The sequence below is a fragment of the Selenomonas sp. AE3005 genome, assembly GCF_000686945.1.
Lineage (GTDB): Bacteria > Bacillota > Negativicutes > Selenomonadales > Selenomonadaceae > Selenomonas_A.
In genome coordinates this window covers 1-57,671 of sequence record NZ_JMME01000016.1, presented here as the reverse complement: position 1 = coordinate 57,671, position 57,671 = coordinate 1, and the positions used below count along the sequence as shown (strand labels likewise).

Sequence of the window (57,671 nt, the reverse complement as noted above, 5' to 3'; positions counted from 1 at the left end):
CAATGACCGGCAGTTTATGCTGTTTTCGGCCACGATGCCGCCGCGGGTTAAGGCTTTGGCTGCTCAGTACATGCAGGCACCGGAAAATATTCAGATTAAGAGCGAGCACATAACGCTGGACGCCATTGAACAGATTATTATTGATACCACGGAGGAAAACAAAATTGACCGCCTCTGTGAGTGCATTAACAGCGATAATCCGTATCTGGCCATGGTATTCTGTCATACCAAACAACGTGCCCACATGGTGACGATGGCCCTTGCGGCCAGAGGTTATCTGGTGGATGAACTCCATGGTGACCTGTCACAGGTACAGCGTGCCCTGGTTCTGAAACGTTTCCGCAAGGCTGAGCTGCAGATTCTCTGTGCTACGGATATTGCAGCCAGGGGGCTCGATATCGAAGGTGTTACCCATGTGTTTAACTACGATATCCCCCACGACACGGAAAGTTATATTCATCGTATCGGCCGTACAGGCCGAGCTGGCGAAAACGGCAAGGCCATAACCTTTGTCAATGCCCGGCAGTATGACCTGCTGCGCCGGATAGAGAGCGGCATTAAGAGCCGTATCCGCAAGGAAAATTCTGAGCGTCATCATAAGCGTCTGGAAAAGCAGGCCAAAATCATGGATGAGATAAAAAAAGAGCGGCAGGAGAAAAAAGCCAAGGCTAAACCTTTATCCAAGTATGCCAACCGCAAGGGCGCTGCGCATAAAGGGCGCAACGACCGCAGCCGCCGGGCCAAAGTGCGAAATAAATCCAATGCAACGAAACGTTCGCATATGGGAAAACATTAAAATTTCACAATAAAGCAGGAAATCCCCCATTTTAGGCGAAATCTTATTACTGTAGTCTAAAAAAAGGGGGATTTTCTTATGATTGGTATCAAAAATGTAATTGCCGTGGTTTGCGGTGGGGGACCGGCTCCCGGCATTAACAGCGTTATCTCCGGTGTCGTCAATGAAGCAACCCGTCAGGGCTGGGACGTACTGGGTATGTACGATGGTTTTTCCCGACTGGCCCGCGGTGAAAAAAATTATGTTCGTTTGGAACCGAAGAATATCAGCCGTATCCATCTGACCGGCGGCTGCATTCTGAAGATGTCCCGGTTCAATCCGACGAAAAAAGAATCTGATTTGCGCACGGTTGTGGAAACTTTAACGGAACTGGGTGTAACGCACCTCGTAACCATCGGCGGTGATGATACGGCTTACAGCTCGGCTGCTGTTTCCGATTATGCCCGCAAGATGGGACGCACTATCAACGTAGTGCATGTGCCGAAAACGATTGATAATGACCTGCCATTGCCGGAGGGGATTCCGACGTTTGGTTTTGAAACGGCGCGTGCTTTCGGTACGCAGGAAGTAGAAAACCTGATGGAAGATGCCCGTACTACCAACAACCGCTGGTACTTCACCATTGCTATGGGCCGTACGGCCGGCCATTTGGCTCTGGGCATGGGCAGAAGTGCAGGCGCAGCTCTCACCATTATTCCGGAGGAATTCCCGGAGGATAAGATTCCCCTGCAGCAGGTGGTAGATATCATCACAGGCGCAATTGTAAAACGTTACCTTACGGGTAAGAATTACGGTGTGGCTGTAATTGCTGAAGGTGTAATTGAAAAGATTGCGCCGGAAGATTTCAAGAAACTGGGTACGGTGGTCACCGATGAACATGGCCATATTCGTTACAGTGAACTGGACTTTGGTGAAATCCTCAAACAGGCTGTTCTGGCTGAAGTTAAAAAGCTGGATATCAAAGTCAGCATCATCGATAAGGAAATCGGCTATGAACTCCGTTGCACGGCTCCTATCGCTTATGATATTGACTATGCACGCCAGCTGGGATATTCGGCCGTACAGTTCCTGATGTCCGGCGACAGCGGCGCCCTGATTTCCATTCAGGATAACAAGGCAGTGCCCATGCGCTTTGAGGATATCAAGGACCCGGCTACCGGCAAGACGATGGTGCGCAAGGTCAACATCGATTCCGTACATTATCAGATTGCCAGAGGCCTCATGATGCGCCTCGAAAAGGGTGACCTTGATGACCCGGGCCTGGCTAATGCATATCGCATGACGCCGGCAGAATTCAAGGAAAGATACAGCTATTTATTCCCGGCAGATAAAGATGTAACTGCTGAGGCGTAAAAATAAAAATGACGGTAGAGGCATGAGTACCTCTACCGTCATTTTTGTTGTTTTAAACTTCATCGTCATCCATAATGCCCAGGTTGCGTTTCCAATACCGGGAATAGATGGCGCCCAGAGGATTGTGAGCCAGCAGCCTGTCCTTGACCACGAGTGTGGTGACCGGGCCGGGGCAGGCAGAATTGAACAGCGTATCGTGTCCAACACACAGACCACAGGAGATAAATAACTCTGTACCTTTTCCGGCAAGAATTTCAGCCTGCATTTTCGGATTGCACATGGCCTCATGTGCAAGTTCGGGCTTGACCTGTTTTAAGTCCAGTTCTTTTTTATTGAAACTGCAATTTTTACAGCAGACACTGTAAAATTCAAAGCCTTGCTGCCTGTAATAGCGGGCGATGTATTTCGCCTCCGCATTCAGGCCAATGCAGAAAGCCATGCCGAGTTTTTTATAACCCATGGCCTTGGCAAATTCTGCAGTTTCCTGCAGCCGGGTAATATTGCTGTAGAAAGTGCCTTCCACATAAGCGGCAGCCTTCATTATTTGACGTTCCTGCTCATCATAGGCGGCCAGAATTGTTTCCTTGTCAATGCCTGTGCAGTTCACGCCCTTGGTATAACAGGCGTGGCTTGGGCAGTTGGCACAATCGGCTTTCATGGCTGTATCCTCCCTGTATTAGTGGTGGCAGCCGTGACTGCCGCAGCTGTGACCTTCTCCGTGTTCATGGTCATGGTGGCTGCAGTGAACGTCAGGATTGTAGGCGAGGCGGCCGGCCAGTAAATCATTTACAGCGGCATCCGTATCGCCCTGTGCACCACCATAAAGGGTAATGCCGGCTGCAGCCAAAGCGTTTTGTGCACCGGCACCGATACCGCCACAGATAAGGGTATCAATCTTTTCGGTCTGCAGGAGGGTAGCCAGAGCGCCATGACCGGCACCGTTGCTGTCTAAAATATGGGATTCGGTGACGGTGTTGTTTTCAACAGTATAAACTTTAAACTGGGAGGTATGGCCGAAGTGCTGGAAAATCTGGCCGTTGTCATAGGTAACTGCAATTTTCATAGTTTCTTAAATCCTTTCTCTGCTGAATATTGACATATAAATGAAATGTCGTTTCTCAAAAGCTATTATAACGCCGTTGTTCCAGTTTTGCCATAGGCAAAACTTCCTCTTGGCGTTTCCCTAAAGGACTAGCTTCGCTTCGCAACGAGGCGGGAGATATGCTCGCCGTCTGTTTTGGTATTCGTGCCCCCACCTGCTGAGGTGGGGGACATTTTCTTGCCTCGTTATAGCATTTTTAAGTCCTATATAAAACAAATAATGAAGGCTGGAGCCAGATGAGAGGGGGAAAACTAAAGCAAGGGAATTAAAAATGAAAAAAATATAAAAAAGGTGTTGACATATAAATATCGATGCTATATAATCTTTTATTGTCAGCCGATGACGCGGCGGAGCGCGAGAGCGCAAAGCAGCAGGAACCAGGTTAATCGCGGGGTGGAGCAGTCGGTAGCTCGTCGGGCTCATAACCCGAAGGTCACAGGTTCAAGTCCTGTCCCCGCAACCAAATATATTTTATATTTGACAGTGCTGATAAGATATGATAGAGTAATCGCGGGATGGAGCAGTCGGTAGCTCGTCGGGCTCATAACCCGAAGGTCATAGGTTCAAGTCCTATTCCCGCAACCAAATGTTAATGTTGCTGATATAGCTCAGTCGGTAGAGCGTATCCTTGGTAAGGATAAGGTCACCAGTTCAATCCTGGTTATCAGCTCCATATATGGCGGCATAGCTCAGTTGGCTAGAGCATGCGGTTCATACCCGCAGTGTCCGGAGTTCGAATCTCTGTGCCGCCACCAATTAGTTAAATGAACCCCTGATTCAGGGGTTTTATTTTATGTAAGATGGCGATAATTAAATTTTGACTTGTCAAGGTTTTTTTGTTGACAGGCTTTTCCAAGTGTGCTAAATTGTATTAGTGACATTGTGAAAGAGTCATAGTATCTGAGCGTAAGGGGTGTAAACAAGAGATGCGCAACAATATCACGTTGGAGTGCACGGAGTGCCATAGCCGCAACTACCGCACCAACAAGAATAAGAAGAACAACCCGGATCGTCTGGAGTTCAATAAGTATTGCAAGTTCTGCAAGAAACATACGACGCACAAAGAGACGAAGTAATCGCTTTTGCGGGTTGAACGGAGATGTGAAGTAACTGTGAAGAAGTTCATAGACGAAGTAATCGCCGAATTGAAAAAAGTATCATGGGCGACCAAGAAGGAACTTGTCAACTATACTGTTGTCGTAGGCATTGCTGTAGCGATTGTCTGCGTTCTGATCTGGTTCTGTGATACCATCTTTGCAAGATTGTTCCACATCATTTTAAGGTAAGCTTGAGTGAGGGTAGCATGGCAAACGAAGAGATGGACCTGCGACAGGATAACCCTGGCAGAGCATGGTATGTAATTCATACCTATTCAGGTTATGAAAACAAGGTTAAAGCAAACCTTGAACGCCTGATTCATACGGCCAATATGCGCGACATGATTTTCAATGTCGTTGTGCCCGTTGAGGATGAGGTCGAAATCAAGGACGGCAAGAAAAAGGTCGTTCCGCGAAAAGTCTTCCCAGGTTATGTGCTGGTTGACATGATTGTCGATGAACACTCCTGGTACGTTGTGCGCAACACCACCGGTGTTACCGGGTTCGTTGGTTCTGAAAAACACCCGATACCGCTTACCGATGCTGAAGCGAAACGTATCTTGAAATCCATGGGCGAAGAAGAGCTTAAACCCGAACTCAATGTAGCTATCGGGGATGTGGTTCGTATCAATTCGGGAGTATTTGAAAATTATACGGGTACTATTACGGAAATCGACGCTGAAAAGGGTCGTGTAAAGGTTCTCGTAGAGGAAACCCCGATTGACCTTGGCTTTGATCAGGTCGAAACTATTTGATTGAAGCCACGTAAATCCTTTTTGGGAGGTGAAATTAAATGGCAAAGAAAGTTTCTAAAGTTGTAAAACTTCAGGTTGTTGCAGGTAAGGCTAATCCGGCTCCTCCGGTAGGTCCGGCACTTGGTCAGGCTGGTGTCAACATCATGGGGTTCTGTAAGGAATTCAACGAGAGAACCAAGGCTCAGGCAGGTCTCATCATCCCTGTTGAGATTACGGTTTTTGAGGATAGATCCTTCACGTTCATCACGAAGACTCCGCCGGCTGCTGTTCTTCTGAAGAAGGCTGCTAAGCTCGACAAGGCTTCCGGTGAACCGAACAAGAACAAGGTGGCAAAACTGCCCCGCGCTGAAGCAATGAAGATTGCTGAAACTAAAATGCAAGACCTCAACGCTGCTGATATCGAGGCTGCTACTCGCATGATCGAGGGCACGGCTCGCAGCATGGGTATCGAAATCGTTGACTAATTAGTTCACATTTCATCCCTGTGGGAGGCAATAACCGTTATTACCACGAGAGGAGAAAACTTACAATGGCTAAAGCTGGTAAGAAATATCAGGACGCTTGCAAGCTCGTTGAAGCTGGCAAGTTCTACACGGCTGCTGAGGCTATGGAACTCGTTAAAAAGACGGCTACGAAGAAGTTTGATGAAACTATCGAACTGCACGTACGTCTCGGCGTAGATCCGAAGTATGCTGATCAGCAGGTACGTGGCGCTATGGTACTGCCGCACGGCACTGGTAAATCCAAGCGCGTACTCGTTTTCGCAAAGGGCGAAAAGGTTAAGGAAGCAGAGGCAGCAGGTGCTGACTTCGTTGGTTCCGATGAAATCGTCCAGAAGATCCAGGGCGGCTGGCTCGACTTCGATGTCGCAGTAGCTACTCCGGACATGATGGGCACTGTCGGTCGTCTTGGTAAGGTTCTCGGCCCCCGCGGCCTCATGCCGAACCCGAAACTGGGTACGGTTACCATGGACCTCACGAAGGCTGTATCCGAGATTAAAGCAGGTAAAGTCGAATACCGTACCGATAAGGCTGGTAATGTACATTGCCCGATCGGCAAGGCATCTTTCGACGCTGAGAAGCTCCAGCAGAACTTCCAGGCCCTGATTGATACACTGAACCGTGTAAAACCGGCGGCTGCTAAAGGCCAGTACATGCGCTCCATTACGGTTAGCGCAACGATGGGCCCTGGCATCCCTGTTCAGCTCTAATTCTTAGAGTCCGGTTCAGACGAGGCTCCGGCCTTGCGGAACGTAATGTTCCGACAACTGTATAACGATGGCTGTAGACAGCAGGTTTGATATCTATCATCTAACGACGATTTTTTGTCGCCTGCCGAGGCCGGAGCACCATGAATTTGAAAATTCAACCTCCGGCGGACGCAGCCGGAGGTTTTTTTACAGGCTTTAATAAATCTTAAACAGGCAGGAGGTGTAACTAGAAAATGGCAAATTTGACGAAGAAACAGGCTATCGTTGCTGAACTGAAGGATCAGCTGACGAACGCTAAAGGTGTTGTGCTGACCAGCTACCGTGGTCTTACGGTTGCTCAGGATACGCAGCTCCGTCGTGAACTTCGCGCCGCTGGTGTAACGTACCATGTTGTTAAAAACACGATGCTCCGCCTGGCTGCGAAGGAAGCAGGTATCGAAGGTTTTGATGCTCATCTCGAGGGCACCACGGCTTTCGCATTCTCCACGGAGGATGCTATTGCTCCGGCAAAAGTTATCTGCGGTTTCATCAAGAAGAACAAGCTCGATGAAAACGAAGTGCTGACTGTTAAGGTTGGTACGGTTGAAGGCAAGGTTATTGATGCTAAAGAGGTTAAGGCTCTGGCAGACCTGCCGTCCCGCGAAGAACTCATCGCCAAGATGCTGGGCAGCATGAATGCTCCTATCAGCAATACGGTCAACGTACTGCAGGGTGTTATTCGCAACGCTGTTTATGTGCTTGACGCTATTCGCGCTCAGAAGGAATCCGCCTAAGGCGTTCTCTTCAACTTATATAACTTATTAAGAATTTAAAGAAAGATTTTTTTGGAGGTATATTAAAATGACTAAAGATCAGATTATGGAAGCCATTGAAAACATGACTGTCCTCGAGCTGTCTGAGCTCGTAAAGGCTATGGAAGAAAAGTTCGGCGTTAGCGCTGCTGCTCCGGTTGCAGTTGCTGCTGTTGGCGGCGCTGCTGCTGCTGCTGAAGAGAAGGACGAATTCAACGTTGTCCTCGCTTCCGCTGGCGACAAGAAGATCAACGTTATCAAGGCTGTTCGTGAAGCTACGGGTCTCGGCCTGAAGGAAGCTAAGGAACTCGTTGATGGCGCTCCTGCTACCGTTAAGGAAAACGTTGCTAAGGCTGAAGCTGAAGAGCTCAAGAAGAAGCTCGAAGAAGCTGGTGCTACGGTTGAACTGAAGTAATTCGGTTCGCTGCATAAGCAGCATAGAGGAGGCATTTCTGCGGAAATGCCTCCTCTTTATTTTTTTGTAAAATGCCAAGGATTTACCCTTGACATATCATGCTAAAGGTGTTAGTATTATTAACTACAGGAAATTGAATAGGGATTAGTGTGCGCAAGCGGAAAGGAACTGGAAGCAAGGTGTAAATTTTGATTAGACCTTGTTTTTTTTCTTGTTCATCTATTCCGCCTCTTTAGGCGTGCTATAATGCCCTTCATTTCAAGAAATAATTCTAGTAAAATCAGGCTAAGGGGTGAAGGATTTGTTATTTAATCCTGTGCCGGTAGGCAAAAGAACCAGGTATAGCTATGCTAAAATCAAGGAAGTCATGGAAATGCCGCATCTGCTGGATATCCAGCGGAACAGCTACCAGTGGTTCCTCGATGAAGGTTTGCAGGACATCTTTAATGACATTTCGCCGATTCAGGACTTTTCGGGGAATCTCGTACTGTCCTTTGAGAGCTTTTCGCTGGGCGAGCCCAAGTATGAGCTCGACGAGTGCAAAGAGCGTGACGTAACGCTGGCAGCTCCCATTCGGGTGAATGTGCGTCTTATCAATCGTGAGACGGGCGAAATTAAAGAACAGGAAGTATTCATGGGTGATTTCCCGCTCATGACTGATACCGGTACGTTTATCATCAACGGTGCAGAACGTGTTATCGTCAGCCAGTTGGTTCGTTCTCCAGGTGCATATTATGGAGAGGAAATTGACCCGACAGGTAAGCATCTTTATAATGCAACGGTTATTCCGAACCGTGGTGCATGGATTGAACTCGAAACGGATACCAATGATGTGGTATCTGTCCGTATCGACCGCACCCGTAAGATGCCGGTAACCTACTTTATTCGTGCCCTTGGCTTTGCTACGGATGAAGAAATCATTGACCTCTTTGGTGAAGATCCCCGCATTATGAATACGCTCGAGCGTGACGGCGAGGACGTTAAATCCCAGGGTAAGGCTGTAATTGAAATTTACCGCCGTCTGCGCCCGGGTGAACCGGCTAATGAGGACAATGCACAGCAGCTCCTCGATTCGCTGTTCTTTGACCCGAAGCGTTATGATTTGGCTACTGTTGGCCGTTATAAACTCACCAAGAAGCTGGGCTGGAAGCGCCGTATCCTCGGCAAGGTTCTGGCTGAGCCGATTGTTGACAAAGAAACTGGCGAAATCGTTATTCCTCAGGGCGAGGTAGTAACGGAAGATATGCTCGACGCTGTTGATATCGAGCGTGAGCGCCAGCTGTTTGGCGAAGGCGAAATCGTGCAGCTGTACCTGCTGAAAAAAGATGGCAGCCGCATGAAACTCCTGTGCTCGCCGACGCTGGATATTCATGAGCGTACGATTACGAAAAACGATATTATTGCCTCTATTAACTATCTGCTCAACTTGATGGATGGTGTAGGCAATACTGATGATATTGACCATCTGGGCAACCGCCGTGTGCGCGCTGTAGGTGAACTCCTGCAGAATCAGTTCCGCATTGGTCTGTCCCGTATGGAACGCGTGGTTCGCGAACGCATGACCATTCAGGACGTGGATGTTATCACGCCGCAGGCACTTATCAACATCCGTCCGGTAGTGGCAGCTATCAAGGAATTCTTTGGTTCCTCCCAGCTGTCCCAGTTCATGGACCAGCACAATCCGCTGTCCGAACTTACGCATAAGCGCCGTCTGTCGGCCCTTGGCCCGGGCGGTCTGTCCCGTGAACGCGCCGGTTTCGAAGTCCGCGACGTACATAACTCCCATTACGGCCGTATGTGTCCGGTAGAGTCTCCTGAAGGCCCGAACATCGGTCTTATCGGTTCGCTGGCAACTTATGCCCGCGTGAACCAGTTCGGCTTTATGGAAACGCCGTACCGCCGTGTGGACAAGGAAACGCAGCGTGTAACGGATGAAGTGCGTTACCTCACCGCTGACGAAGAGGATGAGCTCGTAATTGCACAGGCCAACGAACCGCTGGACGAAAACGAATGGTTCGTAAATCCGCGTGTAACGGCTCGTTACAATGAGGAAACCGGCCTGCATGCCCGTGAGTCTGTTGACTACATGGACGTTAGCCCGCGTCAGGTGTTCTCCATTGCTACGGCAATGATTCCGTTCCTCGAAAACGACGATGCTAACCGTGCCCTCATGGGTGCGAACATGCAGCGTCAGGCTGTTCCTTTGCTCCGTACGCAGGCACCGCTCGTTGGTACCGGTATGGAATACAAGGCTGCCTGCGACTCCGGCGTTATGATTCTGGCTAAGCGTGCCGGTGTGGTTGAAAATGTAACTGCTGATTACATTGATATCCGCACGAAGAATGGTGAGCTTGACCATTACAAACTCCAGAAATTTATCCGTTCCAACCAGGGAACTTGCATAAATCAGATTCCTATCGTCTACAAGGGCGATGAAGTCGTTGAAAAACAGCCCATCGCTGACGGCCCGGCTACGGACCACGGCGAACTGGCACTTGGTTACAACATCGTTGTTGCCTATATGCCTTGGGAAGGTTACAACTACGAGGACGCCGTACTGTTGTCCGAAAACCTCGTAAAACGTGACCTCTATACGTCCATTCATATTGAAGAATACGAATGCGATGCCCGTGATACGAAACTCGGTCCTGAGGAAATCACGCGTGATATCCCGAATGTGGCTGAAGAAGCCTTGAAGGACCTGGACGAAGAAGGTATCATCCGCATTGGTGCCGATGTACGTCCTGGCGATATCCTCGTTGGTAAAGTTACGCCGAAAGGTGAAACGGAACTCACCGCTGAGGAACGTCTGCTGCGTGCTATCTTCGGCGAGAAGGCCCGCGAAGTCCGCGATACTTCCCTGCGTGTACCGCATGGTGAACAGGGCAAAATCGTAGACGTGAAGATTTTCAGCCGTGATAACAGCGATGAACTGCCGCCTGGTGTAAACCGTCTGGTGCGTGTTTACATTGCGCAGAAACGTAAAATCAGCGTCGGTGATAAGATGGCCGGCCGTCATGGTAACAAGGGTGTCGTTTCCCGCATTATGCGTCAGGAAGACATGCCGTTCCTGCCGGATGGTACGCCGGTTGATATCGTGCTGAACCCACTCGGCGTGCCGTCCCGTATGAACATCGGTCAGATTCTCGAGGCACACCTGGGTATGGCCGTTAAGGTTCTGGGCCAGCAGATTAAAGATGGTGATCCGACTGTGGAAGCACGTCTGCGTGAAGCTGGTTATGACTTTGACAAGAATGGTATGCCGATTCCTGATGTGGCAGGTCTGCATATTGCAACGCCGGTATTCGACGGTGCAAGTGACGAGGCAGTGTTTGGTACTATCCGTGCTGCCGGCCTTGCTGACGATGCCAAGACGGTCCTCTATGACGGCCGTACCGGTGAACCGTTCGAAAACCGCGTAACCGTTGGCTGCACTTACTTCCTTAAGCTGCATCATCTGGTTGCGGATAAGATTCATGCCCGTTCTACCGGCCCGTACTCCCTCGTTACCCAGCAGCCGCTCGGTGGTAAAGCCCAGTTCGGCGGCCAGCGTTTCGGTGAAATGGAAGTTTGGGCACTGGAAGCATACGGTGCCGCTTATACCCTGCAGGAAATCCTGACGGTTAAGTCCGATGACGTGGTTGGCCGTGTTAAGGCTTATGAGGCTATCGTCAAGGGCGAAAACATCCCTGAACCGGGGGTGCCGGAGTCCTTCAAGGTACTCATTAAGGAACTGCAGTCCATCGGCCTTGATATCAAGGTTCTCAACGAAGATGCCAAGGAAATCTCCTTGCAGGATGAGGACGAAGAAGATATCAACGAAACGGCTAAGAAACTTGATTTTGATGTGGCCGGGGTTGACCCCAGCCAGGAAGGTGCCGCTGCACCGAAACAGGAAGACTCCTATGATGAAGGAGCACCCTCTGATGATGAAAAGCCGGACGACATCATTGCCGACATCGGCAGCCTGGGTTCTATCGTAGAGCCGGACGCAATCGATGGGGATAATGGTGACGAATAAGAAGGGAGTGTCATCTCTTTGCTGGATGTAAATAATTTTGATTCGATGCGCATCGGTCTGGCCTCCCCGGATAAAATCCGGGAGTGGTCCTACGGTGAGGTCAAAAAGCCGGAGACCATCAACTATCGTACGCTCAAACCTGAGCGCGATGGTCTGTTCTGCGAGCGTATCTTTGGCCCGACCCGTGACTGGGAATGCCATTGCGGTAAGTATAAGCGTATCCGCTATAAGGGCATTGTCTGCGACCGCTGCGGCGTTGAAGTTACGCGCGCCAAGGTTCGCCGTGAGCGCATGGGACATATCGAACTGGCTGCGCCGGTTTCACATATTTGGTATTTCAAGGGCATTCCGAGCCGCATGGGCCTGATCTTAGATATCAGCCCGCGCGCGCTGGAAAAGGTTCTGTATTTTGCTTACTACATCGTGCTCGATGCCGGCAATACGGACCTGGCCAAGAAGAGCCTGCTGTCTGAAAAGGAATACCACGATGCCCTCGAAAAATATGGCAACACTTTCCGTGTTGGCATGGGTGCCGAGGCCATCAAGGAACTTCTGGAAGAACTTGACCTGGAGCGCATGAGCGAAGTTCTGCGCAAGGAAGTACGTACGGCCTCCGGCCAGAAGAAGATTCGTGCTATCCGCCGTCTGGAAGTTGTGGAGGCATTCCGCAAGTCCGGCAACAAGCCTTCCTGGATGATTATGGATGTAGTACCGGTCATTCCTCCTGAACTGCGCCCGATGGTGCAGCTCGATGGCGGCCGTTTTGCTACCTCTGACCTCAACGACCTCTATCGTCGTGTTATCAACCGTAACAACCGCCTGAAACGCCTGCTCGACCTCGGTGCGCCGGATATTATCGTGCGCAACGAGAAACGCATGCTGCAGGAAGCTGTTGACGCTCTGATTGATAACGGCCGCCGCGGCCGTCCGGTTACGGGCCCGGGCAACCGCCCGCTCAAATCCCTTTCCGATATGCTGAAAGGTAAGCAGGGCCGTTTCCGTCAGAACCTTCTCGGTAAGCGTGTTGACTACTCCGGCCGTTCCGTTATCGTCGTTGGTCCGGAACTGAAACTCCATCAGTGCGGTCTGCCGAAAGAAATGGCACTGGAGCTCTTCAAACCCTTTGTTATGAAAAAGCTGGTTTCTTCGGGAGCCGCTCACAATATCAAATCCGCTAAACGTATGGTGGAACGTGCCCGTCCTGAGGTTTGGGACGTACTCGAAGATGTTATCAAAGAGCATCCGGTACTCCTGAACCGTGCCCCGACGCTGCATCGTCTGGGTATTCAGGCCTTCGAGCCGGTACTCACCGAAGGCCGCGCTCTGAAACTGCATCCGCTGGCTTGTACGGCATACAACGCTGACTTCGATGGTGACCAGATGGCTATCCATCTGCCGTTGTCCTCGGAGGCTCAGACGGAGGCCCGTATTCTGATGCTGGCTGCCAACCATATCCTTGCTCCTAAGGATGGTAAGCCTATCATCGTTCCTTCTCAGGACATGGTTCTGGGTTCTTACTACCTGACCAATATCCGTCCTGGTGCCAAGGGCGAAGGCAAGGTGCTGACGGGTATTGCCGAGGCACTGCTGGCTTATCAGCAGCATGACCTTGACCTGCAGGCTGCTATTCAGTGCCGCATGGAAGGTTATGGCCTCGTTAAAACCTCTTTGGGCCGCATGATTTTCAATGAAATCCTGCCCAAGGAAATCCGTTATTTCTATAAGGATAAGGAAACAGACCAGTGGTGCCTGGGCGTTCTGATGAACAAGAAGGAACTGGGCAAGCTGGTTGCCAAGTGCTATAACGCCTTTGGGGCTACGGAAACGGCACATGTTATCGATGATGTTAAGAACCTCGGTTATCACTACGCCTGCGTAGCTGGTATGACCGTTGCTATCTCCGACGTTATCGTGCCGCCGAAGAAAAAGACCATCATCAGCGACACGCAGCAGATTGTTAACAAGGTTGAACGCCGCTATGACCGTGGTCTGATTACGGAAGAAGAACGTTATCACAAGGTTGTTGACCTCTGGTCCAAGGCTACGGACGACGTAGCTGACGCCATGATGGACAACATGGACGCCTTCAACCCGATCTTCATGATGGCTGACTCCGGTGCCCGTGGTAACAAACAGCAGATGCGTCAGCTGGCCGGTATGCGCGGTCTGATGGCTGACCCGTCCGGTAAAATCATCGACCTGCCGATCACGGCTAACTTCCGTGAAGGTCTGTCCGTATCCGATTACTTTATTTCCTCGCATGGTGCCCGTAAAGGTCTGGCCGATACGGCACTGCGTACCGCTGACTCCGGTTACCTCACCCGTCGTCTGGTTGACGTGGCCCAGGATGTTATCGTGCGTGAAGAGGACTGCGATATTTCCACGCTCAATCTGGTTCAGTCTCGTGCCCGTTTGGCCGAGTCCACCTTTGACGCTCTGGAAATTCTCAATGACAGCCTGATGGGCCGTCTGTTGGGGGCTGATGTTATCGACCCGGCAACCAAGGAAGTACTCTTTGTCCGTGATACAATTCTGGATGAAGAGAAACTGGCCGTTATCGGCGAGAAAGAAATCCGCGAAATCATGGTCCGTGGTTCTTCCCTGGCCTCCGAGGCTGCTATCAGCAACGCTATGATTACCGAGGCCATCACTTTGGGCGAGCCGGATGAAGCTGCCCGTGCCAAGGTGAAGGATTCCATGATTCACGAAATGAGCGGCAAGGAAGTAACCCGTGATGTGGTTGATTCCGCTAATAACGTAGTAGTAGCCGCTGGTACCAAACTTACGGCTGAGCTCATCGACCAGATGCTCGCCTCCGACGCCAAGGAAGTACGTGTTCGCAATAACAACGTCCGTGGTATCGAAGTTGAGGCCATCAAGGAAGGCGATGGTATCATCGAATCCCTGGCTGAACGTATCGTGGGCCGTGTGCTGGCTGAAAACATCGACGACCCGGCTACGGGTGAACGTCTGGCCTCCATCAACGACACTGTTGATGAGGATATGGCTAAGCGTATCGAAAAGGTTCGTGACCGCGTATCCATCCGCAGCGTACTTACCTGTAAGTCGCAGTTCGGTGTCTGCATTAAGTGCTATGGCCGCGACCTGGCTAATCAGGCCGAGGTTGAAATCGGTGAGGCAGTTGGTATCATCGCTGCTCAGTCCATCGGTGAACCGGGTACACAGCTTACAATGCGTACCTTCCACTCCGGCGGTGTTGCCGGTGACGATATCACCCAGGGTCTGCCGCGTGTCGAAGAATTGTTCGAGGCACGTAAGCCGAAACATCACGCCATCATCGCTGAGATTGAAGGCCGTGCTGAGGTCGAAGATTCCGGCAAGGGTATGCGCAAAGTTACCATCGTTCCGGAAGAAGGCGAACCCCGCGAATATGCAATCCCGTATGGTGCCCGTATGGCTGCCAAGCAGGGTATGCATTTAAAACCGGGTGACAAACTCACCGAAGGTTCTATCAATCCTCATGACATTCTGCGTGTCTGCGGTCTGCAGGCTACCCAGCGCTATCTGGTATACGAAGTACAGAAAGTGTATAAGTCTCAGGGTGTAGAAATCAACGATAAGCATATCGAAGTTATGGTCCGTCAGATGCTCCATAAGGTCAAGATTGAAGAATCTGGCAGCACGGATTTTCTGCCGGGCGAATACATCGATATCAACCAGTTCGAGGCTGCCAATACCAAGGCTATCGAGGAAGACGGCGAACCCGCTGTGGCAAAACCGATTCTCCTGGGTATTACCAAGGCCTCTCTGGCTACCGATTCCTTCATGTCGGCTGCATCCTTCCAGGAAACCACCCGTGTACTCACGGATGCCGCCATCAAGGGCAAGGTTGACCCGCTTATCGGCCTTAAGGAAAATGTTATCATCGGTAAGCTGATTCCGGCTGGTACTGGTATGAGCCGTTACCGCAACCTTAAGATTGTGGATAAGGACCCGAAACCGGTAGAGGAAACGGAAACTGCCGCTGACGAAACTGTAGAGGCATAACTGCATAAAGCATAAATTTAAGGAGGGAACAATCCAACAGGATAGTTCTCTCCTTTTTATTTTAGGAGGTTTTAGCAATGGCTGAAGAATGTAATCATGACTGCAGTTCCTGCGGTTCCACGTGTGGGGCTGATACACGCAAGCAGGATATGCATGAGGCGCCGCATGAACTCAGTGATATCCGCCACGTAATCGCCGTGGTCAGCGGCAAAGGCGGCGTGGGCAAATCCCTGGTAACGGGCTTGCTCTCGGTAGCCATGTCCCGTAAAGGCAAGCATGTGGGCATTATGGATGCCGATATTACCGGCCCGTCCATTCCCAAGATGTTTGGCGTAAGTGGTGAGGTGCATGGCAGTGAGCAGGGCGCATATCCGGTGACGTCGGCCGGTGGTATTGATATTGTCAGCATGAACCTGCTGCTGGAAAATACTACGGACCCCGTGGTATGGCGCGGCCCAATTATCAGCGGTGTGGTCAAACAGTTCTGGCATGATTTTATCTGGCAGGATGTGGATTACATGTTTGTGGATATGCCGCCGGGAACCGGCGATGTGCCGCTGACGGTAATGCAGTCCATCAAGCTGGATGGTATCATCATCGTTACGAGTCCGCAGGAACTGGTATCCATGATTGTGGAAAAGGCCGTTAAGATGGCTGAGGCCATGAAGGTGCCAATCCTGGGCCTGGTGGAAAATATGAGTTACTTTGAGTGTCCGGATTGCGGCAAGCGTCATGAAATATATGGTCAGAGCCATATTGAGGAGATTGCCGGGCAGTATAAGCTGGATGTTTTGGGCAGGATTCCCATTATGCCCCAGCTGGCAGCTGAGTGTGATGCCGGACAGATTGAGACAACTGATGGTGACTGGCTTAATCAGGCAACGGAAAAATTGCTGGAATTAGATAAATAAACTTATAAACTTAAGACGCCCGGCAGGGGGCATAACTTTTCTTCGCTGATACACATGATGCGTCAAGCGAAGAAAAGCCATTGCCCTTTGCCGGGCTTAGTTTTACTTAAACACAACAGTAAGGGAAAAGGATTTTTATCGGCAGGGACGAATTATGATGAAGGAGAGAATAATTCACAGGGAAATCACTATACTGCAGGAGGTGTAAATATGCCTTTATTAGGAGCTTGTGTGGTGCCTCATCCGCCGTTAATATTGCCGGAGATAGGACAGGGCCGGGAGCAGGGGATAGCAGATACGATTGCTGCTTATCAGGAGACTGCTGCCTGGGCAGCTGCGAAAAATCCTGATTTGGTGGTAATTGTCAGTCCGCATGCCAAAATGTATGCTGACTATCTGCAGATATCAGCCGGGGAACGGGCTGAGGGGAGTTTTGCTGCTTTTGGGCATGGTGAAGTAAGACTTCAGGCTGACTATGATACCATCTTTGTCAAACACTTGTCAGGCCTGGCTGACTCCATCAAACTGCCGGCCGGGACTTTGGGCAGGCAGGACGGGGAGTTGGACCATGGTACGATGATTCCCCTGCGCTTTTTACAGCAGGCTGGTTATAAAGGAAAAATTGTACGGATAGGTTTGTCCGGCCTGTCCCGTGACCATCACTATGCTTTGGGCGTACTGATAAAACAGGCGGCCAGGGATTTAAACAGGCAGGTAGTCCTGGTGGCCAGCGGTGATTTATCGCATAAACTAACGGCTGATGGTCCGTATGGTTTTGACCCGGCAGGCCCGGTGTTTGATAAGCGTATGGGAGAGTGTTTTGCCCAGGGCGACTTTTTAAAACTGTTGACCACTCCGGCCGAGCTGGCTGACAGCGCAGCTGAGTGCGGTTTGCGTTCCTTTTGGATAATGGCCGGAGCATTGGACAGGCAGCAGGTAAAGGCACGGCTGTTGTCCCTGGAAGGGCCCTTTGGGGTAGGCTATGGTGTGGCTGTCTTTGAGCCGCAGGGAAATGATGAATCGCGTAATATCGGCGAACAGGCAGCTGAACTGCACCGGCAGGAAATGGACAGGCTCCGTGCAAATGAGGACCCGTATATAGCTTTGGCGAGGTACTCGCTGGAAACTTATGTACGGACAGGCAAACGGGGGACTTTGCCGGTTGATTTACCGGCAGAATTAACCAGTAATCAAGCCGGGGCGTTTGTATCGCTGAAAAAGGACGGACAGCTAAGGGGCTGCATTGGGACGATTTTGCCGGTACGGGAAAACTTAGCGCTGGAGATTTTGCATAATGCGGTATCAGCCGGGACTGCGGACCCGCGTTTTGGGCCAGTGACTGCGGAGGAACTGCCAGATTTGGTCTATGATGTGGACGTATTATCAGAGCCGGAGGCTATTGAGAGTGAGCAAGAACTGGATGTGAAAAAGTATGGTGTCATCGTGGAATGCGGTCAGCGGCGCGGGCTGCTGCTGCCGGATTTAGCCGGTGTTGATACGGTGGAGCAGCAGGTAAGCATTGCGCGGAAGAAAGGAAATATAGCTGCAAACGAGCCGGTTAAGCTGTGGAGGTTTACGGTGACGCGGCACATATAAATCGCAGTTTGACTGTTAATGCCTGCTTTATTTTATCTGTTACAGCTCAGTCGGGTGAAGGTGGTAATACTTTTCGCTGTTTCACTAAATGTCCCACCAGCAAACGTCTGGTTTTTTTAGCGACTTTGCGCCGGGCGGGCCAGCGGCGCGATGGTTCAGCTCAATGTCCAGCGACTATTGTTTGTGGGCCAGTCCTCACTGCGTTCGGACAGTCGTTCCACTGCGAAAAGCATCACCACCTCCGCCCTAAGCGGCGTCCGTGTAAAATGACTCTTTCGCTGTGACAGGGAACAGGAACATCGATGTTCTTGTTACGGGAGCAACGAGTTCGTGGCAATTGTACAGGCCGTTTGTGGGGGCGAACGGGGGAGTGATTTTTATGCGGGGAGCGACTGCCTGAGCGCAGCGAAGGCCGGCACACTGTTGGGCTCAGCTAAGCAACTACGCTGAAAGGAGCGCCGTTGGCCTGCCCGGCGCAGGTAACTGGACAGCAGTATTTTACGAGGTGTGTCGTTTAGCGGAGGCAGAAAAATTACTCCCCCGTGAACCCCAGGCACGCATGAACGGGGTATTTTTAAGAATTCATTGACTGTCAAACTGCAATTTACCAAAAAAAGAACCGCTGACAAAATGTCAACGGTTCTTTTGGGTATGTGTAAATTAAGCGTTAGCCTTACGGAATTTATCCATGAACTGGGCCAGTTTTTCGGCACCTTCATAGGGCATGGCGTTGTAGATGGAGGCACGCATGCCGCCTACGCTGCGGTGGCCTTTGACACCGCTGAGACCTTCCTGCAGAGCCTCAGCCACAAATTTTGCCTCGAGTTCTTCGCTGGGCAGACGGAAGGTGACGTTCATAAAAGAACGGCTGTCCTTGTCGGCATGGCCGCGATAGAAACCATCGGAGCTGTCGATAGCATTGTAAACCACAGCGGCTTTCTTTTCATTGCGCTTAGCCATTTCAGCAAGACCACCTTCGGATTTAATCCAGGCAGCAACCTTGCCTACCATGTAGATGCAGAAAGCCGGCGGTGTGTTGTAGAGGGAATCTTTTTTATAGAACGTACTGTAACGGAACATAGTCGGCAGTGTTTCCGGGCTCTTTTCCAGGAGGGATTTCTTGGCTACGACGAGTACGACACCGGCAGGACCCAGGTTTTTCTGCACACCGGCGTAGATGAAGTCAAATTTGCTGAAGTCCAAAGGACGTGACAACATATCGGAGGACATATCGGCAAAGAGCGGTACGCCGTTGGTTTCAGGAATGTAATGGTATTCCGTGCCGTAAATGGTATTGTTGTAGCACAGATGTACATAAGCAGCCTGCGGATTTATCTTGAGTTCATCCTGCGTGGGAATGTGTTTGAAATCCTTGTCTTTGCTGGACGCGGCGATTTCACCAACGCCAAGGAGTTCCGCCTCCTGATAGGCTTTGGTTGCAAAGCTGCCGGACAGGACATAGCTGCCGGGATGTTCCTTGCTGGCAAAGTTCAAGGGAATCATGGCAAACTGCTGGCTGGCACCGCCCTGACAAAAGATAACTTCGTAATCATCACCGAGGCCCATCAGCTCTTTGATATCGGCTTTGGCCTGCGCATGAACAGCTGCATAGGGCTTGGCGCGATGGCTGATTTCCAGAATGGACATACCGCTGTCGCCGAAGTTTAAGAATTCAGCCTGAGCCTCTTTTAACACCGACAAAGGCAGTGTAGCCGGGCCGGGGTTGAAGTTATATACACGATTTGCTTCCATGGAATACCTCCTAAAAACTGTAAATTTACGTTGTTACAGATGTTTTTGCTGGTATTATTTTAACGCTAAATGTGAGGAAAAGCAAGGCAAATAACGTTAATTGTTTACCTAAAAAACACATTTGAAAATATTAAACGGATAAATTTTACAAAAGAGCGAAAAAATCCTTGACATAAGTGTCAATAGATGATAAGCTAACATCAATTTCCAAGTTAATATTGTAAACCGATGAGACGGAGATAAAGACAGTTATGCCTTCCCAGAGAGCCTGCGTTGCTGCGAGTCAGGCAAGATACAGATTGTCAAATGGACCGTTGAGGGTGCAGTCAAATGGTTTGACTTGTCAGCCAGAGTATTCTGCAACGTGAGGAACGCGTAAGTTTCCGGGGATATGATTGTATCCTTAAGTGCATGGCCAGGTGGTCATGAATCCAAGGTGGCACCGCGGATTATGTTTTGACACATATTCGTCCTTGATAGAATGTAATGTTCTGTCAAGGACGTTTTTTGTTGGACTTCCTTTGACAGAGAGGACAAAGGAGGTTATTTATGAAAGTCTTTCCGACGCTGGAAACAGCAAAGGCCTACGCTGCCAGCGGTGATTATGATATATTGCCGCTGAGCACGGAGATACTGGCCGATTTCATCACGCCCTTGGCAGCCCTGCGCATATTAAAAAATGTATCTGACCATTGTTTCCTGTTGGAGTCAGCACAGGCCAGTGATAAATGGGGCAGGTTTACGTTTTTGGGTTTTGAACCGCAAAGAGAAATCACCTGCAACAATGGCCAGTATAGTGACGGGGAAAATGTCAGGGACACGGGCAACCCGGCCGGGGAAATCCGGCAGCTGCTCAAAAAATACCGCAGCCCCAGAATTTCCGGGCTGCCGCCGTTTACCGGCGGTCTTATGGGCTACTTTGCCTATGATTTTGTGGGGTACAGTGAACCCAAGGTGCGGAGGCCGCTGACAGCTGCAGACCCCTATGATTTTCGGGATATAGATTTAATGTTGTTTGACAAGGTGATTGCCTTTGATAATGTACGTCAGAAAATCATTATAATCGTCAACATGCCACTGACTGATGTGGAGGCAGAATACACCAAGGCCGGGCAGGAATTGGCGCGGCTGGTAAAGCTGCTGCGCAGCGGCCAGCAGGCCGGGGAGCCGGCGGGGCATTTGCTGGGAGAAGTGCAGCCCCTCTTTGGCGAAGATGAATTTTGCCAGATGGTGGACAAAGCCAAGACACATATCAGGGAAGGCGATATCTTTCAGATTGTCCTGTCCAATCGGTTTTCTGCTCCGTTCAGCGGCAGCCTGCTGAACACTTACCGGGTGCTGCGCACGATAAATCCTTCTCCGTATATGTTTTACTTTTCCGGGCTGGATGTAGAGGTTGCCGGGGCCTCACCGGAAACACTTGTTAAGCTGGAAGATGGTGTGCTGCATACTTTTCCTTTGGCCGGCACGCGCCCGCGGGGGAAAACAGAGGCAGATGATAAGGCCTTGGAGGCGGAATTACTAGCGGATGAAAAGGAACTGGCAGAACACAATATGCTGGTTGACCTCGGACGCAATGATTTGGGCAAAATCAGTGAGTTTGGTTCGGTGGAGGTCGAAAAACTCCATTCTATTGAACGCTTTTCCCATGTCATGCACATTGGTTCCACCGTTCGTGGCAGAATTCGTCAAGACTGTGACGCGCTCGACGCTATCGGTGCGGTGCTGCCGGCAGGAACTTTGTCGGGCGCTCCCAAGATTCGGGCCTGTCAGCTGATTGGGGAGCTGGAAAATCCGCCCAGCCTTAACGGCCAGACTAATAAACGGGGCATTTACGGCGGCGCCATCGGCTATATAGATTTTGCCGGCAATATGGACACCTGCATTGCCATACGCCTGGCCTATAAGAAAAATGGGCAGGTATTTATCCGCAGCGGAGCCGGGATTGTGGCAGATTCCGTACCGCAAAAAGAATACCGGGAATGTATCAACAAGGCCCAAGCCGTTGTGCAGGCGCTGACGCAGGCGGAGGAGATAGACCTATGATACTCTTAGTAGATAATTATGATAGTTTTTCCTATAATCTCTACCAACTGGTAGGGGAGATAGAGCCGGATATCCGGGTGATACGCAATGATGAAATGAGTGTGGCTGAGATTAGGCAGCTGTCACCGAGTCATATAATCCTGTCGCCGGGGCCGGGCCGTCCGGAGGATGCTGGTAATCTCATGGAAATTGCCCGGGAACTGGGCCGGGAGATTCCAACCTTAGGTGTATGTCTGGGCCATCAGGCCATTTGTGCAGCGTCAGGGGCTGTTATCACCTACGCCAAAGAATTGATGCATGGCAAGCAGTCAGCGGTGACCTTTAAGGCAGACTGTCCTTTGTTTAAAGGCTGCCCGGAAGGTATGCTGGTGGCCAGATACCATTCACTGGTGGCTGACCAGACAACACTGCCGGCGGAGCTGGAGGTAACAGCACGCACCGCAGATGGTGAGGTCATGGCGGTAGCGCACAAAGATTTTCCCTTGTATGGTGTGCAGTTTCACCCGGAATCGATTATGACACCACAGGGGCGTACTATATTGCAAAATTTCTTGGCTGAGTGAAGGGAGATAGACGAAGATGATTGAGGACGCTATTATAAAAATTGTTGATAAAGAAGATTTGACTTATGACGAGGCCTATGCCGTTATGAATGAAATCATGAGCGGCCAGACTTCGCCGACGCAGAACGCGGCGTTTTTGGCGGCACTATCCACCAAGAGTGCACGGGCAGAAACCACGGAAGAAATTGCCGGCTGTGCTGCGGCCATGCGTGACCATGCCACAAAGGTGGACACGGGCCTTGATATCTGTGATATCGTCGGCACGGGCGGTGACCATAGCCAGAGTTTTAACATCTCCACCACGGCCAGTCTGGTAGCCGCAGCCGGCGGCGTTAAGGTGGCCAAGCACGGCAACCGGGCCGCCTCGTCCAAATGCGGCACGGCCGATTGTCTGGAGGCTTTGGGCGTCAATATTCAGCAGAGTCCGGAAATGTGCAAGAAACTCCTGCAGGAAGTGGGTATGTGTTTCTTCTTCGCGCAGAAATATCATACTTCCATGAAATATGTCGGGGCTATCCGTAAGGAACTGGGGGTCAGGACGGTGTTTAATATCCTGGGGCCCCTGACCAATCCCGGCTCGCCTACACGGCAGCTGCTCGGTGTTTACGATGAATATCTGGTAGCACCGTTGGCGCATGTTCTCAGCAGTCTGGGGGTAGAGCGCGGTATGGTCGTTTACGGCAAGGACAAACTGGACGAAATCTCCCTGTCAGCGCCCACGTCCATCTGTGAAATCCGCGATGGCTGGGTAAAGGCTTACACCATTAAACCGGAGGACTTCGGTATGGAACGCTGCATCAAGGAAGATTTAGTGGGCGGCACGCCGGCAGAAAATGCAGCCATTACGCGCAGTATTCTGCAGGGGGAAAAGGGGCATAAACGCAATGCAGTGCTTTTAAACGCCGGGGCGGCACTTTACATCAACGGCAAAGCGGCTACGCTGGCAGCCGGGATTGAACTGGCAGCCGAGCTTATCGACTCCGGCAAGGCTATGGCAACACTGGAAAAGTTTATTGCTGTCAGCAATGAGGCGGGGGCAGTGGCATGAATGTACTCGATAGATTAGCTGGTTTCGCCCGGGAACGGGTGGCAGCCGCCAAGACAGGGCAGCCGCTGGCACAGATACGCGAGACCGCACTGGCCCTGCCCCAAGGTAAGTTTGCCTTTGAAAAAGCCCTGCAGCAAAAGGAATTGTCCTTTATCTGCGAATGTAAAAAGGCCTCACCGTCCAAGGGGCTGATTGCCCCGGATTTTCCTTATCTGCAGATTGCCAAAGACTATGAGGCGGCTGGTGCTGATGCCATTTCCGTGCTCACTGAACCGCGGGAGTTTTTAGGCAGTGATAAGTATTTGCAGGAAATAGCTGCTGCCGTGCAGATTCCCTGCCTGCGCAAGGATTTCACCGTGGACGAATATATGATTTATGAGGCCAAACTACTCGGGGCGTCAGCAGTACTGTTGATATGTTCCCTGCTCGACGAAGGGCAGATTAAGGAATACATCGCTATCTGTGATATGCTGGGCTTGTCAGCCCTGGTGGAGGCGCATGACAGCGCCGAAGTGCAGCAGGCATTAAACGCCGGGGCCAGAATCATTGGTGTCAATAACCGCAACCTGAAAGATTTTTCCGTAGATATGCGCAACAGTGCCAATCTGCGTGAATTGGTTCCACAGGAAGTGGCGTTTGTGGCTGAAAGCGGTATAAAAAACGCAGACGATGTAAAAGCTGCTGTTGCGATGGGAGCCAGTGCCGTACTGGTAGGAGAATCCCTGATGCGTGCCGAAGATAAACAGAAGAAGTTAAGAGAATTCTACACTGCCGCAGGCAGGGTAAGCCGATAGAAGAAGGGAGCAAGTATAATGACGAATCCACAGGGAAGATTTGGTATTCATGGGGGACAGTATATTCCTGAAACCCTGATGAATGCAGTAATCGAATTGGAAACAGCTTATAATCACTATAAAAATGACCCGCAGTTTCAAAAGGAACTCACGGAGCTGTTAAATGACTACGCCGGCAGACCGTCACGGTTATATTATGCGGAGAAAATGACGCGTGATTTAGGCGGGGCCAAAATCTATCTGAAACGTGAGGATTTGAACCATACCGGTGCGCATAAAATCAACAATGTGCTGGGGCAGGCGCTTTTGGCCAAGAAAATGGGCAAAACACGTCTGATTGCCGAAACCGGCGCCGGCCAGCATGGTGTGGCCACGGCTACGGCAGCAGCGCTTATGGGCATGGACTGTGTGGTCTTTATGGGCAAGGAGGATACGGAGCGTCAGGCGCTCAATGTTTATCGTATGCGCCTGCTGGGGGCCAAGGTGGTAGCGGTTACTTCCGGCACGGCGACGCTTAAAGATGCCGTATCCGAGGCTATGCGCGAGTGGACGACACGTATCAGCGATACGCATTACTGCTTAGGTTCGGTTATGGGGCCGCACCCGTTCCCGACGATTGTCCGCGATTTTCAGGCGGTTATCTCCCAGGAGATTAAAAGCCAGATGCTCGAAAAGGAAGGACGCCTGCCGGACGCAGTACTGGCCTGTGTGGGCGGTGGTTCCAATGCCATCGGCAGTTTCTATCACTTTATTGAGGATGAGGGCGTACGCCTGATTGGCTGTGAGGCTGCAGGCCGGGGCATTGATACCTTTGAAACGGCGGCAACTATCAATACGGGCCGGGTGGGGATTTTCCACGGGATGAAGTCCTATTTCTGTCAGGATGAAAATGGCCAGATTGCGCCGGTGTATTCCATTTCGGCCGGCCTTGACTATCCAGGTGTCGGCCCGGAACATGCCCATCTGCACGATATCGGCCGGGCAGAGTATGTGGCCATTACCGATGACGAGGCGGTGGAGGCTTTTGAATACCTCTCACGGACGGAGGGCATTATTCCGGCCATTGAGTCCTCGCATGCCATTGCCCATGCCATGAAACTGGCACCGCAGCTGGCCAAGGACAAAATCATCGTTGTAACTGTATCAGGCCGTGGCGACAAGGATTGCGCTGCCATTGCCCGTTATCGGGGGGAGGATATCCATGAGTAATATTGCAAACGCATTCAAGAACGGCAAAGCCTTTATACCATTTTTTACCTGTGGTTTTCCCGATATGGAAACGAGCAAGGCGGCGATAAAAGCGGCTGTGGATAATGGGGCTGACCTTATCGAACTGGGGATTCCCTTTTCTGACCCGACCGCCGAAGGGCCGGTAATTCAGCGTTCCACGCTGGGCGCGTTAAAAAATGGCATCAATACCAATAAGATTTTCAAGATGGTCAAAGAATTGCGGCAGGACGTGAAGATTCCCTTAGTGTTTATGACCTATGCCAACGTGGTGTTTTCCTACGGCGGTGAGGATTTTTTTGCCAAATGTCAGGAAGTGGGCATTGATGGGATTATTCTGCCGGACCTGCCTTTCGAGGAAAAAGAAGAATTTGCGGCGTTAAGTGAAAAATATGCGGTGGACCTGATTTCGATGATTGCGCCGACTTCTCACGAGCGCATTGCCATGATTGCCAAAGAGGCGGCTGGTTTTATCTATGTGGTGAGCAGCCTGGGCGTAACCGGAGTGCGCAAGGAAATCACGACGAATCTGTCGGAGATGGTGGAGGAAATCCGCAAGGTGACAGATGTGCCCTGTGCGATTGGGTTTGGAATTGCGAATCCTGACCAGTCCCAGCGTATGGCAAAGATTGCCGATGGCGTGATTGTGGGGTCGGCGATTGTGAAATTGCTGGAAAAGTACGGGAAAGAGGCACCGGAGTATGTGGGAGCTTATGTGAAGTCCATGCATCCTAGGAATTTGCTGTAAAAATAGCCCGAGGGATACAGGCTGTTTCCTCGGGCTTTTTTATGCAAATTGCAGTTTGAAGGTCAGTGCCTGCTTACTTTTAGTTGTTACAGCTCAGTCGGGTGGAGGTGGTAATACTTTTCGCTGTTTCACTAAATGTCCCACTAGCAAACGACAGCACTTTTTAGCTAGCTTGCGCCGGGCAGGCCAGCGGCGCGATTATTCATCATAGTATCCAGTGACTATAGTTTGTGGGCCAGTCCTCACTGCGTTCGGACAGTCGTTCCACTGCGAAAAGCATCACCACCTCCGCCCTAAGAAACGTCCGTTCAAAATGATTCTTTCGCAGTGACAGGTAACAGGTACATCGATGTTCTTGTTACGGGAGCAACGAGTTCGTGGCAATTGTACAGGCCGTTTGTGGGGGCGAACGGGGGAGTGATTTTTATGCGGGGAGCGACTGCCTGAGCGCAGCGAAGGCCGGCACACTGTAGTCAATCGCTAAGCAACTACGTTGAAAGGAGCGCCGTTGGCCTGCCCGGCGCAGGTAACTGGACAAGATTATTTCCCGAGGTGTGTCGTTCAGCGGAGGCAGAAAAATTACTCCCCCGTGAACCCCATGCACGTATGAACGAAATAGTTTTAAGAACTCTTTGACCGTCAACCTGCAATTTATACCAGTGGCGAAGGTATTGTGGTTTTGTTACATAAATAGTAATTTAATAGCATAAAGCTAAACTTTAAAATAAAATTTGTTTTTTGGTAAAATACACTTGCTACTACAAAGTGGATAATTTATAATGTAAGAGTGTTATTTTGATTATAAGGAGCGATGGATATGAAAGTTTTGGCTGCTGACGGCATTTCGCCCAAGGGCATAGAAATGTTACAGAAGGAATTTGAGGTTGACGTACGGGACAAGATTTCCGCAGAGGAACTGCTGGAAATCATTCCCCAGTATGACGCATTGATGGTGCGTTCTGCCTCTAAAGTAACAGCAGAGGTCATCAACCGGGCAGAAAAACTTAAGATTATCGGCCGTGCCGGTGTGGGCGTGGACAATATTGATATCCCGGCAGCTACGGCTAAGGGCATTATCGTCATCAATTCTCCCGGCGGTAATACCATCGCCGCTACCGAACATACCATGGCTATGATGCTGGCCATGTCCCGTAATATCCCCATTGCCAACGAAACCATGCAGAAAGGCGAGTGGAATCGCAAGCAGTACGTGGGCGTGGAACTGCGGAACAAGACTTTGGGCGTTATTGGTATGGGCCGTATCGGTTCCGGTGTGGCTAAAAGAGCCATGGCCTTTGATATGAATGTCATCGCTTATGACCCGTATATCAACGAGGACCGTGCCAAGGATTTGGGTGTGACGGTAGGCACGCTCGATGACGTTATCACCAAGTCGGATTTCATTACGGTACACATGCCACTGACGCCTGACACCAAGGGCATGATTGCCATGGAACAGATGAAGAAGATGAAAAAGGGCGTGCGCCTTGTAAACTGCGCTCGTGGCGGCATTATCGTCGAAGAAGATTTGGCGGAGGCTGTAAAGCAGGGCATTGTAGCCGGCGCGGCTATTGACGTATTCACCAGCGAGCCGGTGGGCAAAGACCATCCGCTCGTGGGTGTGCCGGGGATTGTGCTGACGCCGCACCTGGGCGCCTCTACGGTAGAGGCTCAGGTAGGTGTATCCCTGGATGTATCCGAAGGTATTCTGGCAGCGCTTAAAGGTGAACCTGTGGCTACGGCTGTAAATATGGCGCCGGTTTCACCGCAGGTAATGAAGGTTATCGCACCTTACCTGACGCTGGCTGAACGTCTGGGCGGCACGGTGGCATCTCTGGCTGAGGCCCCAGTCAAGAAGGTGGAAGTTACTTATAACGGTGAGATTACGGAAGTTAATACCGGCATGCTGACCACGGCGGTGATTAAAGGCCTGTTGAATCCCATCATGGAGAATGATGTAAACTACGTCAATGCACCGGGGCTGGCCAAGGGCCGTGGCATTAAGGTAACCGAAGTCAAGAAGAAAGAGGCCGAAGACTTTGCCAACCTCATTACGGTGAAGGCTGATATTGGCGGTGGCAAGACACTGACGGTACAGGGTACGCTCTTTGGCAGTGAGGCTCGTATCGTACGTATCAACAAGTTCCGTGTGGACGTTGATCCGCAGGCCCGTATTCTCGTGTGCCCCCATATCAACAAGCCCGGTGTTATCGGTACCATTGGTACCTTCCTGGGTGTCCATGGCATTAACATTTCCGGAATGCAGGTGGGCAAGACCGAAGTTGAGGGAACAAACCTCATGGTCCTGACCATTGACCATGATATCCCGGCCAGCGTTTTGAAGGACGTAAAGGGCATAGATGGTATCATCGATGCCAAATTGGTTAATTTCTATGCTATTTAAATAAAATAGTGAGTCATGATAAAAACTCCTGCTTTGGGCAGGAGTTTTTTTTTATGCTCGCGAAGTAAAGATTAGATTATTCGTATGATAGTGAGGTGAATGTATTGTGCCTATGTACAAAAAATCTATGTTGATACTTATCGTACTGGTAGTAGCAGCTTTGGGAGGGACGTACTATGGTTTGTATGCTACAGAATCTGAGGTCGTGGAATCTTTGCCGGTGGCGCAGGATTCAGCAGCGGACAGGAAAATAACAATATATGTAACCGGCGGCGTCAATAAGCCGGGGCTGGTGCAGCTGCCGGAAGGGGCCAGGGCTGCGGAGGCCGTTAACGCTTGTGGGGGCTTGCTGCCTACCGCAGACAGTGAAAAGGTAAATCTGGCACAAACGCTTAAAGACGGCCAGCAATTAAGAGTGCCGGAACGGAAATTGGACGGGACGGGGGCCAGGTCGCAGACCAAGGATGATAAAGGCTTGGTAAATATCAATACTGCTGATGAAAAGGCTCTGGATTCGCTGCCGGGAGTGGGCCCGGCCATGGCTAAGCGCATTATTGAGTATCGGGAAACGGAAGGGGCGTTTCAGTCAATTGAGGATATCAAAAAAATAAAGGGGATTGGCGAAACGAAATTTGCCAAATTGAAGGACAAGATTTGCATTTGACTTGTCAGGAAGTGGTGCTATGGAAATCGGTCAACGGCAGGAAGTGTTTTTGGCCAGTTTACTGCTGGCTTTGGGAACAGGCATAATCGCCGGCAGAATCTGGGAACTGTCAGCAGGTGTTATAGTGGTGCCATTGTTGACAGCTGTTGGCATGTCGTTTTATGGTGCCCTGCGTCTGCGGAAGTGGACGTGGCTGGCAGCAGTGTCAGCATTTTTTCTGTTGGGGATTCTGCGTTTTGCTGCAGCCGACGAATTGCCGGTTAGTGACATTTCCTATTTTGCCGGGGAAACGGTGAAGGTAGAAGGGGTGCTTAAGGAAGAACCACGTTTGACGCAGGACGAACAAGGCGGGCAAAAACAGCGTTACCTGTTGGCGGTAACGCAGGTCAGCATAGACAGGCAGCAGGTGCAAAAGGCCAGCGGCGGCCTTTACGTATACGCGCGTCAGGCAAATGCGCCGGAGGTGCAGATAGGTGACAGGATAAGCGTCAGCGGGAAGGTGCGTATTCCGCGTGGCTATCAAAATCCTGGGCAGCTAAATACCCAAATGCTGTTAAAAAGTCAGGGGATAACAGCCACCCTGTCTGCAGGCAAGCAGGGGATAGGCGTTGAACATGTTGATGGCAGTAACTTTACCCGCAGGCTGGCAGCTGTGCGCCGACATTATCGGGAGCAGATGGAAAAAGTGATGCCCAAGACTGAGGCAGCGGCTATTTTTGCGATGTTGTTTGGCGGCTATGATGGCTTATCGCCAGCTTTGGTAGAGTCATTTACGCTGGTTGGTCTGGTGCATATTTTGTCTGTATCCGGGTCGCATATCAGTCTGCTGGCGGCGGTGATGGCAGGTTTGGGCGGCCTGCTGCGCCTGCCTAAAGCAGTCACGGCTCTACTGGTGACAGGGCTTATCTTTATTTACAGTTTACTGGCCGGGGCGGTGCCGCCGGTTATCCGTTCAGCGATTATGGGCAGCCTGGCTTTTGCAGCTTTGGCCCTGGACCGGGAACGCGACGCCCGGCGGATACTATTGCTGACGGGGCTGGCCATGCTGCTGATTTCGCCGTTGCTGCTGTTTCATATCAGCTTTCAGTTGTCATTTATGGCCACGGCCGGACTGTTGTACCTGGCGCCGATCTGGCAAAAATATTTTCTTGAACATGGCTGCCGGCAGTTTGCAGCGGCCGGCCTATCCATTACTTTGGCGGCCCAGCTGGCTGCTTTGCCGATACTGGCCTGGTATTTTAATCAGTTGTCGCTGGCATCTCTAGTGGCTAATATCGTGGTGCTGCCGTTGGTGGAACTGCTGATTGTGCTCGGCTTGTTTTCCGGTGTACTGGCCTTTGTTTTCCCTTTGGCCGGTGGCATATTCTTTGCTGGTGGCAGCCTGCTGCTGGGGATAGTCACAGAACTTACCGTGAAAATAGCAGCCCTGCCGGCCAGTTCGGTATGGATTCCGTCGCTGAATGCGGGCTGGAGCCTGTTATATTATGCGGTGCTGAGTTTGTTTTTACTGACCGGGGAGCAGCGTGAATGCCTGCGGAAATTTTTGCAGGCCAGAAAAAAACAGCTGGGGATAGGCATGCTGTCCATACTGGTATTTATTGTAAGCTGGCAGATGGTAAGGCCGGGAGAATTGCAGGTGCATTTTATTGACGTGGGGCAGGGCGATGCCGCACTGGTAATTACACCGCATGGCCGGGCGTTTATGTTTGACTGTGGCGGCACAAGGGACAGAAATTTTGCTGTGGGGGCTAAGGTGGACGTACCGTATCTCCTGCATTTGGGGGTGCGGCACCTTGATGCTGTGTTCCTAAGCCATGCGCATGAGGACCATGCTGCTGGCTGCGGGGATATTATGAAAAAGATACCTGTTGACCAGGTCATAACGGCAGATGAGGGATTGGCTGATTATGCCCGGAGTATGGGCTGGGGGGATAATGAACCCTTATTGCGTAAGTTTCATACAGCCCGGCAGGGGGAAAAGATGACAGTTGACGGCGTGACTGTGGAAGTGCTGTTTGCACCGCCACTGCAGGCTGGGGACAATAAGACCGGTAATGAGGCCTCCAATGTCTACCGCGTGTCCTATGGTCAGGCCAGTTTCCTGTTCACCGGCGACCTTACCAAGGATAAGGAAAGCCAGCTGCTGGCGGAGGGGATAAATCCAGCCAGTACGGTACTTAAGGTCGGTCATCACGGCTCAGATACCAGCAGTTCTGAAGAATTTTTACAGGCGGCAGCACCGCAGTTTGCCGTTATTTGTGTTGGTGCGGATAACTCGTTTGGCCATCCGAAAAAATCTGTGTTAGCGCGCCTGCAGGCCCGGGGAATACAAATATTGCGCACTGATAAGCAGGGAGCTGTCAAATTCTGTACTGATGGCAGAAAAATGCGCGTGGAAACGTATACGGAGAAGGGGATTTAGCAGGAAATTCTCAGCTAATGTAGAAATATTCCCAATAGAGTTAATTTTTTATTGGGAAAAGATTTGTAAGGGGAGGAAAAAGTATGAAAAAATTGTTAAAACTTGGCGGACGCGTTCTTTTAGGAACAGCAATTTGTGGTTTTTCCTATTTGACGCCGGTATCAGCTATGGATGATATGGCGGCTTTTCGTGAGGCCGTGACCATGCCTGCTAAGGTTGGCACCAATGGAGATGTGATACGTGAAAGCATCAATCTTTATGTGCCAGTCGGTTATGCTAAACTGGAATTTTTGGCTCAGACCAAGAAAGATACAGCCCGCTTGTCCGGTGCGCTGGAAGTTCTGATGAATGATGAGCTGGGTGAGACACTTACGGAAAAAATTCCTTTCTATGTCGAACAGAATAAAAAGGACATGACGATTTATTATAAGACAGGCAAACAGTGGGAGAAATTCAATGCCCCCAGTATAGCAGCGGTACTGGCTGATGCTGTCGCCACGCCGAGCAGCCAGGAGCTGGAAAAGCAGATTGCCCTGGTCAAAGACGTTAAGGTGCTCAGGGAAAGCAATACGCAGCGCACCATGTTTGTAAGACTGGACAGCAATAAGGTGGCAGACACCATCAAGGAATACAGCAAAGCCAACCCTGCTGATAAGGGTACAGCCGATGACAAAGAAGAACAGGGAAAATTCCTGCGCTGGCTTGATGAAGGCACCCGCAATGCTGACATTTGGTACACCTGGACGGTGGATAAAACAAAATGGCATACAGTTACCCAGAGCCTTGACCTGACGGGCGTGGTTCGGGAAACAGCGCGCGCTGCACTTAACGACAAATCAGCCAAATGGGATGAACATATGGAAGAACTGCTGGCTTATGTCGCTTATTACAGCGATATGAAGGAATACACGATGTATCTTGAACCCAAAGCTGAGAAAAAACTGGAGATGCCGCAGGAGGCCAAGAAGGCTGTCCTTGTACAGGATATGATAAAAGACCAGCCGGTCAAAAAATAAATCAGCGTTGAGAGGAGGAATGGTTGAATGTTTATGTCAGGCAAGATTCTTTGGCAGCGTTCCTGCTCAAAACTTATTCTGTTTTGTCTGTGTGCCTTCTGTTTGCTGACGGGAACGGCAGCGGCTCATGTTGAGCAATGGGCTGATCCGGGATATAATTTTAAAGGCGTACAAAAAATGCTGGTTTATGATTTCGATATGTCTGCCGTGAAGATGGACTCAGACATTGCCGAAAAAAATTTTAAAAGTGTTTTTTGGGAGCAGGTCAACAAGCAGAAAATAACAGTCCTGCCATTACAGCGTGTGGAAAATCAGGTTTCCCTGCTGGAATTCAAAGATATTGACAAACTACGTCAGCAGAATCCGGCAGCAGCCGAGGCCATGTGGAAGAAAAATCTGCCGCAGGTGGTTAATGTCTATGCCAGGACAAAATACTTGCAGTATGAGTATTCTTCCCGGGTAATCCCGGCGCATACGGAATGGCGTACCCGTTATGTGACCTATAAGTATTATGACCGTGACGGGCGCAAACATGAGGAAAGCGTTCCTGAGCAGTATCCGGTATACGTGCCGGAAAAGACCATCTGGACGCTTACCCAGCAGGTGCGTCTGGATGTATATGACGCTGCTACGGATAAGTGCATCTATTCCCGGAATGAGGTCCGCTCCGATGATTACGCCGGCGATGGCAAGGATATTTTCGAAAAAATCGTGAGAAACAGCTTTAAGGACTTCTTAAAGAATGTTCAGAAGTGAGATGTAGATAAAGATGCCCGAGGGGCTGATGATGTTTTCCTGCGCTGAGACACAAGCGGCAAAGGCACAGGAAAACATCATCAGCCCCTTGGACTTTGTAAGCAGGAATTTTTCCTGTAGCTGTAGAACTTAACAAGAAGTAAGACTCATATATGTAGGAGGATGATTTATATGACAGCAGAAGAATTTAAAAGTGCAGCGAAAAAGCTGGGCATTACAGAGGCCGCAGCAGACCAGACCGTAGAACTGCATGAAAGATTCCTGCGCATGGGAATGACCCCGGCCAGCTATGAGGAGATACTGGCAGCCCGGCAGAAAAAAGACTGCGTGGAAGTATTTGAGGCGGCGTTAAGCGTAAATGGCTGATATAGAACTGAATAAAGAACAGCGGCAGGCAGTGGAGGAGCTGACAGCAAATATTTTGCTTTTGGCTCCGGCAGGGACGGGCAAGACCAATACCCTGGCCTGCCGCATTGCACATATAATTGCAGAAAATCGTGCCCTGCCGGAAGAGATACTGTGCCTGACCTTTACCAATAAAGCCTGCCGGGAGATGCGGGACCGGGTAGTATCCATAGCAGGGGACAATGGCAGCCGTGTAATGGTAAAGACCTTTCACGGCTTTTGCTATGAGGTGATTAAAACCGAGGCCAAGCGTAATTCGGATTTATTTACGGACTTTACGATTTTTGATGAAACTGACTGTCAGGCGCTGATAAAGGATCTGGTGGACGAGGAATGGTCCTTGCGCGCCGTGCAGAATCTGATGAACCAGCTAAAGGAAAAGAAGGCGGAGTATGTTATTGACAGCGGTGACCTGGTAAAAGATTATGGCGAAACTCTGCAGCGGCTGCTTAAAAATGAGCCGCATAGTGTGAAGTCGCTGGCGGTCGATGATTCCTATCAGTTCCATGAGCGTCTGTATACAGGCTGGCAGGAGTGGGGGGCGGAAAAAACAGCCCTGTATGATAAGCGCCTGCATGAGCTGCACGGGCTGGATTTTACTGACCTGTTGGTGCAGGTGGAGGAACTTTTCCGGCAGAGCAGCGTGGCTGGCAAATGGGCCAGACGGTTTCTGTATATCAACATTGATGAGGTACAGGATACCAGCTTGCTGGAATACCGGATTATTTCACAGATTTTCGGGGCCAGCCATCTGCTGCTGTGCGGTGATTATTTCCAGACCATCTATGAGTGGCGCGGTTCCCATCCGGAGCTGGTTTTGCGCAAGTATCAGCAGGACTACAGTCCGCAGCGCATAGTGCTGCATGAAAACTACCGGGCCACACAGGTGCTGTTAAATGCGTCCTTTGACTGGCTGCGCAATTCCTTTCCTGAACGGGTGAATCTCCTTTATCCCGATGGCCTGCAGGCTGTGAGCAAAGATTATGGGGAACCTATTGTGCTGAAGGGGGCGGCTGATTTCAGCGAGGAGGCCCAGTGGATATACTATATGATTCAGCAGCTGCCGGTGCAGGACTACAGCCGCGTTTGTATTCTGACGCGCAGCAACCGCTATAACAAGGATTTATCCGCGAATTTCCGTGCCCTTAGCAGGTTTGTGACGGAAAAGGAACGGCTGCCCTTTATGCTGATTGACGAGCAGAAATTCTTTCGGCGGCAGGAAATAAAGGACGCTCTGGCGGTACTCAAACTGGCGGTCAACAAGCATGATACCGGCAGTCTGGTAAGAGTACTGAATCGTTTTGCCCAGGGAATAGGGCCGGCTACTATCAAGAAACTTTCCAGCGAGGAAATACGCAGCGCGGGCCTGCGGCTGACAGATTTTGTGGACGAGGACGCCAGAAAAAGCGGTGACCCGTATGGGGAACTGCTCAAAGCACTGCCGGAGGAGAATATCGTCGTCTTTGATGTGGAATCCACCGGCGTGGATACGACGAGAGATGAAATAATTCAGATTGCCGGCATCAGACTGGATAAGCAGGGCGCAGTAAAGGACGAGTTTGTCCGCTATTTGACACCTTTGCGCAAGGTGGGAGATTCAGTCAGGGTGCATGGGTTTACCGATGATTTTTTGCAGGAAAATGGTGAGGAACCACGGCAGGTCCTGCAGGATTTTTGTGCTTTTGCCCAAGGAGCGGTGCTCGTGGGGCATAATGTGTCCTATGATTTGCGGATTTTAGGCAGTGAGCTGTCGCGGCTCGACTTACCGCCCTTGGAGTATCCGCTCTATTATGACACGCTGGATATTTTCCGGCGCTTTTATCCGAACCTGCCTAATCATAAGCTGGAATACCTGGGGAAATACTGCGAGGTGCAGCATAAATCCAGTCATAATGCTTTAGATGATATTATGGCTACGGCGGAGATTCTCATGTACGCAGTCGAGCGGGATATACGGCCGCAGGTGGAGATACGGCAGGCGCTCATGGCAAAGAATCAGGGGCTGTTTGATGAATGGGCAGACAAGCTGACGGTTATCCGGCAGCAGGCCGGCTGCCTGCGTCCCTGGCAGCTGCTGGGAGAAATTGTGGTCAGCTGGGGCATGGATAAGTATTACTTGCGTCAAAAGGAACCGCAGCGTGTAGAACATCTGCGCGATTTATTCCGGCAGGCCAAGGAACTTGATGATGAGGCGGTTCGGCCGCTGGATGCGATAGACAGATTCCTGCGGTATACGACCTTATCCAATACGGAACTGGATATTCTGACCAAGCGTCAGCAAATACCCATTATCACCGTTCATCAGGCCAAAGGCTCCGAGTTTGATTATGTATTCCTGGCGGGGCTGCAGGAAGGGACTTTCCCTGGTATGCAGGCGGTGAAAAGCGGACGGCTGGAGGAAGAGGCAAGGCTGTTTTACGTGGCCATGACCAGGGCCAGAAAGCAGCTGTTCCTGTCATGGTCGCAGACGCTGTACAGCCATTATCGCCATATCAGTCCGTTTGTAAAAAATCTGCCCAGAAAGTACTTGCACAACATTTGAATAATGTTGTTGAACATGTATACATTATTTATTATAAATTTTCTTCAATATAATAAAATTGTGTACATTCTGGCAGGAATGTAGTATACTATTTATCGGTAGACATAATTGTATGAGTTTTCAAGACAAAGGAGCGATTACTTTGGCAGACATGAAACAGTATGTACAAGATACGTTAGACCTGATTGCAAAACGCGACCCGGACCAGCCGCAGTTTAAGAATACGGTGTCCAAGGTGCTGGAAAGCGTTATCCCTGTGTTGGAGGCACATCCCGAATTTAAGGAACAGAAGATTTTAGAGCGTATTATTGAGCCGGAGCGCGTGATTACTTTCCGTGTTCCCTGGCAGGATGATAAAGGTGAAGTACATGTAAACCGCGGTTTCCGTGTACAGATGAGCAGCGCTATCGGCCCGTACAAAGGCGGTCTGCGTTTCCATCCCAGCGTTAATCTCGATATTTTGAAATTCCTGGCTTTTGAGCAGGTATTTAAGAATGCCCTGTCCGGCCTGCCCATCGGCGGTGCCAAGGGTGGTTCGGATTTTGACCCGCATGGCAAATCAGACAATGAAGTTATGCATTTCTGCCAGAGCTTTATGACAGAGCTCTACCGTCATATTGGCCCGGATGTGGACGTTCCGGCTGGTGATATCGGCGTGGGCGGCCGCGAGGTCGGCTATCTCTACGGTCAGTACAAGCGTATCCGCGACAGTTATGATGCCGGCGTGCTCACGGGCAAACGGGTTGACTTCTGGGGCAGCCTTGCTCGTACGGAGGCTACCGGTTACGGCCTGCTGTACTTCGTCAAGAATATGCTTGACGCTAAAGATATCAGCCTGAAGGATAAGACCGTAGTGGTATCCGGTTCCGGCAACGTGGCAACCTATGCCATCGAAAAAGCACAGGAATTCGGTGCCAAGGTTGTTACCTGCTCCGATTCCAACGGCTATGTTTATGACCCCAACGGCATTGACCTCGATGCTGTCAAGGAAATTAAGCAGGTTCGCCGCGGCCGTATCAAGGAATATGTGGAAACTCATCCGCAGGCTGAATACCATGAAGGCTGCAAGGGCGTATGGACAGTAAAATGTGACGTGGCTCTGCCGTGTGCAACCCAGGGCGAAATCGACCTCGAAAGCGCCAAGGCACTCGTGGCCAATGGTGTAATCGCCGTAGGCGAAGGTGCTAACATGCCGTCAACTTTGGACGCTATCGCTTACTTCCAGCAGAACAAAGTTCTCTTTGCTCCGGGCAAGGCAGCCAATGCCGGCGGTGTATCCGTATCCGCCCTGGAAATGGCACAGAACTCCGAACGCTTGCAGTGGACGTTTGAAGAAGTAGATGGCAAGCTGCAGGATATCATGGCCAACATTTACAAGAATGCCAAGGCTAATGCCGAAAAATATGCTGACCCCGACGATTTGGTGGCCGGTGCCAACATTACGGCCTTTGTCAAGGTGGCCAATGTTATGCTGGCGCATGGTTTGGTATAAGATAATAGGATGTTTACAGATTGACCAGTCATTTGACTGGTCAATTTTTGTATAGTCATTGGAAGGGGATTCTAGTACGCAGGTGGAAAATGTCTGCTGCCTGTTTTTTAATTTATCTTTAATTTTTAATGCTAAACTCGCAACAATTGTGTTATAATAGTGAATCAATGCATGTTGGTAGAGGTATAGATTGTGAAATTTGGCGAGTTTATGACCAGTTTGCAAAAGGATGGGCTGAAGCATGTCTATTTGTTGGCTGGGGAAGAACATTATTATGTGGATAAGGCCAGAGAGAAGATTTTCTCCATACTGTTTGCCAATCAACAGGAGCAGGCCGGGGCTTTGCAAAAGCTGACAGGGACTGTTGATGCAGATGATTTGGTTGGCCTTATCGAAACAGCACCATTTTTTGCTAGTAAAAATGTGTTGTTCTTGCAGGATACCAGCCTGTTTAAGGAGAAAAAAGAGGAAGAAGATAATGGTAAAACTGGCAAGGATAAAAAACAGGAACGCTTGCTAAAAACTTTGGCAGACATGCCGGAGTTCAGCTATGTCATTTTTGTACAGAATGGTAAGGCGGACAAGCGGCGCAAGTTGTATAAGACCATCGAAAAATGCGGTGCGGTGCTGGAAGCAGAGGCCATTCGTGCCTGGAATATCAATGACTGGCTGCAGGGAAAACTGCAATCCCTGAATAAGGATATGGACAGGGAGGCCATGGAGTATTTCAGCGGTGTGGTCAGCACCATGCAGACGATTTCCCTGGAATTTTTGGACAGAGAATTTGATAAGCTGGCACTCTTTACCAAGGAGCGGCGGATAACAAAGGACCTGCTGACGCAGGTATTTGCCGGTTTGCCGGAAGTTTCCGTATTTGCTTTGTTGGATGCTGTCAGTGAACGGAAAGCCAAGAAAGCCTTGCAGCTTTTGCGGCGGCAGCTGAATGATGGCACATATTTTACGGTGATACTAGCGTTGCTTACCCGTCATGTGCGGCAACTTTGGCAGGCACAGGTCTTACAGCAGCAAGGTATCAGAGGCAAGGCTTTGGCGAAACCGCTGGAATTAAATCCCTTTATTGCTGAAAAACTGGGACGGGCGGCGCAACAATTTCCGTCAGCAGTACTAAAGCGTAATATGCTGGAGCTGATAGACGCAGATTATCTTTTAAAAACTGGACAAGCTGGAGAGGAAGTATTAGAACATGTAGTGATAGACCTATGCCGTGGGACAGCATAGGAAAAGGAGAGAAAATCTATGGGTGAACAGCATGACAACAAGCTGAAACGCAAGGTTATGCTGACAGGGGCAAGGCCCTTTTGGGATAACCAGCTGGAGAGACTATTCGTAAAGGAAGATTGGGAGTATTTTAGTGCAACGGGGTCGTTGGAGCAGACAAGAGAAACTCTGCGTATCCATAATATTCCGGTGCTTGTTTACGTATGGCCGGCAGAGCGGCTGGCTGCTGAGCGGATTGATGCCCTGCAACGTCTTGCCGACATTTTGGCGCTGGCTTATGAGTATGGGGTGGAATCAGTATATTTCGTATCTACAGCAGCCGCAGTTAAGGACGAGACGGCAGAACGGGCTGCTGATGGTATGGCTGTGGTGGCAGAACAGGCCGTCAGGGCTTGGTCTGAATGGGCCATCATTCCCGTGACAATCATTCGGTTACCGGAGGTTTATGGCCCTGATAGCAGTCCTAAAGACGGATTGGTGGCGCGTACCTTATATGCCAGCATTAAAAAAGAGATTTTACCCCGTATGGATGATGAAACAACGCCACGGGATTTTTTGTATTCGTCAGATGCTGTGTATGGTATTTATCGGGCTATAGCTCGTGGCTGTCAGAACGAAGAACTCAATTTGGGTACGGGCAATGGCTTGACGGCAGGGGCGTTTGCCTCATGGATAAGGGATGTAACGGATTTGCCGGATATAAATGATGATACAAAAGGGTTCAAGGCATTTCCTTATGTGCAGCCGGTACTGGATAGCAGTATGGCCAAACATGAGTTGGGCTGGCAGCTGAAATATGACAGAAAATCGGCCTTGGCACAGACATGGAATTATATTCAGGCCAAGGTAGAGGCTGACCGGGTTGAGGCGCAAAATCGTGTTCGTAGTATTCGTTGGCGCGCCTGGTACAAAAAATTCATTCCTTACGGTGAAAATATCATTGGGGCAGCGCTTATGGCCGGGATTGCCTATTGGCAGCAAGGAACGACAGTAAATCCTCAGACACAGATGGATGTCAATTTTGTTTACATTGGAACTATGGGGTTGCTTTATGGTAAGCGGCAGGCATTTATTGCCATGGTCATATCAATCCTGATATTTATTGTGGGTTCGTTATCCAGGGGCGGAGAGCTTATTTCGCTTACTTATGTGCCGGAAAATATACTGCATATCACTGCCTACCTGTTTACAGCAGCATTGACCGGATATTTTGCTGATGCCCGGCGTTTCGAACAGGAATCTGTGCAATGGCATAAAAGGCAGGCTGATGATAGAAATAATTTTTTGCGTGGTATTTATGAAGAAAATCTGGCGGTTAAGGATAAGTTATACCGGCAGATTGTCAATTCTGATGACAGTATTGGCCGGCTTTACCGCATTATCAAGCGGCTTGATAGTATAGAACCGGAAAATATTTTCAATCAGGCAGCTGAAGTAACAGCGCAGATACTTACAGTGGATAATATAGCCATTTATGTGGTAGGAACTGATGGGTATTATTTGCGTCAGAAAATCCGTATGGGTAAGCTGGCGTCCCGTCAGCCACGCTCCCTGCGTGTGGCTGACTATCCATATCTGCAAAACATCCTGCAGGAACGCACTGTCTTCGTCAACAAGGAACTGGTAAAAGATACACCGGATTTGGCGGCGCCGATTGTTCATCAGGATAAGGTTATTGCCGTGATTGCGATTTTTGGTCTGAGCTTTGAACAGTGGAGTCTGTATCAGCAGAATCTCTTGTCGATTACCACGCGCTTGATTTCAGCATCGATGGCCAGAGCTTATCGTTATGAGCAAGGTATACAGGAAAAGCGCTTTGTTTCCGGTACGCGTATTCTGCATGCAGAAGAGTTCCGTAAAATCATCAAAGAACTGGAAAACAGACGAAACCTGCAGGCCGATTTTTCGGTGGCTGTGCTTAAGGTTGACATGTCAAATCTTGACTATGCTGGGTTGGATGGTCGTCTCAGTCACGTTATCCGTAATGAAGATTTCGTAGGGGTAGGCAGCAATGGTGTATATATTTTGCTGCCGGATGCTGATGAGGCTGTTACGGCCATGGTCCAGGAACGCCTGCAGGGGGCCGGTGTGGCAACCGTTGTTTGTAAGGCGGTGGAATGATGGATATTTATGCATTTTCGCTACTGCATATTGTGCTGACACTGCTGTACTTTCTGGGAAATATCAAGCGCAAGCCACGCTTGCATGTGGTGACGGAAACAGTTATTGTATTTGCTATACCTGTTTTTGGTTTGTTGCTGATGCTGGGTTATCGTCTTAGCTGTTACTTGTTGAACTTGACTAAAGACCGTCAGCCGGAAATTGAAAAGGAACAAGAGGCTTTTTTCCGGGGGACGCATTTGGGAGAAGATATTATTCCCTTGAATGATGCGTTTTTGGTAGATGATGTGCAAAAGAAACGACATTATTTTACTGATGCCATTAAACAGGCAGTGGTGGATAATGAAAGCATTTTGCAAATGGCTATGCATGACCGGGACAGAGAAATTGCTTACTATGCAGTTGCTATGCTGACAGCGCGGATGGAAAAATTGGAAAATGAATTATTTGCCAAGGAGTCGGTTATTGTCAGCGGCGAAGGCCAGGAAAATGTGGATTTGTTGGCAGAGTATGCCCAAATGCTGAAGAGCTATTTGGAACAGAAAAAATTTATTGACCATGTGACTTATCGTAAAAAACAGGGCGATTATATTGGCCTGTTGGATTATTTAAAAAAAATGTGCCCAGACAAGCTTGAATATTATACGGAGGAAATAGAGCAGCTGTTGTCTACCGCCAATTATTCAGAGGCGGAACTTGTTTGTGCGGAATTAAGAGAGCATTTTCCCCATAAGGAGGAAAGCTACATGATGTATATAAAGCTCTATCAAAGCTGGCGCAAACCAAAAAAAATGCAGCAGAAAATCCGCGAATTAAAGGCTTGTCCTATTGACCTTTCCCAAGAAGCGCTAACAGCTATTCGCTACTGGGACAAGGATATAAACAGGGAGGCGGTAATGCATGGATAAGCGCGGGATTGCAGGCATAATCGCCTTTGTTATTTTATTGGGGTGTTTTTTTCAATTCAGCCGCATGGATGGTTTTTTGAAGCTCGATAGTGCAAAAAATTTAGCAAATATACCGAATGTTTTGGACAATAAAGGCGAATTTGATGAGTCTCGGGATAGTTTTTTGATTATTTATGATTCTAGAGATGTTGCCAGTGTTTTTGCCGAGCATCGCTTGTCCAAACTGATTGCGCAGCAAAAAAAATATTCAAAATCAGTTCCTTTAAATGATATGGAGATTGAGATAAAGGATAATTATCGCGGCGTTTTGATAGTGACTGGTGATTTGAACCGGGTTGTCAGTCTGAATAAGGTTCGTGCTTATGTAGAAAATGGCGGCACAGCGGCATTGCTGCTGGCCTTAGAAGCCGTAAACGCGCCAAGTCAGGATGTTCTGCTTGCTGCTGGAATAGCTGACTTAGGGGGCAATGTCAATGTCAAAGGCATTAACTTGAAGACAGATTTCCTTTTTGGTGGTAAGGGCTTTTATTTCGGAGAGGAGTCAGCCTACAATACGAATTGCAGCAAGGTTCAGCTGACTTCGGATGCAATGGTACATATCACTGGAATAGATGATATGCCGTTGCTTTGGGAACATAAAGCCGGAAAGGGAAAATTTTTGGTGTATAACGGTGTCGTAAGAGACGACAAGACCAATATAGGTATCCTTACAGCCATCCTGGCTCATTGTGGTCAGGAGACCATTTATCCAGTTTTAGGTACGAAGGTTTTCTATATTGATGATTTTCCTTCGCCAGTTCCTGAAGGGATAAATCCGCGTATTTATGATGAACTGCACATGACCACGGAGAGTTTTTACCGTTACCGCTGGTGGCCTTATATGCAGCAGGTGGCCAAGGAATATGACCTTAAATATACAGGCTTGATTATTGAAAGCTATGGTGATGTGGTCAAGGCACCATTTCCAGCGCCAGCAGGCAGACGAGCTCGGGATAGTTTTATTGTTTATGGACGTGAGCTCTTGCGGATGGGGGGAGAACTGGGGCTGCATGGGTATAACCATCAACCGTTAGCACCTGCTGGATATAATGAAGATGAGCTGGATTATGTTCCCTGGGCGTCAAAACAGGATATGGTGGAGTCTTTACAGGAGTTGCGGCGTTATATTGAGGCATCTTATCCAGATTATGCGATGCGAACCTATGTACCACCGTCAGATATTCTGAGTCCTGAAGGACGGGACGCAATTTTGGAGGTTTTTCCAGAAGTTAAGATTTTTTCTTCTCTTTATGATGGTCCGGCAGAAGCAATGGCCTATATTCAGAATTACGAGCGTCAGGCTGATGGAACTTACGAACTGCCTAGAACTTCCGCTGGATATCATCCTAAGCGCCAAAATATGTATGAACAAATCAGTATATTAAATTATATCGGTAATTTTTCGCACTTTGTTCATCCGGATGAACTTTTTTACGAGGAAAGCCTGGCTTATAGCTGGGCGGATATGGAACAGGGGTTAAAGGATTTTCTAACGGAAATAAATACACGGTTCCCGTTTTTGCGAGCAGTAACAAATGTGGAATTGATGAATTATTTTGCTGATTATCTGGATATGGATTACAAAGTGGAACGCGAACAGGATAAAATGACTATCATTACGGGGAATAATCGTCAGCCTTTGCGATTTATATTACGGCAATGCCGGGATATCGCTGACATTAGCGGTGGTACATATAAAAAGGTGGGTGATGATGCTTACCTTATAGAGACGGATAGCAGCACCACTGTGATAAATTGGAAGGAGCCGGAACAGTGAGAATATGTTTACTAACCGAAGGTTCCTACCCTTATGTGGTGGGAGGCGTGTCTTCCTGGTGTCAGATGCTCATTCAAGGACTTCCGCAGCACGAGTTCTTTATCTACTCTATAGGTGCTGAAGCTAAGGATAGAGGCGCGTTCAAGTATAAATTTCCGCCCAACTTGAAAGGGGTACAGGAAGAATTTTTGGATGAGATATTGAATCAGCAGTCAGGTGAAATGCAGGAAAATATCTTAACGTCAGAAGAACGAGAGGCTATTTATGAATTGGTCATTGGCGGTAAGCCGCTGAATATCAAAAAGCTGGCTTCTATTTTTCGCGAACGCCGCCGTTTTGCAAGTTCTTTGGACATTTTTATGTCCAGCGACTTCTTTGATGTGATTCAACGGGTATATATAGAAAAATACAGCTATCTGCCGTTTACAGATTTTTTCTGGACGATACGCTCAATGCTATTGCCATTGTTGTATCTATTACAGCAGGATTTGCCAGAGGCAGATTTATATCACAGTGTGGCTACCGGGTATTGTGGTGTTATCGGTGCTATGGCAGCGGAGATTTATCATAAGCCCTTTATCATCACTGAGCATGGTATTTACTCTCGGGAACGGGAAGTGGAGATTATCAAAAGTGATTGGGCCAAGGGAGATTTTAAGTCTGTATGGATTCAGTATTTTTATAATTTAGCCAAGTTGTCTTACGCTACCGCTAACAGGGTATATACGCTGTTTGAACATAATGCTAATCTGGAGAAAGATTTGGGCTGTGACCCTGGTAAGATTGGTGTGGTGCCTAATGGTGTCCATATGGAGCGTTTTGCTGAGATTGGAGAACTGCAGGATCATGATGGGCCATTAACAATTGGCGCTGTGGTGCGAGTAGTGCCTATTAAGGATATCGTAACACTGCTAAGAGCATTCTTCCTGTTTAAGGAGGAATTTACTGATGCCAGACTTGTGATTATGGGTGGCTATGGTGAAGACAAAGAGTATTATGAGCTGTGCCAGCAGACTGTTTCCATGTTGGGGATAACCAATGTCGAGTTTACTGGTTCGGTGAATGTAGCTGAATATCTGCCAAAGATGGATTTGATGATGCTTTCCAGTATCAGTGAGGGACAGCCTTTGGCGGTACTGGAAGGCTTTGCGGCCCATCGTCCTTTCGTTACCACAGATGTTGGCTGTTGCCGGGAGCTTATCTATGGAGATAGCAACGATGATTTAGGCGTGGCTGGCGCTGTGGTGGCACCTATGGATTTTGAGTCCATGGCCAAGGAAATGATACGTCTGGGCAAAGACTTTGAACTGCGGCGAAAAATGGGAAACATTGGCTATGAGCGTACAAAACGTGCTTACACTTATGAACATTTTTTAGAAAGCTATCGTGATATTTATCAAATGTATGTGTAGGAGGCATAAGGAAAGTGGCAGGCGTAGGTTTTGAACTAAAGAAATTATTTACGGCCCGCACAGCGGCCGGACATATAAAAGCATATTCCTATTCGGCCATTATTACTGCTGGCCCCTTTGCCTTGATGACCAGTATGGTGCTGGCGGTGCAGAGCCTTTTTGCCTATTATGGCGTAGAAGGAGAGGCAGCGCAGATTTTTGTGGCCTCAGTGGTTTATGCTTTTGTATTTTCCCAGATTTTTTCTGCTGGTTTTGTTATGGTACTGACCCGCTACCTGGCAGATTCGCTGTCTTTGGGCAGATTTTCCGATGCAACAGCATCCCTGTTTGGCATGGGGGCTATTCTCACGTCTTTGGGGGCTGTGGCCGCAGGAATTTTCTTTTGGGATAAGCCGTTGCCTCTTTTGACTAAATGGTTGGGGTATTTATTCTTTGCCGAACTTTTGCTGGCTTGGACAGAAAGTGTTTATCTGTCAGCCGTAAAGCGTTACTCCAGGCTGCTGATTAGTTATCTAATCGGAGTACTTACCAGTATTTTTTTGGTGTGGGTATTTTTGACACAAACAGAAATGCAGGCAGAACAAGCTGGGCTTTTAGCTATGGATATTGGTATGGGGCTCATCAATTTGCTCTTTTTGTTACATATCACTGAGTATTTTGGCAGGCCCAAGATGGGGCAGAACTTTGCTTTCCTGCCCTATTTTGAACGGCACTGGCGATTGTTCTTTACGGCAACTTTTTATATGTTGGGGCTGTTTTTACCAAACCTTATCATTTGGCAGGGAGAATGGGGGGTACTGGTAGGGGGAACATATCTGTATTCTCCCATTTATGATGTGGTTACATTCTATGCTTTTTTGTCCATTTTGCCTTTGATGACGATGTTTGTGGTAACGGTGGAAACGAATTTCTATGAATGCTATGCGAATTATTTTACTTATATTACGCAAAAGGGTAACTTTAGGGAAATAGATGATGCCAGGAAAGACTTGCTGCATACGTTGTGGTTCGAATTACGTCACATAATTGAGTTTCAGTTAGTGTTTACCCTGGTGGCACTGGCGATTGGTAATTATTTACTGAGTTGGTCAGGAATTACTTACAATCAGGTGAACATGTATAATGTATTGTTGTTTGGCGCTTTTTTCACAGGTCTGCTGCAGCTGGTATATATACTGCTGGTTTACTTCGACTATCAGAAAAGCGTACTGAGCCTGTCGGCAGTGTTTTTTCTGTCAAATCTTGTTTTGGGAGTGTGGGGCTTGTACTTTGGCGGTACATATAGTTATGGGTTTACATTTTTTATGGCCGCAGCGTTGTCCTTTATTTGGGCCTTTATCAAGCTCAATCATTTCGCCAAACGCATAAATTATTTGGTCTTTTGTTCCCAACCTGTGTTTTACAATGCTACTAATGGAATTTTGACAAAATTTACGCTATGGTTGTATGGTGACAAATATGTGAATTTGGAAACGGCAGGAGGTGAGAAAAAATGAGGATGAGCCGTAAGCGCCGCCGCAGGTTGGCACAGGCAGAGGAAGAACCACGATACAAAAGATTTGTCATGCAAAGTATGCGCATGACCAGACGCCGCAAACGAAAAATGAAGGAGGAGGCGGCTCTGCGGCAGACAGCACAGGCAGCTTCGATTGGTGCGCTGGCTTTATTACCAGCTATGAATAGTGAGGCTGCAGGTATCAATAATGTCATGAATGATATACCGGCTGCTTTTGAATCATTACGTAATGAACGTAATCGGATACGGGATTTTCATGAGGCACGGCGTAATGCTAAAGAGGCAGCAGCAGCGCTTATACAGGCTGAAAAAGATTTGCAGACAGCAAAACAGGATAAGGCTGAGGCTGAAAAGGGCTTGGCCGAAGCAAAACAAAATTTGGAAAAAGCGCAGATGAATATGCAGCGCATTGCACAGGAGATGGCTAATGCGCAGCTGGAAAGTGCGCAGCGTACCCGGGAGGCTATTGCCGCGCAGCAGGCTGTAGCTGATTTTGCACCTCAGGTGTGGGCGCAGGAATCAGTGGTGCAGGACGTTCAAGGGCGCAGACAGAGCATGCAGGCAAAATATGAGCAGCTGGGACGTGAATTGGGATACCAGCACACAGGAAACGACGGCCTTGAAGAACGCATTCGAAAGGCTTGGGAGAGTGTAGGCTATGCTCAAAATCGTTTGAATGATGTTATGGCTATGGTCAGCAATGCGCAGGCAATTGTCCCCGAACAATCAGACAATGAGGCGCAGTGGCAGGAATATGACAGCCAGATGGAGGCATTAGATGCAGAAGTGGATAGTGCGGAGTCTTTGCTCGATGACCTTAATAATCAGCTGGATGCCTTGCAGGATGCTAAAGAGGCGGCCGAAGATGCTGAGCGTGAGGCCAGAGAACGGGTACAGGATTTGCTGACAGAGCAGACAGATGGGGAAAGAGACCTGCATGAGAGTGAAACTTATGCCACGGAGACAGAAAAATGGAGTGCAGAGGCTGCTAGCAGCGTTGTAAGTGCTGAACAAAATCTAGTGGAAACTGAAAAATGGAAAACGAAAGCCGATTATGACTTGGCGCATTTTGGTGAGGGAAAAGGCATCAGCAGTGGCTTTGAATATTATTCCTGGCATGGTGCAGGCTATAATGGTCATCAGCTCTATCAGCCGATTGAATTTTATGCTACAGAAAAAAAGTGGGATGTTTCCCTGACTACAGGCTGGTTGTCATCGGATACAGGTATGCCGGATGGGAGCGTCAACGGTTGGACAGATACGACCCTGGGGGTAAGTTATAAAAATGACCATAAAATAAATGATGTAAAATATTTTCTCAATATCAACGTACCCACCGGCAAGGATAATGTTCATCAAAATGCCATGATGGCTGACAACTTGGCTAGATTTAATTCCTTTAACGAAGGCTGGCAGTTTACGCCTGGTATCGAGGCAACGCATAAATATACTGAACGGGACAGCATTACAGGTCGGCTTAGCTATACCTTTCGCGGGGATTACAAGTACCGCCGCAGCTATAACCAGAATGAACGAGAGGCTCTTCAGGCTGAAAGAAGTCTTGGTTATCTGCCGGCAAATGCTGAATCGCTGGAAGACATTGCCCCAGGGAATAAATTTACCCAGGAAGTGGAGTACCGTCATATTGGTGACAATCATCAGTTTGCAGTGAAATTAACTCACGAAAATGCCACATCGTCCGATTATAAAAGTACGTTGAGATATTTCACTGATGCGGCCGGTAGTATAACTAACGTTAATAGTCTCCATGGAACTGGCACTAACTACGATGGAGAAAATTGGATTTTGCAGTTATTTGGAAATAAGGATATGGACAGCAGAAATGCATTGCAGTATTATGTTATTGGAAACTATCAGGCTGCGGATACGGGGGGCACGCACCGCTATTACGGCGGACTGGGCTGGCGTCATCAGTTTGATAAAAAGCAAAGCGGCTATGTGATGCTGAACTTTGGCGAAACTCATGGTCAAAGTTATAACTGGCGCTTGAACAAATGGGATTCAAATCGTCATATGAAAGCTCTGCTTTTAGGCTACGACTATCGGCTGGATGACAGATCGGAACTGCGGGTTAAGCTGGAGCGTTTTAACATCAGTGGTAGTCCTTCTGACTCGTATCATGGCTGGAAGATGAGCCTGATGTGGAATAAATCTTTCTAAACTGCAAGGGAGTTGTTGGTTCTTGGAGGAAATATTATCAAGACCGGCTGTATGTCTGGCGCTGCTGGGTGTGCTGGTTATAGTCATAGGTCTGGTGCGTATGCGTCACGAAAAGATGAGTACAGCAACACTGGTACAGACGTCACTGCTGCTGGCCCTGGCTGTTGTATTGGAACAGCTGCGGATTTTTCACATGCCACAGGGGGGCAGTGTCACGGCTGGGGCGATGGTACCGTTATTGCTTATTGGCTATCGCTTTGGCATGGGGACAGGCATGCTGGCTGGTTTTGCCTATGGCATGATAAATATGATTCAAGATCCTTTTATTCTCCATCCTGTACAGGTGCTGTTTGACTATCCCCTGCCTTTTATGGCTATGGGACTGGCTGGCCTTAGCCGCCAGCATTTTTATCTGAGTACGGGCCTGGCTTTTCTGGCCCGGTTTGGCTGTCATTTTATTTCCGGGGTTGTCTTTTTTGGTAGCTATGCCCCGGAAGGGATGTCACCTGTGTGGTATTCCTTAGTTGCAAATGCAACATATCTGGTGCCGGAAATGCTTATTTGTTGTGCTATTATCAAGGTGTTGCCGGTGAGGAAAATAGCCGAGCGTATGGTGTTGGTTCGTGATTGAAGCAAAATATGTGGTGATGAAATAATAGTATTACAGCTATATTCAAAAGCGGTTCACTGACTAGAACTTGTCAGTGGACCGCTTTTGAATTATTAACAGAATGATTATTAAAAACTTTATCTATTCATCAGCGATATGAACGAAGATTTGAAAGTTTAAATATTTAATATCTCTTATATAATAGGTAGTTTTTAAATTTTTTTCTAAAAAGATGGCAAAAGTCCTATTGTATTTTTTTAGGAGTGGCGCTATAATTTTTTTCTAGGATTGTTCTAATAGAATCTTAATGAACCAAGAAGAAAGGATAGGTGCTAATGAATAAAACTTGGCAAAAAAGCGAACTGCTTATTGGCTTATTGCTGGCTGGTAATTTGTATGGAACAGCTCAGGCTGCTCCACAGGATTACACTCAGTTGAATACAGCTGGGCAGGATGCTATTCGCCGACACGATTATGTGGCTGCTGAAAACTATTTTAAGCAGGCACGTTCAGCAGCTTTGGCTGTTGGGCAGCAGGATTTTCTGCGTGAAATGGATGCCCGACGGGCTGCCATGTATATAAATAATGATGAACCCAGCCGTGCAGTGGCAATCTTAACCCCTTATATAAAACCCGGGGTAGATAAATTTATGCTAAGTGACTATCTGCAGGCTTTGCGGGCTTGTAATGAACCGAAAAAAGCTTTGGCAGTTTTTCAGGAATATGTAAAAGACTGGCAGACTTTCCCGGTATATGGCTTGGAAAATGTAGCGGCAGTCGCCTTGCGACAAAAAAATTATCCACTGGCTAAAAAAATATATGAATCGATTCTTTCTCACGAAAAAACGGAAAATGTGCCCTTTGTTCAGCTGGGCTATGCATATACGTTAGTTCGTATGGGACATGAATCTCAAGCGGTTGAAGCCTATAGTAAAATTGCCAACATTGCTCCACGCTACAATAATATCATTGCCGGCGATGCATCTGCCTTTATTCTGGAAGGCCAGTTGGGAATTGCTCGAAAGTTATTCGGTTTGCTGGGCAAGGATGCGGCTGAGAAAGAGACTTATCAGTTGCTTTATGCGCAAAATCTCGTAAATGTAAATCGTGACCTTAGCAACGAAGACCTGAATTTCCAGCGTGATGAACGACTGGATGACCGTAGTTATTACCATGAGGCAGATTCTATCCTGCGAAAACTGCTGCAAAGTGACGACCAGGATATTGTTCATGATGCCAGGGTGGCGCAAGCGGCAAATAACTTGAATAATGAACTTCTGGCTGACGCACGCAGCGGCCTGCAGAAACTTTTAGCTGAGGATAACAGCGATATGGCTGCCCTGACTGTGCAAAATGCGTATGAAAACCAGCAGCTGCACAGCCTTACTACTTATTATGAAAACTCTATAGACAATAAGCGCAACAAAGAACAGTCTGTTGGCATAACCTATGATAATTACATAGGGCATAACATATATCTATCACATGATGTCCGTCGCAGCTGGTTGCAGGATGACGATAATAGTACAGCGTATTGGCAAAGCACATCCGGTCTGCGTAAAAAATTTGGCTGGGGAGAAATCACTGGTGAGTGGATTCGCTATGATGTTGACGATGCCAAAAACGGCTATAGTATGGGAGTTGTCTTTGATATAGGTGACGCTGCCAAGATAGGCTATACACGCGGCATGCGTCTGCATAATCATGTCGGTACTGTAAAAAACAGCATTCGTGAAAAATACCAGACTATCAGTTTTAATCATCAACTGACACCGAAAACTGCGTTGGCTGCTCAATATGAATGGGCTGATCTTGATGATCAAAATAAATACTGGGAATATACAGTGGGATTAAATCATCTGCTGCAGGTAAAGCATAATTTCAGCGACCGGCTGCTCTTAGAATACAGTCGTGCTAGTTATGACCATGAAGTATGGTTCTATAACTCTCCGGAACGGCGGGAGGATTATATGCTCGGCTGGCAGCGTAAATGGAATTATCCCCAGATTGAAACCACCTGGTTATGTGAAACTGTCCTCGGTTGGGGCCATGACAATGATGACAGCATGGAATTTACCCCGCATATAAGATTGGAATATACCAAGGATTTCCCACATAATCAACAGCTGCGTTTGGGAACGACCATCTACAAGTATTTCAATCAAACAAGCACAGAGAACAATCGACGCAATGATGGTTATCAATTTTCTGCCAGCTATAACTGGAGGTGGTAATGATGCTAAAAAAACTTTTTTTAATTATCTGCCTGAGTATTGTCTGCATTCTGCCTGCTCATGGAGCTTTTGCCAATGTGACGATTCTTTGTTATCACGAGGTTGACCGTGCTGGCGATGCCTTTGCTGTCAGCCATCAGCGTTTTGAAAATCACCTGCAGTTTCTTAAGAATGAAGGCTATCATTTCGTCAGCTTGGATGAATATGTGCGTTATTGCCGTGGCGAACTTAATTTGCCAGCCAAAAGTGTAATGATTACCTTCGATGATGGCTACCGTTCCTTTTACACTAAGGTATATCCTCTTCTGAAAAAGTATCATGCTCCTGGCATGCTGGCTATTGTCAGTTCCTGGACCAACCATGAGGAAAAACCTAATGATGTACGCGACACAGCCTCTTGGGCGGAATTGAAGGAAATGGAAGACAGCGGTCTGGTGACTGTTGTTTCCCATACTCATGCTATGCACAAACAGCAGGCAATCAACCCGCAGGGCGGTCGTAACGGTGTGGTCGGCAGTCATCTTTATTTCGATGGCCGTTATGAAACTGATGATGAGTATCATACGCGCATAGCCAACGATATCAATGAAGTACAAAGTCTTTTTCAGGAAAACTTAGGTCATAAGGCGAGGGCTATGGTCTGGCCTTATGGCATCTATACCAAAGAGGCTGTAGATATCGCTACACAGTCAGGCATGGACGCTACGTTCCTGTTGGATGGTGGTGTAAATGAGGTCGGGGAAGATGCTAGGCTTTATGCTAAGCGCATAATCATGGAAAGTGATTTTGATGTTAATCGGTTGCAACAATTACTGACTGTCAATCATGATACCTGGGATTCTTCCGGCATCCGCATGGCACAGGTAGACTTAGATAATATCTATAGCAAGAATTCGCAGCATTATGAGCAGAATATTGCAGGGTTGCTTAGCAATTTGTTAAATAATAATATCAATACTGTAGCACTGCAGGCGTTTGCTGACCCTGATGGTGATGGTAATGTAGACGAGGTATATTTTGCCAATAGTCAAATTCCTGTGCGAGCCGATATTTTTAATTATGTGGCTAACCGGTTGCAACAGCAACAGATAATTGTAATGGCGTGGCTGCCAACTCTTAATTATCAAAGTCTGATAAGCCAGGATGATAGCAATGCAGTTAAATCACGTGGGGAAAAAGGCTGGTATCACCGTTTAAGTCCTTTTGACCAAAAAGGCCTTGAACATGTCAATAGATTATTTTACGATTTAGCAGCTAACACTCAAATAGCTGGTGTCTTGTTGCAGGATGATTTATATCTTAATCAGGATGAGGATTTTTCCTTGCCAGCACAGGCAGCTTACCGCCAAAAATTTGGCAAGGATTTACTGGCAGTTAACATCAAGGACAAAGATGAACAGGCAGCCTTTACCCAATGGAAAATTGAAGCACTTGACAATGCTGCTGATGGTGCCATTAAGGCTTTTAAAAGTGTGCGTCCTCATGCTGTTATTATGCGCGATGTATACGCCGGAACCCTGCTTTATGCTGATGCAGCTAACTGGCTGGGACAACGCTATACAGATTGCCTGCGCAAGTATGATTATACTGTAGTTATGGCATATCCCTTTATGGACAAAGAGGAAAAGCCTTACGAGTATCTGAAGAAAATTGCTCAGGTGGTTAAAGATAATCAAGGTATGGGCAAAACTCTGGTAAAAATTCAAACCTATGATTGGAATAATAAATGCTGGCTGGATAGCAAAATCTTTGCTAAGCAGATGCAAACGCTAAAAGCTGCCGGCATGAAGCATCTCGGTTATTATCCGTTGGGCTTTGTCCATTGGGATAAGTGATTTTCCAAGGAGGAAAGTTTTTATTTTGATTTACACATTCATTTTATGGTTAGCGGAATTTGTGTTCTATTACCCAATTATCATGAGTCTTATTTGGGTAATTGGTGCTATTTTCTTCTATTGGCGCAGGGAACGTGGCCGGGATAAAAATCCTCCTGTGCTCACGCATAAGCCCTTGGTATCAGTTTTTATTCCGGCTCATAATGAAGAACGGGATATCGCGGATTCGGTGCGTTCTATCTTTGCTAACCATTATAAAAATCTTGAAGTTATCGTTATCAATGATGCCAGCACGGACAATACACAGCAAGTATTGGAAGGTCTGATGGATGAATATCCCGGCCTCAAGATACTGCACATGGAAAAGAATCTCGGCAAGGCCAATGGTCTGAACCTGGCTTTTGCCATGAGCCATGGTGAAATAATCGTTACATTGGATGCTGATTCCATGCTGGACGAGCATGCAATTGAATGGGCTGTATGGCATTTTAATAACTTTCCCCGAGTCGGGGCAGTTACGGGTAATCCCAAGGTTCGCAATCGTACCAGTTTGCTGGCTAAGATTCAGACAGCTGAATACGCCAGTGTTATTGGTCTGATAAAACGTACGCAGCGTATTATCGGTAAGGTTATGACCGTATCAGGTGTTGTGGCAGCTTGGCGTCGTACGGCTATCATCAATGCTGGTATGTGGAGCAATACGGCCATCACTGATGATATCGAAATGACCTGGAAAATGGAAACAAAATTCTGGGATGTACGTTACGAACCCAATATGGTTTGTTGGATGCTTGTACCGGAAACATTGAAAGGCATTTGGGTACAGCGTAAACGCTGGGCACAAGGTGGTGTGGAAGTTATCCGCACTCATATCGATGTATGGCGTCACTACAAGGAACGACGTATTTGGCCGGTTTATTTAGATTACTTTTTAGGTGTTTTTTGGGCCTATTCCTTTGTCATTTGCGGATTACTGTGGACCGTTCGCCTGTTGTTTGACATTGTGGGCAGCGGTTATTCTGCCATGCTGCCTGACCTGGGCAATCCACTTATCAGCTGGAAAGGATCGGTCATATCCCTTATGTGTCTGGTTCAATTCTTAGTTAGTATTCTCATCGATTCACGTTATGATAAATCATTGTTGAAAAGTTATTTTTGGGTAATATGGTACCCTGTGGTGTACTGGATTTTCAACGCACTTTCCGCTGTTGTAGCAACGCCTGTAGGACTCCGACGTGATATGAACACTACGGCTGTATGGGTCAGCCCTGACCGCGGTATCAAGGGATAAGCAAGGAGGACAGTAAAAATTGGAGAAAGAAAAGGATTCGGACAAAAAATCCCCAGTATTTGAGGCCAAACATAAACGGTCTTTACTGGTGCGTGTCCTCGAAGATATCATTGCTATAGCTTGCACCATTATCTTATGGTTTTTTATTGTCATCACCTTATACAATAAGCTGTATGTCAATGCTAACGACAACCAGACTAACTTCTTTATTATTATGGCATTGGTTTGTGTTGCTGTGGTTGTTATTATGGTGATTTGGCAGTTTTATAATTGGTTTCTTTTTCACGATAAAAAAAGACGTAAAGAATTTCCTCAACAGTCGCTGGCAGAAGTGGGCGAGCTCTATGGCATATCTAAGGATAACATGGAGCGTCTGCAGCAAATTCGTAATGTGGCAGTAGTGGAATTTCGTAATCATCGGTATTACTACTGCATTGATGGCGAAACACCTATAGAAATTGGCATGTTGCGAAAAAAATAATCTTTATAATTAAGCAAGATAAAGGCGCAGTGAAGAAATGCATTCGCATTTTTCACTGCGCCGTATTTTTATTCCTTGTTTTGGAAATACTGGTAAACATCAATGACATCGAGGAAGGCACCGTCAAAGCCGGCTTGCATGATTTCGTCCAAGTAGGCATTGGGGCTGCCATATAGTATATGCTTCCATTCCGGGCGCCAGAATTTTACCCGATAGTTGTTTTGCCAGTCTGTGTTAGGCTTATCAAGCCAGTCGGGCAAGGACTTATCCCAGTCCTTTTGCCAGTAATTGCGGTAGGTTTCTGCCTCGCCTATACTCATGTAAGCAAATACCAGACGACGTCCGCCATTTTTTTTATGTTTGAGCGTGGCTACTTCCTGTTTTGTCAGCAGGCGGTTTTCCAGATAGAGGTCAATAATCAGCAAATCGTAATCACTGTTTTGCAGGCTGCTTAAATAATCTGCGCTGGAGGCAAACTTGCCGGGATTGAGTAGTACCAGATAGTTTTGCACCTCTGCCAGTGAGTGTATATCTTTAGCGTTAAGATGAGGCGGAGTGAAGGGCGGTATGCCGTCAAGGCCCCGGTAGGGTGAGGCCAAAGGAATGTAACCCTTCGCCAGATTCTTTTCGTAGGATATTGCTGCCTGTTCCGCATTTGTCACATAGTCAAGGACGAATACGGGCAGGCCGCCGTTGCGAGCCGTATCAAGGGTGTGCAGAAAAAAATTGTTTTCTGCCGCAGGCGTCTCCTGTCCATCCTGCAGATTAAAGCCGAAGAACACAGATTCTGCCAGTTGACCGTCGACATTTTGCAGCATTTGGGCGGCATTTTCAGTCGTGTTGCCGTCAATGGGTAAATATAGCGGGGAGCCGCCATTAGCCAGCAGTTGGAAGTGGGGCTGGTGCAGACGTGCATACTGGTGCAGCTCGCCAATAAGCTGTACCATAGCGGTGTCATAGCGAGCGGGAGCTGAGGCCTCACTTCCGGATATGGCTGCGGTGCTGGTGGTGAGAAGGCCTAAGCCGACGAGCAGTCTTAGCCACCATTTTGGTTTATTGTTCATAATTGTACGCCTTTCATTCTATATAGAGTTCCTTAATTTTAGCATTTTAATGTCAAGAGAGCAATATGTAACATTTAGCACAGCCAAAACCAAAAATTACTGATATAGTTAGGGGAGCAGTAAATAGGGAGTTGATAAGTATGCGTAGATGGGCTGTAATTTATTCTTCGGTGACAGGTAATACGAAAAAGGTGGCGGAGGCCATTGCCGAGGCGGCGGAGAGTGCTGATATCTTTCGGGTGCAGGACGCGCCGCAGGATTTGTCCGGTTATGACATTGTGGCCATAGGTTACTGGCTGCGGTTGGGACAGCCGGACGCGTTGACGCTTAAATATCTGGCAAAGGTAGAAAATGCCCGGGTGGTTTTCTTCCAGACGCATGGGGCAGAGCCCCAGAGTGAGCATGCCATCACAGCTTTTGCCCGGGCTGGCTATAATTTGGGCCCAGGGTGTGAAATTTTGGGTACGTTTGGCTGCATGGGCAAAATAAATCCTGAGCTGCTGGCCAGACGGCAGGCAGCCGGCCCTAATGACCCTCATGGGGGAGCGGAGAGCCGTGAACGTTGGGAAAGGGCAGCTGCTCATCCGGACGCTCAGGATTTGCAGGCGGCACAGGAATTGGTAAGCCGTATGGAGCACAAGCTGGCTTTGCGTGAGAAATATCTGGCTAAACAAGCTGCCAAAATGACTAAATAATACGTATGTATAGCGCGTATAAAAAACAGACTGCCGAGTTTGTACTGCCCCCCATAAGTTAGACCTAGAAAGGCTAACTTATGGGGGGCTTTCTCATGGCAAAATATAGTTTTGAATTTAAGATGAGGGTTGTCAATGAATACCTGCAGAAAAAATCAGGATATGGCTTATTAGCCCAAAAACATAACATTTCCAGTAAATCAATTATCGCGAAATGGGTTGCAGTGTATCGCAAGTATGGTTTACAAGGACTTAAACGGTCGCGACATAGGAAAACTTATTCTTTTCAATTCAAGCAACATGCAGTAGAGTTATATCTAAGTACAGAGATTTC

The 57,671-nt window shown here is 48.5% G+C and carries 45 protein-coding genes, 4 tRNA genes and 1 other annotated feature (1 of these 50 running past the window's edge); of the genes, 45 read left to right on the top strand and 4 right to left on the bottom strand.

What is annotated here, in order from left to right; all coding sequences use genetic code 11:
• Positions 1-796, top strand: the 3' portion of a protein-coding gene (locus DL94_RS0110230; RefSeq protein WP_028130067.1) for a DEAD/DEAH box helicase. Its footprint begins 518 nt before the window's first position; 796 of the gene's 1,314 nt are visible here — the last part of the coding sequence; the start codon falls outside the window, past its left edge; its stop codon occupies positions 794-796.
• Between the two features lie 78 nt (positions 797-874).
• Positions 875-2,149, top strand: coding sequence for a diphosphate--fructose-6-phosphate 1-phosphotransferase (gene pfp, locus DL94_RS0110225; RefSeq protein ID WP_028130066.1), 1,275 nt, complete (start codon positions 875-877; stop codon positions 2,147-2,149).
• A 52-nt stretch (positions 2,150-2,201) separates the two neighbouring features.
• Here the strand turns inward: pfp and DL94_RS0110220 are convergent, their stop codons facing one another.
• Positions 2,202-2,807, bottom strand: coding sequence for a DUF1847 domain-containing protein (locus DL94_RS0110220; RefSeq protein ID WP_028130065.1), 606 nt, complete (start codon positions 2,805-2,807; stop codon positions 2,202-2,204).
• Between the two features lie 18 nt (positions 2,808-2,825).
• Positions 2,826-3,212 (bottom strand): NifB/NifX family molybdenum-iron cluster-binding protein, encoded by a 387-nt coding sequence (locus DL94_RS0110215; RefSeq protein WP_028130064.1) that lies wholly within the window; start codon positions 3,210-3,212, stop codon positions 2,826-2,828.
• 426 nt (positions 3,213-3,638) lie between these two features.
• Here DL94_RS0110215 and DL94_RS0110210 point away from each other — a divergent pair.
• The 15 genes from DL94_RS0110210 to amrA all read left to right on the top strand — a co-directional run bounded on the left by DL94_RS0110210 (position 3,639) and on the right by amrA (position 18,055).
• Positions 3,639-3,714 (top strand) — tRNA-Met (locus DL94_RS0110210).
• 46 nt (positions 3,715-3,760) lie between these two features.
• Positions 3,761-3,836: transfer RNA gene (locus DL94_RS0110205), tRNA-Met, on the top strand.
• Between the two features lie 12 nt (positions 3,837-3,848).
• A tRNA-Thr gene (locus tag DL94_RS0110200) sits at positions 3,849-3,924 on the top strand.
• Between the two features lie 5 nt (positions 3,925-3,929).
• Positions 3,930-4,006, top strand: a tRNA-Met gene (locus tag DL94_RS0110195).
• A 171-nt stretch (positions 4,007-4,177) separates the two neighbouring features.
• Positions 4,178-4,327 carry a 50S ribosomal protein L33 gene (rpmG, locus tag DL94_RS0110190; protein WP_014423817.1) on the top strand — a complete coding sequence of 50 codons (150 nt, stop codon included), beginning with the start codon at positions 4,178-4,180 and terminating at the stop codon, positions 4,325-4,327.
• Between the two features lie 36 nt (positions 4,328-4,363).
• Entirely contained in the window at positions 4,364-4,537 is a 174-nt protein-coding gene (gene secE / locus DL94_RS0110185; RefSeq protein ID WP_037371735.1) for a preprotein translocase subunit SecE, read from the top strand.
• A gap of 17 nt (positions 4,538-4,554) precedes the next feature.
• Positions 4,555-5,103 carry a transcription termination/antitermination protein NusG gene (gene nusG, locus DL94_RS0110180; protein ID WP_028130062.1) on the top strand — a complete coding sequence of 183 codons (549 nt, stop codon included), beginning with the start codon at positions 4,555-4,557 and terminating at the stop codon, positions 5,101-5,103.
• 38 nt (positions 5,104-5,141) lie between these two features.
• A complete protein-coding gene (gene rplK, locus DL94_RS0110175) occupies positions 5,142-5,567 on the top strand; it encodes a 50S ribosomal protein L11 (RefSeq protein ID WP_028130061.1) in 426 nt (141 codons plus the stop codon).
• Positions 5,568-5,632: 65 nt separating this feature from the next.
• Positions 5,633-6,313 (top strand): 50S ribosomal protein L1, encoded by a 681-nt coding sequence (rplA, locus tag DL94_RS0110170; RefSeq protein WP_014423821.1) that lies wholly within the window; start codon positions 5,633-5,635, stop codon positions 6,311-6,313.
• Between the two features lie 53 nt (positions 6,314-6,366).
• Positions 6,367-6,509, top strand: a sequence feature (ribosomal protein L10 leader region).
• A gap of 37 nt (positions 6,510-6,546) precedes the next feature.
• On the top strand, positions 6,547-7,086 hold the full coding sequence (gene rplJ, locus DL94_RS0110165) for a 50S ribosomal protein L10 (protein ID WP_028130060.1): 540 nt from the start codon (positions 6,547-6,549) through the stop codon (positions 7,084-7,086).
• A gap of 67 nt (positions 7,087-7,153) precedes the next feature.
• The gene (gene rplL / locus DL94_RS0110160; RefSeq protein WP_028130059.1) at positions 7,154-7,519 is read left to right on the top strand and encodes a 50S ribosomal protein L7/L12; all 366 of its coding nucleotides are present in this window, start codon (positions 7,154-7,156) and stop codon (positions 7,517-7,519) included.
• 301 nt (positions 7,520-7,820) lie between these two features.
• A complete protein-coding gene (gene rpoB / locus DL94_RS0110155) occupies positions 7,821-11,540 on the top strand; it encodes a DNA-directed RNA polymerase subunit beta (RefSeq protein ID WP_028130058.1) in 3,720 nt (1,239 codons plus the stop codon).
• An 18-nt stretch (positions 11,541-11,558) separates the two neighbouring features.
• A complete protein-coding gene (gene rpoC, locus DL94_RS0110150; protein ID WP_028130057.1) occupies positions 11,559-15,548 on the top strand; it encodes a DNA-directed RNA polymerase subunit beta' in 3,990 nt (1,329 codons plus the stop codon).
• 77 nt (positions 15,549-15,625) lie between these two features.
• Complete coding sequence (locus DL94_RS0110145) at positions 15,626-16,459, top strand: Mrp/NBP35 family ATP-binding protein (RefSeq protein WP_028130056.1); 834 nt, start codon at positions 15,626-15,628, stop codon at positions 16,457-16,459.
• Between the two features lie 210 nt (positions 16,460-16,669).
• The gene (gene amrA, locus DL94_RS0110140) at positions 16,670-18,055 is read left to right on the top strand and encodes an AmmeMemoRadiSam system protein A (protein ID WP_028130055.1); all 1,386 of its coding nucleotides are present in this window, start codon (positions 16,670-16,672) and stop codon (positions 18,053-18,055) included.
• A 660-nt stretch (positions 18,056-18,715) separates the two neighbouring features.
• Here amrA and serC read toward each other — a convergent pair.
• Positions 18,716-19,807 carry a 3-phosphoserine/phosphohydroxythreonine transaminase gene (gene serC, locus DL94_RS0110135; RefSeq protein WP_028130054.1) on the bottom strand — a complete coding sequence of 364 codons (1,092 nt, stop codon included), beginning with the start codon at positions 19,805-19,807 and terminating at the stop codon, positions 18,716-18,718.
• A gap of 549 nt (positions 19,808-20,356) precedes the next feature.
• Here serC and DL94_RS0110130 point away from each other — a divergent pair.
• From DL94_RS0110130 to DL94_RS0110005, 26 genes are all read left to right on the top strand, one after another.
• Entirely contained in the window at positions 20,357-21,853 is a 1,497-nt protein-coding gene (locus DL94_RS0110130; RefSeq protein ID WP_028130053.1) for an anthranilate synthase component I family protein, read from the top strand.
• Positions 21,850-22,416, top strand: coding sequence for an anthranilate synthase component II (locus DL94_RS0110125; protein WP_028130052.1), 567 nt, complete (start codon positions 21,850-21,852; stop codon positions 22,414-22,416). Before DL94_RS0110130 ends, DL94_RS0110125 begins: the two co-directional genes overlap by 4 nt.
• A gap of 16 nt (positions 22,417-22,432) precedes the next feature.
• Positions 22,433-23,464 (top strand): anthranilate phosphoribosyltransferase, encoded by a 1,032-nt coding sequence (gene trpD, locus DL94_RS0110120; RefSeq protein WP_028130051.1) that lies wholly within the window; start codon positions 22,433-22,435, stop codon positions 23,462-23,464.
• Positions 23,461-24,258, top strand: a complete 798-nt coding sequence (gene trpC / locus DL94_RS0110115) for an indole-3-glycerol phosphate synthase TrpC (protein WP_028130050.1) — start codon at positions 23,461-23,463, stop codon at positions 24,256-24,258. The genes trpD and trpC overlap by 4 nt, the downstream gene beginning before the upstream one ends.
• Before the next feature lie 18 nt (positions 24,259-24,276).
• Complete coding sequence (gene trpB, locus DL94_RS0110110) at positions 24,277-25,467, top strand: tryptophan synthase subunit beta (RefSeq protein ID WP_028130049.1); 1,191 nt, start codon at positions 24,277-24,279, stop codon at positions 25,465-25,467.
• Positions 25,460-26,233, top strand: coding sequence for a tryptophan synthase subunit alpha (trpA, locus tag DL94_RS0110105; protein WP_028130048.1), 774 nt, complete (start codon positions 25,460-25,462; stop codon positions 26,231-26,233). The genes trpB and trpA overlap by 8 nt, the downstream gene beginning before the upstream one ends.
• Before the next feature lie 817 nt (positions 26,234-27,050).
• Complete coding sequence (gene serA, locus DL94_RS0110100) at positions 27,051-28,637, top strand: phosphoglycerate dehydrogenase (RefSeq protein WP_028130047.1); 1,587 nt, start codon at positions 27,051-27,053, stop codon at positions 28,635-28,637.
• A 106-nt stretch (positions 28,638-28,743) separates the two neighbouring features.
• The gene (locus DL94_RS0110095; RefSeq protein ID WP_028130046.1) at positions 28,744-29,301 is read left to right on the top strand and encodes a helix-hairpin-helix domain-containing protein; all 558 of its coding nucleotides are present in this window, start codon (positions 28,744-28,746) and stop codon (positions 29,299-29,301) included.
• A 19-nt stretch (positions 29,302-29,320) separates the two neighbouring features.
• A complete protein-coding gene (locus DL94_RS0110090; RefSeq protein ID WP_028130045.1) occupies positions 29,321-31,723 on the top strand; it encodes a DNA internalization-related competence protein ComEC/Rec2 in 2,403 nt (800 codons plus the stop codon).
• 83 nt (positions 31,724-31,806) lie between these two features.
• Positions 31,807-32,739: a hypothetical protein gene (locus DL94_RS0110085; protein ID WP_028130044.1), complete on the top strand. Its 933-nt coding sequence runs from the start codon at positions 31,807-31,809 to the stop codon at positions 32,737-32,739.
• Positions 32,740-32,766: 27 nt separating this feature from the next.
• Positions 32,767-33,495, top strand: a complete 729-nt coding sequence (locus DL94_RS0110080) for a hypothetical protein (RefSeq protein WP_028130043.1) — start codon at positions 32,767-32,769, stop codon at positions 33,493-33,495.
• A 171-nt stretch (positions 33,496-33,666) separates the two neighbouring features.
• Complete coding sequence (locus DL94_RS0110075; RefSeq protein WP_028130042.1) at positions 33,667-33,861, top strand: hypothetical protein; 195 nt, start codon at positions 33,667-33,669, stop codon at positions 33,859-33,861.
• Positions 33,854-36,442 carry a 3'-5' exonuclease gene (locus DL94_RS0110070; protein WP_028130041.1) on the top strand — a complete coding sequence of 863 codons (2,589 nt, stop codon included), beginning with the start codon at positions 33,854-33,856 and terminating at the stop codon, positions 36,440-36,442. Before DL94_RS0110075 ends, DL94_RS0110070 begins: the two co-directional genes overlap by 8 nt.
• Before the next feature lie 142 nt (positions 36,443-36,584).
• Positions 36,585-37,934 (top strand): NADP-specific glutamate dehydrogenase, encoded by a 1,350-nt coding sequence (gene gdhA / locus DL94_RS0110065; protein ID WP_028130040.1) that lies wholly within the window; start codon positions 36,585-36,587, stop codon positions 37,932-37,934.
• Between the two features lie 192 nt (positions 37,935-38,126).
• The gene (gene holA / locus DL94_RS0110060) at positions 38,127-39,173 is read left to right on the top strand and encodes a DNA polymerase III subunit delta (RefSeq protein WP_028130039.1); all 1,047 of its coding nucleotides are present in this window, start codon (positions 38,127-38,129) and stop codon (positions 39,171-39,173) included.
• Positions 39,174-39,191: 18 nt separating this feature from the next.
• Positions 39,192-41,294 (top strand): NAD-dependent epimerase/dehydratase family protein, encoded by a 2,103-nt coding sequence (locus DL94_RS15865; protein ID WP_051586409.1) that lies wholly within the window; start codon positions 39,192-39,194, stop codon positions 41,292-41,294.
• Positions 41,294-42,202: a hypothetical protein gene (locus tag DL94_RS0110050; protein WP_028130038.1), complete on the top strand. Its 909-nt coding sequence runs from the start codon at positions 41,294-41,296 to the stop codon at positions 42,200-42,202. The genes DL94_RS15865 and DL94_RS0110050 overlap by 1 nt, the downstream gene beginning before the upstream one ends.
• The gene (locus DL94_RS0110045) at positions 42,195-44,018 is read left to right on the top strand and encodes a DUF2194 domain-containing protein (RefSeq protein WP_028130037.1); all 1,824 of its coding nucleotides are present in this window, start codon (positions 42,195-42,197) and stop codon (positions 44,016-44,018) included. Before DL94_RS0110050 ends, DL94_RS0110045 begins: the two co-directional genes overlap by 8 nt.
• Complete coding sequence (pelF, locus tag DL94_RS0110040; RefSeq protein ID WP_028130036.1) at positions 44,015-45,430, top strand: GT4 family glycosyltransferase PelF; 1,416 nt, start codon at positions 44,015-44,017, stop codon at positions 45,428-45,430. Before DL94_RS0110045 ends, pelF begins: the two co-directional genes overlap by 4 nt.
• Positions 45,431-45,444: 14 nt before the next feature.
• Positions 45,445-46,926 carry an exopolysaccharide Pel transporter PelG gene (gene pelG / locus DL94_RS0110035; protein WP_028130035.1) on the top strand — a complete coding sequence of 494 codons (1,482 nt, stop codon included), beginning with the start codon at positions 45,445-45,447 and terminating at the stop codon, positions 46,924-46,926.
• Positions 46,923-49,127, top strand: coding sequence for a transporter (locus tag DL94_RS0110030; protein ID WP_028130034.1), 2,205 nt, complete (start codon positions 46,923-46,925; stop codon positions 49,125-49,127). Before pelG ends, DL94_RS0110030 begins: the two co-directional genes overlap by 4 nt.
• A 22-nt stretch (positions 49,128-49,149) precedes the next feature.
• Complete coding sequence (gene thiT / locus DL94_RS0110025; RefSeq protein ID WP_231464643.1) at positions 49,150-49,758, top strand: energy-coupled thiamine transporter ThiT; 609 nt, start codon at positions 49,150-49,152, stop codon at positions 49,756-49,758.
• Positions 49,759-50,072: 314 nt separating this feature from the next.
• Positions 50,073-51,971: a tetratricopeptide repeat protein gene (locus tag DL94_RS0110020; RefSeq protein ID WP_028130032.1), complete on the top strand. Its 1,899-nt coding sequence runs from the start codon at positions 50,073-50,075 to the stop codon at positions 51,969-51,971.
• A 2-nt stretch (positions 51,972-51,973) separates the two neighbouring features.
• Entirely contained in the window at positions 51,974-53,806 is a 1,833-nt protein-coding gene (pgaB, locus tag DL94_RS0110015; protein WP_037371729.1) for a poly-beta-1,6-N-acetyl-D-glucosamine N-deacetylase PgaB, read from the top strand.
• A gap of 25 nt (positions 53,807-53,831) precedes the next feature.
• Positions 53,832-55,097: a poly-beta-1,6-N-acetyl-D-glucosamine synthase gene (gene pgaC, locus DL94_RS0110010; RefSeq protein ID WP_231464640.1), complete on the top strand. Its 1,266-nt coding sequence runs from the start codon at positions 53,832-53,834 to the stop codon at positions 55,095-55,097.
• A 19-nt stretch (positions 55,098-55,116) separates the two neighbouring features.
• Positions 55,117-55,578 carry a PgaD family protein gene (locus tag DL94_RS0110005; RefSeq protein ID WP_028130029.1) on the top strand — a complete coding sequence of 154 codons (462 nt, stop codon included), beginning with the start codon at positions 55,117-55,119 and terminating at the stop codon, positions 55,576-55,578.
• A gap of 68 nt (positions 55,579-55,646) precedes the next feature.
• Here DL94_RS0110005 and DL94_RS0110000 read toward each other — a convergent pair whose 3' ends face one another.
• Positions 55,647-56,642, bottom strand: a complete 996-nt coding sequence (locus DL94_RS0110000; protein WP_028130028.1) for an endo alpha-1,4 polygalactosaminidase — start codon at positions 56,640-56,642, stop codon at positions 55,647-55,649.
• A gap of 140 nt (positions 56,643-56,782) precedes the next feature.
• Between DL94_RS0110000 and DL94_RS0109995 the strand changes: the two genes are divergently transcribed.
• On the top strand, positions 56,783-57,337 hold the full coding sequence (locus DL94_RS0109995; protein WP_028130027.1) for a flavodoxin family protein: 555 nt from the start codon (positions 56,783-56,785) through the stop codon (positions 57,335-57,337).
• Between the two features lie 95 nt (positions 57,338-57,432).
• Positions 57,433-57,671: helix-turn-helix domain-containing protein (locus DL94_RS0109990; protein WP_028130026.1), on the top strand; the 239-nt coding region annotated here is incomplete at its 3' end.

Excerpts from the sequence above, each read along its gene's own strand:
- pfp (WP_028130066.1), top strand. The coding sequence starts at position 875 with ATGATTGGTATCAAAAATGTAATTGCCGTGGTTTGCGGTGGGGGACCG.
- DL94_RS0110220 (WP_028130065.1), bottom strand. The coding sequence starts at position 2,807 with ATGAAAGCCGATTGTGCCAACTGCCCAAGCCACGCCTGTTATACCAAG.
- DL94_RS0110215 (WP_028130064.1), bottom strand. The coding sequence starts at position 3,212 with ATGAAAATTGCAGTTACCTATGACAACGGCCAGATTTTCCAGCACTTC.
- rpmG (WP_014423817.1), top strand. The coding sequence starts at position 4,178 with ATGCGCAACAATATCACGTTGGAGTGCACGGAGTGCCATAGCCGCAAC.
- nusG (WP_028130062.1), top strand. The coding sequence starts at position 4,555 with ATGGCAAACGAAGAGATGGACCTGCGACAGGATAACCCTGGCAGAGCA.
- rplK (WP_028130061.1), top strand. The coding sequence starts at position 5,142 with ATGGCAAAGAAAGTTTCTAAAGTTGTAAAACTTCAGGTTGTTGCAGGT.
- rplA (WP_014423821.1), top strand. The coding sequence starts at position 5,633 with ATGGCTAAAGCTGGTAAGAAATATCAGGACGCTTGCAAGCTCGTTGAA.
- rplJ (WP_028130060.1), top strand. The coding sequence starts at position 6,547 with ATGGCAAATTTGACGAAGAAACAGGCTATCGTTGCTGAACTGAAGGAT.
- rplL (WP_028130059.1), top strand. The coding sequence starts at position 7,154 with ATGACTAAAGATCAGATTATGGAAGCCATTGAAAACATGACTGTCCTC.
- DL94_RS0110145 (WP_028130056.1), top strand. The coding sequence starts at position 15,626 with ATGGCTGAAGAATGTAATCATGACTGCAGTTCCTGCGGTTCCACGTGT.
- amrA (WP_028130055.1), top strand. The coding sequence starts at position 16,670 with ATGCCTTTATTAGGAGCTTGTGTGGTGCCTCATCCGCCGTTAATATTG.
- serC (WP_028130054.1), bottom strand. The coding sequence starts at position 19,807 with ATGGAAGCAAATCGTGTATATAACTTCAACCCCGGCCCGGCTACACTG.
- DL94_RS0110130 (WP_028130053.1), top strand. The coding sequence starts at position 20,357 with ATGAAAGTCTTTCCGACGCTGGAAACAGCAAAGGCCTACGCTGCCAGC.
- DL94_RS0110125 (WP_028130052.1), top strand. The coding sequence starts at position 21,850 with ATGATACTCTTAGTAGATAATTATGATAGTTTTTCCTATAATCTCTAC.
- trpD (WP_028130051.1), top strand. The coding sequence starts at position 22,433 with ATGATTGAGGACGCTATTATAAAAATTGTTGATAAAGAAGATTTGACT.
- trpC (WP_028130050.1), top strand. The coding sequence starts at position 23,461 with ATGAATGTACTCGATAGATTAGCTGGTTTCGCCCGGGAACGGGTGGCA.
- trpB (WP_028130049.1), top strand. The coding sequence starts at position 24,277 with ATGACGAATCCACAGGGAAGATTTGGTATTCATGGGGGACAGTATATT.
- trpA (WP_028130048.1), top strand. The coding sequence starts at position 25,460 with ATGAGTAATATTGCAAACGCATTCAAGAACGGCAAAGCCTTTATACCA.
- serA (WP_028130047.1), top strand. The coding sequence starts at position 27,051 with ATGAAAGTTTTGGCTGCTGACGGCATTTCGCCCAAGGGCATAGAAATG.
- DL94_RS0110090 (WP_028130045.1), top strand. The coding sequence starts at position 29,321 with ATGGAAATCGGTCAACGGCAGGAAGTGTTTTTGGCCAGTTTACTGCTG.
- DL94_RS0110085 (WP_028130044.1), top strand. The coding sequence starts at position 31,807 with ATGAAAAAATTGTTAAAACTTGGCGGACGCGTTCTTTTAGGAACAGCA.
- DL94_RS0110080 (WP_028130043.1), top strand. The coding sequence starts at position 32,767 with ATGTTTATGTCAGGCAAGATTCTTTGGCAGCGTTCCTGCTCAAAACTT.
- DL94_RS0110075 (WP_028130042.1), top strand. The coding sequence starts at position 33,667 with ATGACAGCAGAAGAATTTAAAAGTGCAGCGAAAAAGCTGGGCATTACA.
- DL94_RS0110070 (WP_028130041.1), top strand. The coding sequence starts at position 33,854 with ATGGCTGATATAGAACTGAATAAAGAACAGCGGCAGGCAGTGGAGGAG.
- DL94_RS15865 (WP_051586409.1), top strand. The coding sequence starts at position 39,192 with ATGGGTGAACAGCATGACAACAAGCTGAAACGCAAGGTTATGCTGACA.
- DL94_RS0110050 (WP_028130038.1), top strand. The coding sequence starts at position 41,294 with ATGGATATTTATGCATTTTCGCTACTGCATATTGTGCTGACACTGCTG.
- DL94_RS0110045 (WP_028130037.1), top strand. The coding sequence starts at position 42,195 with ATGGATAAGCGCGGGATTGCAGGCATAATCGCCTTTGTTATTTTATTG.
- DL94_RS0110030 (WP_028130034.1), top strand. The coding sequence starts at position 46,923 with ATGAGGATGAGCCGTAAGCGCCGCCGCAGGTTGGCACAGGCAGAGGAA.
- DL94_RS0110020 (WP_028130032.1), top strand. The coding sequence starts at position 50,073 with ATGAATAAAACTTGGCAAAAAAGCGAACTGCTTATTGGCTTATTGCTG.
- pgaB (WP_037371729.1), top strand. The coding sequence starts at position 51,974 with ATGCTAAAAAAACTTTTTTTAATTATCTGCCTGAGTATTGTCTGCATT.
- DL94_RS0110000 (WP_028130028.1), bottom strand. The coding sequence starts at position 56,642 with ATGAACAATAAACCAAAATGGTGGCTAAGACTGCTCGTCGGCTTAGGC.
- DL94_RS0109995 (WP_028130027.1), top strand. The coding sequence starts at position 56,783 with ATGCGTAGATGGGCTGTAATTTATTCTTCGGTGACAGGTAATACGAAA.